The organism is Parabacteroides caecihominis, from assembly GCF_023656785.1.
In the GTDB taxonomy this organism is placed as follows: Bacteria; Bacteroidota; Bacteroidia; order Bacteroidales; family Tannerellaceae; genus Parabacteroides; species Parabacteroides segnis.
Map to the genome: position 1 here is coordinate 346029 of NZ_JAMOKS010000001.1, position 52397 is coordinate 398425.

Sequence of the window (52397 nt, forward strand, 5' to 3'; positions counted from 1 at the left end):
GAGAAGCTATTTTATAAAAAAAGAAAATGAGTATTCCCGTTTGGCTGAACGGATTATATTGGCATTGGCTGAATTGAAAGTGCCTTCGAATATTTCTTATTCAACCAGTAGTGTATCTGTTTATGTTGATTCGGCAGTATCTGATTCTGAAATACGGATATCGGATCATCCTTCTCATCATGGAAGTTATAAGTATAACTTCATTAAATCAATAGAATGTGTATCAACATTTTCGAAGGGTTGTTATTTTTATCAGTTGTCCGATGAGGGGATAGAGGCTTTTTTGGAAGATTATAAGTTGAATGAGCAACTGCCTGATGAGCAGTTGATATCAATTAGTAAACAATACGAGATGCGATCTTATGTTATCCATAAACAAACGGGGTTGTTTTTAATTAAAAAGAAACCTAAGCTATTCAAACCTGATGCCAATATACAGAAGCGCCTTTTGACATTTGAAAATTATCAGCTTTTGTCTTCGAGGATAATCAAACGATTGTCCGGTTGTTTATCGACTAAAAAAACGTTTTTCGGTATTGATTTGACAAAGGATATGATTATGAATCGTATCCGAATACTTGGTGATAACAGCGATAATTATGATATAATTTTTGAACAGGTAGAAATTGAAGATGATTAAATCTTGTGATTCTTAACTGTGTTAAGTGTCATCATGAAGTCAATAACTTTTTCTGATGAAAATGGAGGATAGACCGCTACGTAAGTTATGAACGGGAGCCAGACGGTATAAAGCAAATATATTTACTATCTTTGCAAGTCAATGAGCAAAAATATGGAAGACGATTTTGATATAAGGGATACCCGTATGCCGGAAAGTGAACGAGAGTATGAGAATGCGCTCCGACCGCTTTCTTTTCATGATTTCAGCGGACAGGCCAAGGTGGTCGAGAACCTGAAAATATTCGTGATGGCTGCCCGTATGCGTAAAGAAGCATTGGATCATGTGTTGCTGCATGGCCCTCCCGGATTAGGTAAAACAACGTTGTCGAATATTATAGCCAATGAGCTGGGAGTTGGTTTCAAAGTGACTTCCGGGCCGGTTCTGGATAAACCCGGTGATCTGGCGGGGGTACTTACTTCGCTGGAAAAGAATGATGTGCTTTTTATTGATGAAATCCATCGGTTGAGTCCGATCGTGGAAGAATATCTTTACTCGGCTATGGAAGATTACCGGATCGATATTATGATCGATAAAGGACCGAGCGCACGTTCCATTCAAATAGACCTGGCTCCTTTTACACTGGTTGGAGCGACAACTCGTAGCGGTTTGCTGACCAGTCCGTTGCGTGCCCGTTTCGGTATCAATATGCATCTGGAATATTACGAGATGGAGACATTGACGAAGATCGTGTTGCGTAGTGCCGATATTCTGAATGTAAAATGCGAACTGACAGCTGCCCGTGAGATCGCTTCCCGGAGTCGCGGTACGCCTCGTATTGCCAATGCGTTGTTGAGGCGTGTACGTGATTTTGCACAGGTAAAAGGTTCCGGTGAAATAGACAAGGCAATTTCCTGCTATGCGCTGGAGGCACTGAATATTGACCGGTATGGCCTGGATCAGGTTGATAATAAGTTGCTGACTACAATTATAGACAAATTCGGCGGTGGTCCGGTCGGACTGACTACGATTGCTACGGCTTTGGGAGAAGACCCCGGAACGCTGGAAGAAGTGTATGAACCTTTCCTTATCAAAGAAGGATTTATCAAACGCACACCGCGGGGACGTGAGGTAACGGATCTGGCTTATACCCATCTGGGACGTAAAAGGGGCGAAGAACAAGGGTTTTTATTTGACTGAAAATAGTTATGGCTGGAGGAATGAAGCGGCTCGCAGGAGAGACTGCGATTTATGGTGTTAGTAGTATCGTAGGGAAGTTCCTGAACTGGATGCTGGTGCCGATGTATACGCGTGTGCTGGCGACGGAAAGCGATTATGGAATCGTAACCAATTTGTATGCCTGGACGGCATTGCTGATGGTTATTCTGACTTATGGGATGGAAACGGGATTTTTCCGTTTTATGAATAAGAAAGAAATTGCGCTTCCGATGCGGGTTTATGCTACTACATTATTTAGCATTGCTCTTACTTCTGTTCTATTTGTAGTATTGATATTCAGTGCTCTGACTCCAATCAGTGATTCTTTAGGGTATGGTTCGAATCCTGAGTTTGTCGGGATGATGTCGGGAATTGTGGCAGTCGATGCCTTTTGTTGTATACCGTTTGCATTTCTCCGGTATCAGGGGAAAGCAGTTCGTTTTGCTTCTATTAAGCTGTTTAATATTTTTCTGAATATTGTTTTAGTTCTTTTCTTCCTGCTAGCTTGTCCATGGCTCTATGATCATACCCCTGTATTGGTCGATTGGTTTTATATCCCTGATTATCAGGTTGGATATATTTTTGTTGCGAATGTAATAACATCTCTTGTCACATTTGTGTTATTGTTTCCCGATATGATTCCGGGTTTACGGGAAAAAGCCAGTTTTGTTTTACTTAAACAGATGCTTGCTTATTCTTTTCCGATCTTGATTTTGGGGATTGCAGGTATTTTTAATCAGACAGCCGATAAAATATTATTTCCTTTCCTATTCGAAGATAAGGAAATGGCTAATACCCAATTGGGGATATATGGCGCTTGTTTTAAAATAGCAGTTGTGCTGGTAATGTTTACACAGGCATTTCGCTACGCTTACGAGCCATTTATTTTTGCAAAGAATAAGGATGATGACAGTAAAAAGTCATATTCGGAGGCGATGAAGTATTTCATTATATTCGCTTTGCTTATTTTTCTGGCAGTGATGTTTTATATCGATATATTTAAACATATTGTTCCGGCTTCCTATTATCCGGGTTTACGCGTTGTTCCTATTGTTATGTTAGGAGAATTGTTCTTCGGAATATATTTTAATCTCTCGTTCTGGTACAAACTGATTGATCAGACAAAGTGGGGCGCTTATTTCTCGACGATAGGATGTGTTGCGACGATCCTGATCATTGTTTTGTTTGCTCCGACATACGGATATATGGCTTGTGCCTGGGCTTCTTTTGTCAGCAACCTGGTTATGATGTTGTTATCCTATTTTATCGGACAAAAGAAATTCCCGATCCAATATGATCTTAAATCGGTGATCACTTATTCCGTATTGGCAACCGTATTTTATCTGGCCGGCATGTTGCCGACGATAGAGTCGGAAATCCTGCGTCTGGGTTACCGCACATTGCTGCTTTGCCTCTTTGTCGGTATCGTTGTAAAACGCGATCTGCCATTGGGAGAGTTGCCTTATGTAGGGCGTTATTTTGCTAAAAAGAAATAATTTTATTCCGGTTTGATCGGGATGATCAGCGTAATACGTAGTCCGGTTGTATAATCCGGGTCTACGTAGATGTGGCCTTTCATACGTTCTGCGATCTGGCGGCAAAGGTATAATCCTAATCCTGAACCGGGAACGAAATCATCCGCTTTGGTGAACCGTTCGAATATCCATTCACGTTTATCGGGTGAAATACCGCAACCGGTATCTGTGATACTGACAATCATCCGGTTTTGTTCTTCTTCCGCTTTATAGGCAAGGACAATGCTTCCCCGTTCGGTGAATTTGTTCGCATTGTTCAGCAGATGGGCCAGGATCAGGCTGAAATGGCTTGAATTGGTAAAAGCAATATCCTTATTCCGGTCGCCTTCTATTTGGTAATCGATGTCCGGTTTGCTGTTGAGCCTTTTGAGTTGTTCCATTTCACAGGAACAAAGCAGATGGATATTGACCGGTGATAGGGGTAAATCCTCCTTGTTGCTGTCCAGCTGGGCAATTTCGAGTACGCTGTTCATCATAGAAGTGATATGGTTGCAGTTCTCGAAAATGATCTTGCTGAATTCCTGCTTTTCTTCGGGGGTAATATCTTCCGTTGTGATCAGGTCGGCAAACCCGTTGATCGCGTTCAGAGGCGTGCGAACTTCGTGACACATGTTCTTGATGAAGGCATTCTTCATCTTTTCACTTTCCTGCGCTTTCTCGCTGGCAAGGATGACCAGGCGGTTCGACTCCTGTAGTTTCTTGTACAATGCATTGATTTTCCATAAACGGAACGCAACAAAGACTGCGAAACTGATAGCCAGGATAAACAAGGCCAGGAACATATATAGTTGGCTCCGGCTTTTTTGTAAATCCACTTCCAGTGCTTTCTTTTCAATAACCAGTTCGTCAACCCGTTTCTTGATTTCCAGGTCTTCCAGCTTGTCATTTATGCTTTTCAACCGTGCGGAATCTAATAGGGCGGCGTATTCTTTGTGGGCATAAAAGGCATCTTTATACAGGTGAAGGCTGTCCAGCATATCTATTTTATCTTTGAGCGTCGATACAACATGTTCTGATAGGTCGACTTTCAAACCAGAGTTACGGAAATAATGGATAACAGAGTCGCAATACCGGATGGATTTGGGATATTCGTTTATCAACCGGTAAAAATTCAGTGAAGTATAATAACGTTCATATTCGGGGGAAAAAGCTGCATCTTCAGGATATTTGCTGTTCAACTCCATAAAATGCCGGTAATAGGAAGTCGCAATATCTTTTCCCAGCGTTTGGGCAGAAAGGGCCAGAGAAGAATAAGCATTCAACAAATGCCGTTTTGTTACATAAGGACGTTTTTTCATCTCTTTTGTTTCTGCATATTCTTTTTGCATATCCAGGTAACGGATCGCGTTTTTTATCTGATCCGATGTATCGACTGAATAAAGAGTCAGGATGTAGAATGAGTTCAGACGGAACAAATATGAATATTGTAACGGTATAGTTTCCGAGAGAGCGATCACTTCCTTAAATCGTTCACTCACCATTTTTTGCAACTTTTCTTCATTACCCGGTTCAACACGGTTACTATAGGCCATTCCAAGAACATAGTTTATCGACATTTTCTCAAGAGGCGACAGTTTTTTGTCTGTTTCCAGTTTAAGCCGGTATTGCTCGATCAGTTTCTTCCTGTCTTCTCCTTCGGTATAGAAAACCACGCGTACGTCGATGATCGTCTGCATATAAGTTACCAGAAAATCGCGTGCTTTGCCTTTCAGTTCGCGTTTTGCTTCTTCCATGTAAACGTTTGTGCTGTCCTTGATGTCGTTGTTGACATAAAAGCGGAGAATTTCGGTCAGGGCAGCTTCTTTATAATAATCGTTATCGTTGGCCAGTGCTTCCTTATACAGTTGTTTGGCATAGTCAACCTGTTTTTCCTGCCGGGAGATATCCATCAGGTTTGTCAATGTCTCCAGCTTTTCTTCCGGGGAGGATACCGATTTTAAAGCAACGCTTAAAGCCTCTTTGGTAGCCGTGTTGTCGGCAGCAGCAAAGAGTATATTGCCAAGCATGTATATCAGAATTAAGCAGCGTTTCATTATTTATATAAACATTTAGATGGACTCCTTTTCAAAATAACATTCTTCTTTGTGCAAAGTTAATTGAAAATCAATAAGACTTCGAATTTTATGCCGGTTATTCTTGTTCACACTTCTTATTTTTTATTTAGGGATACTATTTCTATCTTTGCACGATTAAGGTGTGGCTATTAGTCGGAGTATTTATCAATACAAGAGAGTGGGATGGAAAAAGGAGTGTTACACAAGCAAATACGGGACTTCTTTGTTCGTAATTTTGACGTTCGCCAGGAGAAGGAAGATGAACTCGAAACGGTTGAGTCTATAAGAAAAGGTATTGAGTTTAAAGGTACTAATCTTTGGGTTTTGATCTTTGCAACATTTGTCGCTTCATTGGGTTTGAATACAAACTCTACGGCGGTGATTATCGGTGCGATGTTAATCTCTCCGCTGATGGGGCCTATTATGGGGTTCGGTCTCGGGTTGGGCATCTATGATTATGACTTGATCAAGCGGTCTTTCCGTAATTTTGCGACGGCAACGGTGTTCAGTGTCATCACTTCAACCCTGTTCTTTTTGATCTCTCCGATCAGTGAGGCGCAAAGTGAATTGTTGGCGCGTACGCAACCGACCGTCTATGATGTCCTGATCGCTTTCTTTGGCGGATTGGCCGGTATTGTTGCCAGTTCGACCAAAAGTAAAGGAAATGTGATCCCGGGTGTGGCTATCGCAACGGCGTTGATGCCGCCGCTCTGTACGGCCGGTTTCGGATTGGCAAGCGGGAATCTTTATTATTTCTTCGGTGCTTTTTATCTCTATTTTATCAATACGGTGTTTATCAGTCTGGCGACTTTTCTGGTTGTCCGTGTACTGAAATATCCGAAGAAGATATTCCTGGATAAACAGCGGGAAAAAGTAGTGACACGTTATGTCGGGGTGATTGTTTTTTTCACGATCGTACCGAGTCTTTTCCTGAGTTATAACCTGATCCGTTCCAGTTACTTCAATGACCGGGTTACTAATTTTGTGACGGAAGAATTGGCTTTTCCTAATACGCAGATATTGAGTAAAACAGTGACGGATACGAGCGAGAAGAAAGAAGTAAAAGTCGTAATGATCGGTGAAAATGTGCCGGAACCCATGATCGAAATAGCCCGGACCCGGCTTCGCAAATATGGTTTGAAAGATGTCTCTCTGGTTGTCCAGCAAGGTTTCGGACAGGAAGCTACTGATATAAACGAGTTGAAAAGCATGCTGATGCAGGATTTGTATAAAAACAGTGAAGAAGTTCTTCGGGTACAATCCATACAGATCGATTCCTTGAAAAAGACGGTAGACCGGTATAAGAGTGCTTCGCGTATGACTTCGGAGTTGATCCCGGAGATGAAAGTTTTATTCCCGTCTGTTCTTGAAGCCTCTTGTTCAAATACCTATATTGTAAGTACTGACAGCATGAAACAGGACACAGTCATGTTGGTTTACCTAAAAAGCAAAGAGCGTATCAATGAAAAAGAACAGTTAAAGATCCGTGAGTGGCTTGGTGCACGCGTAAATGCGAAAAATATTAAATTACTAATAGAATAAAAAAGAATGAATTTTATGAAGAAGGTGTGGGCAGTTTTACTGCTTCTTGTTGCTGCAGGCCAGATATATGCCGATGAGGGCATGTGGGTTCTGAAGGAACTTAACAAACAAAATCTGGCTCGAATCAAGGAATTGGGATTTGTCCCGTCCTATCAGCAACTTTACAGTGAAACCGACCCGTGTGTGGCCAATGCTGTTGTTATTTTCGGTGGCGGATGTACCGGTATTACCGTATCGGAAGAAGGATTGATCTTTACTAATCACCATTGTGGTTTCGGTTCTATCCAGCAGTTGAGTAGCGTTGAACATGATTATCTGAAAGACGGCTTCGTTTCTCAGAGTAAGGAAGAAGAGTTGCCCGTTCCGGGACTGAGCGTGCGCTACCTGCGTGAAACGGTTGACGTAAGCGACCGTATCAACGGTGAAATCGCCGGTATTGAAGAAGAATATCTGCGTTTGGCTGCTGCCGATTCTATCGGACAGGTCATCTGCGACTCGATCGGCAATACGGAATTTCAGGCTGCGGATGTAGTGCCTTTCTATAATAATAACAAGTATTTTCTGGTTGTTTACGATGTGTTCAACGATGTTCGTATGGTATTTGCTCCGCCCAGTTCAGTCGGAAAGTTCGGTGGTGACACGGATAACTGGATGTGGCCGCGTCATACAGGCGATTTCTCTGTATTCCGCGTATATGCCGATGCTGGCAATAAACCGGCTGAATACAGCAAAGACAACAAGCCTTACAGTCCTAAATATGTAGCTGAAGTTTCCCTTCAGGGATATCAGGATAAAGACTATGCGATGACAATCGGTTTCCCGGGTAGTACAGACCGTTATTTATCTTCCTGGGGCGTGAAACAGCGTATCGAAGACAGCAACAAGCCCCGTATCGAGGTGCGCGGCATCAAACAGGCTATCTGGAAAGATGCTATGTCGGCAAGCGATGAAGTCCGTATCAAATATGCCTCTAAATATGCCGGTAGCTCTAACTACTGGAAGAATTCCATCGGTATGAACCGCGGTCTGGCTAATCTGAACGTGATAGAACGTAAGAAGGAAGAGGAAGCTGCTTTTGCCGCTTGGGCCGGTCAGACACCTGAACGTAAAGCTAAATACGGCGAAGTGCTGAACCTGTTGGAAAAAGGATATACTTCGACGGATGAATACCGGAAAGTTTCCACTTATCTGTCAGAAGCATTCGTCAGCGGAACTGAAATTGTACGCCTGGCGCGTATGGTGCAGGGAGTAGACATTAAGGGTTCTACTCCGGAAGAAATAGACATGGTCCTGAAAGATAAGATCCAGCCGTTCTTTAAAGATTACGATGCCTCCCTTGACCAGAAGGTATTGGCTGCCATGATGAAAGTGGTGAAAGAGCGTGTTCCGGCTCAATATCTTCCGGATATCTATCAGAAAGTGGATAAGAAGTATAAAGGTGACTATGCAAAATATGCAGCAGACGTCTTTAAGAAGACTTCGCTTCTGTCATACGACAGGATCGAGAAGATGTTGAAAGATCCGAAACTGTATGCGAAACTGAAAAAAGACCCGGCTGCCGAACTGAGTTTGTCCACGCTGATCTCTTTGTTCGAGTTGCAGCAGTTTATGGGCGATGCTCATTACGATATTGCCAAAGGCGAACGTCTGTATTTTGCCGGACTGAAGGAAATGTATCCGGAAAAGCCCCTTTCTTCCGATGCGAACTTTACGATGCGTTTAAGTTATGGTTCTATCGGAGGGTATCACCCGTATGATGCAGCCTGGTATGACTATTACTCAACGGAGAAAGGTATCCTGGAAAAAGAAAATCCGGAAGATGACGAGTTCTGGGTTCAACCGGAAATCCTGGACCTGATCCGCAGCAAGGATTTTGGCCAGTATGCTAACGAAAACGGACAGTTGCAGCTTTGCTTCCTGACAAACAACGATATTACCGGTGGTAACTCAGGTAGCCCGGTGTTTGATAAGAATGCCCGTCTGATCGGTCTTGCTTTCGACGGAAACTGGGAAGCCATGAGCGGTGACATCGCTTTCGAACCGGACTTGCAGCGTTGCATTGCAGTGGATATCCGTTATGTACTTTATATGATCGACAAGTGGGGTAAATGCCCGCGACTGATCAAGGAATTACAGTTGGTACGGTAATATTGAATGATCAGCATATACGGAAAAGCCTGGCGGAATTAACTTCGTCAGGCTTTTTTGTGAAACAATTATTCTTCCCTATAATTTGGCTGGAATGGATTCTCTTATGTCAAAATGACAGAAGATAACGAAGACTTAAAACCTCGAATGCCAGAGGATATAAAACATATAGCCTCCTGATATCAAGCAACTTGCAGTTTCCTAAATTTTTTTAATAAGGAAACGCTGGTTTCCTTAGGAGGAAACTACAATTTCCTCGGCAGGAAACGCTGGTTTCCTCCTGAAGAAACTACAGTTTCCTGCATAGGAAACTGAGAGAAGACAGAATGTCATAGAACTTCAGTTAGGCACCCTCTTGCTGAAGCTTCATTAAAAACAAAACATAAACAGCTGAAAAATATCAAACAATAAACAATAGATGTGGCTTGATGAAGGTAAAATCGGAACCGGATTCGTGCTTCTATCCTACAGTTTATTAGGGAGATATTGAATTTAAATGAATGATGCCTCCGTCTCTGATAAAAAACTTTTTCTTTTTACTTGTTTTATCCGGTGCTTCTCCATACTTTTGCCTTTGTACTCCGGTATAGCGTTATCGGCCAGTACATTTTATTGATTACAAGAGCGTTTAAAGATATTATCCTAGTTGGAAAATTCGACACTTTCACAAGCACCGGATAATAGACAGTAAAACGCTCACGTACCTTTTTTTGTTATATCTGTTCATTACATTGCTATACGCATATGTTTTATGGATGTACAAATAAAAGGGCGTGAGGGTGTCTGTTGTATATTGGTGCTTAGGGCGTCGAATCCCTCCAATTAGATATATCAACAGTCCTCACGCCTCTTTTATTTTATAACCGTCCACCCGGGGATTGATGGATAAAATTGTATTTTTAGTTATGAGCAGTCCCCTTCTTTTACAGCAATTAAAGGACGGAAATGAGAAGACCTTTAAGCAAATCATGAAATCGTACTTGCCTCGTTTGTATTCATTTGTCAATATTTATATTGTAGACAAGGAAGTAACCGAAGAGATTATGCAAGATACGTTCATGGCTCTTTGGAATCAACGAAGAGACCTGGATGATGAAACCTGCCTGATTACTTATCTGATGGTTGTCAGCCGTAACAAATGCCTGAACTATTTGAAAAAGCTGCAACTGGAAACTATCCCTATCGACAGCCTGAGTGAATCCTCGCTTTATCAAAGAAGTAATATATATGTTCTGGAGGATGATTCTCTGGAAAAACTTGCCATGAAGGAACTTACCCATGCTATAAATGTTTCTTTGACCAAACTACCTCCCCGAACCAGAGAAATTTTTATACTTAGTCGTTTCAGTGGTCTTAAGAACAAAGAAATAGCCGATCAATTAGGCCTTACTACAAAAGGTATAGAATACCATATAGGGAATGCTTTGAAGCAATTGAGAAACGATTTGTCAAAAGATTATTTCGCCATCTTTTATTGTTTACTGCTTTCCCTTCTAATCAAGAAGTAAAAAAACAATTTTTTCTACTAGGGTGAAATCCGTGAATGTTGTTCCTCTTTTTATACACACTATGTAAAATAAGTATGGATGACGAAATGTTGATACGATTTATAAAAAGACAGTGCTCTTCTTCAGAGGCCAGGAAAATTCTTTTATGGATTGAAATGAATGAGGAAAACAAAGCGCATTTTACTCAATTACAATCCTTATGGGCTTCCGCCGATATATGCTTTGCCGTACAAAATGACAAAGTAGGTTCGGAAGGAACAATAAAGAGACTGGCTTCGATTGTGAAGAAATTCAAGCTGAAGATCAATAATCCTATAGAATGAGAATCAAATAATTTTTTAAGAATAGTGTTTTTAAATCTTTTATTGTTTAATAATTTAAATCTAGTATTATGGGAAAAAGTAGCCTTAAAGAAAGCTCCCCTTGTAAAAAAGAACGATGGAGGATAGTATTGGCTCTAGGTGCCTGCTGCCTGGTTTCATTATCCGTATCTGCCAATGTTTCAACGTTTCAATCAGTCCCTGAAAATGAATTTCCCCATGAGGAGGAAGTTAGCCAGGAAGGCTTTAAAGTAAAGGGCCAGGTGCTCGATAACCTGGGAGAACCGTTACCGGGTGTTAATGTCATGGTGAAAGGTACTATGACGGGGATTATCACCGATGTGGATGGTAATTATGAGATTGTAGCACCCTATTCAAAGGCAAGCCTTGTCTTTTCGTATGTAGGTTATCAACCCCAGGAAATAAGTTTGAGCGGTAAACATACACTGAATGTAACTTTAGTTGAGGATACGAAGGCATTGGAAGAAGTTGTGGTAGTCGGCTATGTCACTCAGAAAAAAGCGACTATCACAGGTTCTGTGGCAACTATTACGACTAAAGATCTTAAACAGAGTCCAACTGCCAATCTGAACAATGCATTGGCCGGACGTATGCCAGGGCTGATGGTGAACCAGTTCAATGGAGGTGAGCCGGGTGTTGATAAAGCGGATATCCGTATCCGTGGTATGGCGACCTATGGAGATCAGTCACCCATTGTAATTGTGGATGGGGTGGAACGGGATATGAGTTATCTGGCACCGGAAGAAATCGAAACGTTTACCATCCTGAAGGATGCTTCGGCTACAGCACCTTATGGTGTGCGTGGTGCGAACGGTGTGATCATTATCACGACTAAACGAGGTAAAGCATCTGAAAAACCGAATGTAAACTTTAAAGCATCTGTCGGAACAAACAGTCCTGTAAAATTTCCAACCTATCTGGGTTCGGCCGATTATGCGACTTTGTATAATGAAGCGATGATCAATACAAATCCGGGAACAGACCCCTCTAAATTAGGCTTGTTCAGTCAGCAGGCTATCGACAATTATCGGATTGCAAAAGGAGACAACTCGGATGGCCTTGGATTTAACTGGGATTATTTCGATTATGCATTCAAACCGGGTGTGCAGCAGGATTATAGTTTGTCTGTGCGGGGTGGTTCGGAACGTGCCCGTTATTATGTAATGGCAAATTACTATACTCAAAGCGGTAATTATAAGCATACCGATATGACGGATACGGACACGCAGGCTAACTTTACACGGTATAATTTCCGGGCCAATGTGGATGTCGATATCACAAAAGATTTTTATATCAAGCTGGATCTGGGAGCTCAGATTACGGATCGTAAGGCGCCGGGAACAACCGCTGACAGGATTGTCGCCTTATGTAATACGCAGCCCTCCTATCTGCCTATTACTGTACCGGATAACGGAAACCCTGAAAACGAAACGTTTGTCTTGGAGAATCCCTACGGACTTTTATATGGAGATTATAAGCATCGTCGTAATATCTTAGGAGAATTATCCAGGACGGGTAGCCTGACAGAAAAGAAGACCTATCTGAACGGTTCTTTCTCTATTGGTCATAAGTTGGATTTTATCACGAAAGGTTTACGTGTGGAAGGAGTATTTTCTTATGATGCCAAAGAAGGTAACTGGATTAACCGTGTGCTGGGCGACCGTGCCGATGGGTATGCGAGTTATGCAAGATATGCAACCTTCCAGCCGGGTGAGGGTAGTTACGGTTCCTATTATATGAATAACGGTGCTCCTTATGACGGCACTTATATCAAAGGTAATCCGTGGTATGCACAGGATGAAACGATCATCAACAGTTTCTCTCATAATGAAGCGGAAGCAAAAACCTATTATCAGCTGAAGTTAGATTATATGCGTACATTCGGTAAACATGACGTAACAGGAATGGTTTTGTTCAACCGTTCACATCGTACTATCGACAACCGTGTTGCTTATCGTTATCAGGGATTGACTGCCCGGGCTACTTACGCTTATGCAAATAAATATTTGGCAGAATTTAATGTCGGTTATAACGGATCAGAGAACTTTGCACCCGGCAAACGATACGGAATATTTCCCGCAGGTTCTGTCGGATGGGTGATTTCCCGTGAAAATTTTATGAAGAGGACGGAGAAATGGTTGGATATGCTGAAGATTAGAGCTTCTTACGGATTAGTCGGTAGCGATAAGATCTCCGATTATGACGGTGACCGTTTTGCTTATTTGCAATTCTATGGCGAAGGTAGTGGGTATGATTTTGGCGAAAATGAATTCAACCAGTGGACGAGCGGTGTTGGCGAAGGTAATTTTGCTAATCCGAACCTGACCTGGGAAAAAGCCAGAAAGCTGAATGTCGGTATTGATGCTTCATTCTTTGGAGAACGCCTGACAATTAGTGCCGACTATTTCCATGAACATCGCTATGACATTATTACTCATTTGAGTGGTAGCGATAAATTAGGTTTTCCGCAGATTGTGGGGAAAGATGCACCGTTTCTGAATTCAGGAGTAGTAGACAATAGAGGTATTGATTTTGAGATCGGATGGAACGGACGTATCGGAAAAGACTTTCGTTATTACATCAAGCCGAACTTTACTTTTGCGCGCAATAAGATCCGGTTCATGAATGAAGTGGTTTATGAGAACGAATGGCGCAGAAATACCGGTAAACGTATTGAAGAACACTTTGTGTATGAAGTAGATCATTTTGTTTACGACCAGGCGGAAGCCGACAGGCTGAACGCAATGAACGGTAATAACGGTTTCCAGCAGTGGGGCAAGCTATATCCGGGTGATGTGGTCTATAAAGACCTGAATGAAGATGGCGTTATTAATGATGATGACAGGCGGGCAATGGGTAATCCCCGTACTCCGGAGATACAGTTTGGTATTCCATTGGGAATCCAGTATAAAGGTATTGATGTTAGTTTCTTATTCCAGGGTGCTGCCAACACGAGTCTGTTGCTGAACGGTCCTGCCACCTGGGACTTCCCGGCCTATGAGCAAGACCAGATAGGTAAAGTAAAGCCTATGCACCTGAATCGCTGGACAGAAGAAACAAAGGATGTGGCGACCTATCCGCGACTGACAATCGGCGCTTACGAAAACAATAAGAATGAGAGCAGTAGCCTCTATCTGTATAATGCCTCTTATCTGCGTTTGAAGAATGTGGAAGTTGGCTATTCATTACCGAAAAACTGGATCCGTTTTGCCGGATTCCAAAATGTGCGTTTCTATGCACAAGGTATGAACCTACTTACATTTGACGGATTGAATGATGTGGATGTAGACCCTGAAACCAAGAAGGGGAACGGTGCCTGGTATCCTATCCAGCGTATCTTTAATTTTGGAGTTGATATCACTTACTAATTAATAAAACTAAGAAAAGATGAAGCATAAAATATTTTTGTTAGCAGGACTGGCTACTTGTTTTTCAGTCTTTACTTCCTGTGAGGATTATCTGGACAGGGCTCCGGATGATAAGACGACAGAACAACAAGTTTTCACACGTTATGAGAAAGTGGATGGTTTGGTTTCGGATTTATATGCCAACTGTAAATCTGCCAATAAGCCGTTGATTTATTTCAATCACTTCAGTTTATCCAGTATTTCGGATGAATGTTCGGCCAGTAGCCATGAAGGGGCTATTCCCCATCAGTTCAATGTCGGTAACTATGGGGCTTTGCAGAAAATGCCTAACGGGAGCGATGCCGGCCAGTATTGGAATGGTTTGTATTCTAAAATCCGTAAGGCAAATATAATCCTGGAAGGAGTCGCTAAATATAATACACCGGATAATCCCCAGAGCGGACGGGATGGAGATTTGAACAGGCGTATCGGTGAGGTTTATTTCTTACGCGGCTATTTGCATTATCTGGTGCTTCGGGCTTATGGTGAAGCGGTATATATAGACCATGTGATTAATCCGGACGATGATATGACTTTTACAAAGGAGTCTTTTCACACGATTGCAGATAAGATCTGTGCGGATGCCGATGAGGCACTGGCCCGCGTGGATGCCTCGAATGGTGGAAATTACTTTGGTCGTGTTGATAAAGGCGCTTGCCTGGGATTGAAAGCGATTGTGCGTTGGATGCAGGCTACTCCACTGTGGAACGGAGGCTCTTTACCGAACGATACCCGTGTCTTTAAAAGTGAATATGGCTATGACCTAAAACGTTGGGAAGCTGCAAGGGATGCAGCCAAAGCTGTTCTTGAAGCTAAAAAAGAGGATGGTTCGAACCGGTATCAGTTGTATACTAAATATGATGCGAGCGATTTTAAAGATATCGATGGTAAATCCAATACGAATAACGAAAAAGTTCAGCAACGTTTATGGCGTATGAATTTTGAAATGGATGCGATTATGAGTGAATGGGTATGGTTTGTAACTAAGGATAAAGATACCGGTTGGTCCGGTGATATCCTGCCTCCGAGTCAAGGTGGGCATGCCCGCCAGCGGCCATTGCAGGAACAGGTAGATGAATATGAATATATAGGACCGGACGGATATGGTTATCCTATTTATGCCGATCGGGCAAAAGCTGACGGTTATGATGATGAAAATCCATATGAAGGTATCCGTCGCGATCCGCGTTTGTATCGTGATATCCGTTATCATGGTTCTTGGTATGCCGGCCAGCAACTGAATACGGCATCCGGAGATGATGCCGTGAGTGGCAGTTACCTGGATCAGGCTTCCCATACGGGATATTATCTGCGTAAGTTTTATAAAGATGGTTGGACAAGAGGACACGGCGGACATACTATCAACGGTCCGGCAATCTGGAGGCTTCCGGCATTTATTTATATCTATTGTGAAGCTGTGAATGAGCTAAGTGGTCCGAATGAGGAGATTTATAAAATGATAAATGAGGTACGTGCCCGTTCATTTATGGCTCCGATGCCTCCGGCTACAAAGACGGATAAGAAGTTGATGAATAGTTATATCCAGCGCGAACGCCGTGTAGAATTCTTTTATGAAAATGATCGTTATTGGACAGCCCGTTTGTATATGGAACCGGATGATACGGAACAACTGGCTCAGGAAAATAGCTATAGGGATGCCGATAGCTGGCCTTATGCTAAAACCCAGCGTTTTTCTCATGGAATGAAACCTGTAGAAGATCCGGATGGAAAGATTATGATTGGTGATAAAAAATATAAGATGAAACGTATCGTTGTGAATGACGGACGTGTATTCAGTTCTCCGCGTTCTTACCTTTGGCCGATCTATCAGGAAGAGCTGAAACGTTGCCCGTCATTGGTTCAGAATCCGGGATGGGAATAATGTAAAAGGGATGTGTTTTTAATTCTTAGCTGATTATTATCAGTAACGGAGATACTGCCGGAGGGCTGGTATCTCCGTCTTTTTGTTTGCCCGGCATGTGTGGTCGGAATATAAAATGTCCTTTTTCATCGGTACCATTACCCCTCTTCTGACCATTCATACCAAATAAGTTTCATTTACCCCTTTTGCCGGTTTTAAGATATCCGGGCATGCATTTTCCCATATATTTGCCTCAAATCTTAAACAATAAATTATGAAGAGGCATTCTTGGAATCATGTTTGTATGATATTTTTATTGCTGTTGTTTTCTTTGCATGCAAAGGCGCAGCATCTCACTGTTTCGGGCCAGGTTGTCGATGAACAACAGGTCCCTGTTATCGGAGCCAGCGTTAGTATTAAAAATAGTTCGACCGGGACTATTACGGATATAGATGGCGGTTTTACCCTTCAGGCACCGGTAAATGCAGTTATCCAGTTCTCTTTTATCGGATATGAAACTGTCGAGGTTAAAGCAACTGCCGAGCCAATGCGTATTGTGTTAAAAGAAAACACGCAGATGGTTGAAGAAGTGGTAGTAACCGCTTTGGGTATCAAGCGGGAGAAGAAAGCACTGGCCTATTCGGTCACGGAATTAAAGGAAGATGCTTTCCGGGTGAAAGACTCGAACCTGGCTGCCGGACTAGCCGGAAAAGTAGCCGGCGTGAATGTGGTAAAACCAGCAACAGGAGCCATGGGATCGAGCAGGATCACCATACGCGGTAACGGCTCTTTCGGCTCGAACCAACCGCTTTATGTGGTCGACGGCATACCGTTGGACAATAGTGATTACGGCCAGCCCGGTCTGTGGGGCGGCACGGATAACGGAGATGGCATCTCTTCCATCAGCAGTGACGATATCGAGAGCATGACCGTGCTGAAAGGAGGAACGGCGGCCGCTTTGTATGGTTCAAGGGCCGCAAACGGAGCTATCGTCATTACGACCAAGAAAGGCCAGAAAGGTAAAATAAAAGTAGAACTGAACAGTTCGTTTACATTGGACAGGCCAGTCGTAAAGACAGATGATTTTCAGTATGAATATGGGCAAGGTATTTCGGGAGTAGCCCCGACCAGCCAGGAAATGGCTTTGCTGAGTGGTCCGGCAAGCTGGGGAGCCAGACTTGACGGTTCCGATGTTATCCAGTTCGATGGTGTGGCACGTCTTTATGTTGCCGCCGGTAAAAAGAATTTCTCTAACTTTTATGATAATGCCTGGTCATTGAATAATAATTTATCCCTGTCAGGAGGTACGGAAACGACACAATACCGTCTCTCTGTGGGGGACCAGCGTTATGATGATCTTTTCCCGAATTCCAAACTGAGCCGTAATAATATTTCTTTGAACCTGACAACAGAGCTAAGCAAACGTATTACACTGCAAGCGAGTGTGATGTACATGCGTGAACGGGTAAAAAACAGACAGAATGTAAATGATTATTCAGGTAACGGGAATGTGTTGCTTTGGACATTGCCTCCCAATATAGATATACGCAGTCTGTCGCCGGCAGTAAAAGAAAACGGGGATGAATTGTTGTTGTCTGAAATGTATGTATATTTTGCGAACCCTTATTTTATTGCCAACAAAAGAAAGCAGCAGGATGCCAAGGACAGGATGCTCGGTTCTTTGCAGCTTCAGTATAATATTACGGATAACTGGTATATACGGGGAAAAGCCGGAGGCGATATGATTTACCGGCGTGCGGAAGGTACTACTCCGATGGGTACCGGATATCTGAAAGAAGGCGATATCAGTGTCAGTTCCACCTATAACGGTGAATTTAATGCGGAAGCTATAGTGGGATATACGAATCGTTTTTCCGATGCATGGTCGGTCAGCGCCTTTGCCGGATGGAACAGCATGATTGCCTGGAACGAGACAGTCAGTGCCTATGGCTCGCGCTTTATCCAGCCTGACTTCAGCGTAATAGGGAATACCGAAACCACAAGCGGAGGCAAAAGCCGGTGGGAGAACTACATTAACTCAATTATGGGGCAGGCGGAAGTCTCTTATAAGAACCTGCTGTTCCTTACTTTGTCGGGAAGAAACGACTGGTTCTCCGCTTTGTCGTTGCGGGGGAAATCAACTCCTAACAATATCTTCTATCCTTCGGTAGGAGCAGGACTTATCGTGAGCGAAATGACAACCCTTCCGTCCTGGATTCCCTTCCTGAAAGTGAGAGGATCGTGGGCTCAGTCGGGTGGGGCGGTTTCACCTTACAATCTGGCTTTAACGTATGGTTACGGCGAAGCGATCAACGGGTATCCTACAGGCTCCGTCAATACATCGACAATACCTAACCTGGATCTGAAACCGCTGACGTCTACGGCTTACGAAGTGGGAGCCGATGTCCGCTTCCTCGACAATCGTCTGGGACTCGATTTTACTTATTACATCCGTAATACCAGCGACGATATTGTTACGGCGCAGATCTCTTCCGGCTCCGGCTATAATAATGTATTGATTAATGCCGGAAAGATCAGTAACCAGGGGATAGAATTTCTGCTTACGGGAACACCGGTCAGAACCAAAGATTTCGAATGGAACAGTTCCTTCAATTTCTCATACAACAAAAGTGAAATAAAGAAGATAACGGATCATGTAAACAGCTTTATCATGGCTACCGCCCGGGCCGGTGCTGCCGGAGACCAGGGAAGTCCGGCCTTCATCTACCAGGAAGTTGGCGAACCTTACGGTATTATAAAGGGATACTCGTATCGGCGGGATGAAAACAACAACATCATTTATGATGCGAACGGCCTTCCGATGAGAGGAGATATTAAGAAGCTGGGCGAAAGTATCCATCCGTATACCCTGGGATTCAGCAACCGTTTCAGCTATCGTGATTTCAACCTCAGCGTGTTGATCGACGGTAAATTCGGCGGAAGTGTCTTTTCCGGAACAAACAATATGACCTGTTATCTGGGAACCAGTAAAATGACCCTGGAAGGACGTGAAGGCGGAGTTGTCGGTCAAGGTGTGAAGAGGGATGGCTCGGTCAATGATAAAGCGGTACCGGCTATGGAATACTATATGCACCTGGCAAACAACATAACGGAAGAGTTTGTGTACGATGCCTCATTTGTGAAACTACGTGAGATATCCCTGGGATATTCGTTGCCTAAAAGACTTATTATGAAGGCCGGTTTCACCAATGTGATGGTCTCGCTGGTGGGAAGAAACTTGTGGACACTATACAGCAAAGTCCCTTTGGTTGATCCGGAGTCGAGTTATACGAGCGGAAACGGGCAGGGATTGGAGCAGTTCGGACTTCCTGCAACCCGTAGTTGGGGAGTTAATTTGAATATTCAGTTTTAAAAACAAGCAATCAAAGTTATGATACGATATATATTAAAAATAACAACGCTGTTGTTTACCCTGGCATTTATTACTTCATGTGATTTTGAAGACAAGAATATTAGTCCCAACAGCAGTGGTACGATCAAGCCGGGTCCTTTACTTACCTATACGCAATTGAATACAAGTAATGAAGGATTGGCCAAAAGGACACAGGTGGGTTATTGCATGATGATGGTGCAGCAAACGGCTTCGCTGGATCTGAATGAGATGGCCGGGGATAAATACCTGGAGACGGAAACGTTGGGTATCTTTTTCACCACTATGTATTCAACGGTAATCAAGAATCTGCAAGAACTGATCAACCTGGTTGAAGACGACGGAACGATGGTTAATACGTATGCGGTTGCGCTGATATGGAAATCCTATCTGTTTCACCGGATTACCGACCTGTATGGCGATGTGCCCTATTCGGAAGCCGGAAATGGATACCGGACACAGAATTTCTATCCGAAATATGACAGGCAGAGCGATATCTACGCAGGTCTGGTCAGCGATATCGAAAAAGGCCTTTCCCTGCTGGACGAGACAAAAGAACCTGTCGAAGGGGATGTTTTATATGGGGGCGATATAACCCGGTGGAAACGTTTCGGCAACTCGTTATTGCTCCGTTTCGGTATGCGTATGGAAAAAGCGGATCCGGCCCAGTCCAGATCGCTGGTTACAAAAGCCGTTCAGGGAGGAGTCATGCAGTCGGCCGGCGATATCTGTATGGTTCAGCATGTGGAAGGTAAGGCATCGACTGAAAACCCGTTGGGATATGTATTCAAAAGTCATGGATTGCTGGTGAGCGGAGCCATAAAAATAAGCAAAACATTTATGGACCGTCTGAAAAGTACAAACGATCCGCGTATGCAGGTCTATTGTGCATTGCCGGACGGTGACACGGCCCGGGATAAGCAGAAAGGCTTGCCGAACGGATATGATCTCCTGACCATCAGTTCGGGCGATCCGACATATACCTCTTTGCCGGACTATTCAACATTTAATCCGGCTACCCTTCTCTTGCTGAATGCGCCAACTATTTACATGGTACATGCCGAAGTCGAATTGTTACAGGCAGAAGCTATCCTGAAAGGCTATATTTCAGGCGATGCAAAAGCACATTACGAAAATGCTGTCCGTTCCTCCATGCAACAACAGGCCATTTATGGGGATGCCGGAGTGATTCCGGAACAACAGATCGAGGAGTATCTTTCACAAGGATTATTTGAAAAAGCAACCACAACCGAAGAAAAACTGAATCTGATCGGAACTGAATTCTGGGTGGCAACCTTCCTGAACGGTTACGAAAGTTATGCCAACTGGCGGCGTACCGGTTATCCCAGGCTGACCCCTGCCAGTTACCAGAGCAGTCCGAATAAGGGGACGATACCGCTCCGGTTCAGATATCCGACGGAAGAATACAGTATTAATGAGGATAATGTAGCAGAAGCTGTCAATAATCAGGGTGAAGATAAGATGTCGACGGCTGTCTGGTGGGATAAATAATTAAACAACGTATTTTTAATCACTTAATAAACAAATGATGCACATAAACTGTAAATTAAAGCGACTCTTTTTATTTGCTGTTCTTGCAATAACAGCGAGTTGTCAGATAAACAAACCGGAGAAAATCGGCTTTTTGTCAACCGATGGTACGAGTTTTATCGACAATCAGGGGAGGACAGTGATTTTAAACGGATTGAATCATGTTACGAAAGTACCTGAAAACAGTTTTCTGTATGATGGCGATAAGGAATTATTCCGTCAGTTTAAAGAATGGGGATTTAACTGTATACGGTACGGACTTTACTGGGATGTTCTGGAACCGGAGCCCGGTAAAATTAACGAGGGATACCTGAAAGAAGTGGATAAACGGGTGAAGTGGGCGGAAGAAAATAATCTGTGGCTCATACTCGATATGCACCAGGATCTCTATGGCAGGAAATTTGGAAACGGCGCACCGCTTTGGGCAACACTTGACGAAGGACTTCCGCATGTAAAGGGAGATGTCTGGAGCGATGCGTATATTATGAGCCCGGCCGTGCAGAAGTCGTTTGATAACTTCTGGAGCAACAAGCCGGCTGAGGATGGCGTAGGATTACAGGACCATTATATCAATGCCTGGAAAACAGTGGCTGCACGATATGCCAATGCACCTTCGGTTGTAGGGTTCGATATCATGAATGAACCGTTTATGGGTACTTCCGGATTGCCGGCCTTTCAGAAATTATTGGAAGGATTTGCAGAAGTCCATGCTTCGTTGACCGGTGAGATATTGACCGAAGAGGCCATTATCTCCATGTGGAATACCGAAGATTCGCGTCTGGAAGCCTATGCGCTGCTGAACGACGGCAAAGTCTTTTCGCATGTAGTCAGCAAGATTTCACCCCTTGTCGACGAATTTGAGCAAGGCGCATTGAGCGATTTCTATCAGAGGGTGCGCGATGCAATCAGGGAAGTAAATACCAAACATATTCTTTTTCTTGAACATAATTTCTTTTGTAACCTGGGAGTGCCCAGCCGTTTCTGCATTCCGAAAGATAAAGAAGGACGTAACGACCCGCTTTGTGCTTACGCTCCCCACGGCTATGACTTGGTGACCGACTCCAAGGCTTCGATGTCGCAAGGGTACGGACGTCTGGATTTTCTTTTCCGGAGCATGTTCAAAAGAGGTGACGAATTGCAAATTCCTACACTCGTCGGCGAATGGGGAGCTTTCTATATGGGAGGAGATTATAAGGAACCGGCCATCCATATTATCAACCAGATCGAAAAAAGTAAAGCCGGCCAGACCTACTGGGCATTCTGGGAGGGAATTGATACACAGGATTATTTTAAATATGCCTTAGGCCGTTATTATCCGATGGCTATCAATGGGAAACTACTGGATTATTATAATGATTATCAGAGTAACAAATTCAGTTTCCGGTGGAATGAAGGTGATAAAAATGCGCTTACACGCATTTATGTTCCTAATATTTCCATGCTGAAAGATACGGAAAGGATAAGTTTGAATCCTTCATCTTCTTTTTCAATCATTCCGATCGGTAAAACTAATGCAGGATATCTGGAAATTCAGCCGGCAGGGGGAGAAAGACTTTTGACTCTTCCGGTTATCGAGTAATTTAATAAAAGGAATACACAGAGGACTTTTTTTTGATTATCAATCCTCTGTGTATTTGTTTAACATTATTGGAGTTCTAAATTTAGTATATTTGCCAAACATTTGATCAGGATTTTCTTTATGAAGCAAGTATACAAGCAAATAAAACATTCTCTATCCGCGCCTTTTACCTACTTAAGTACATGTAAGGACAGGACTTTCTTTGCCATTGGGATGTTTGTTTTTCTCAATCTCTTTCTATATCTCTTCAACCCGTTTAATATCTATAACTGGTTAGGATATTTAATCAACTTATCGCCGCTAAAGAAACTGTCGCTCTTAGGGTTTGTGTTAGTCTGCGCCCTCGTGATAGGGGCATCCCAGTATATTCAATACCGGTACTTTAAAAACCGGCAAATGAAAGTCTATCATGTCCTGGTCGGTTTTGGTTTTGATGTTTTGCTGGGAACGTTGATCCTGAGTTCTTTATATGCGACTCCGTCCGATTTCTTCCTGTTGGAGTTTCTAGAGTCATTGAGGATCATATTCCTGTCTTTATCCTTGTGGTATTTTTTCGGTCTGACAATACTGACATTGTATAATGTGTCGAAAGAAAAAAACGTTATCCCTGTCGTGCAGGAGAATATTCCCGTTATTCAATATGAGTGCATCAATGTATGCGATGAAAACGACCAGCTCCGTCTTTCCATTAAACCTAAGAACCTGCTCTATTTCGAGTCGTGCGACAATTATATCGTTGTTTATTATTATAAGGACAATATTATAAAGAAAGAGCTGGTCAGAAATTCATTGAAGAATATTGAGCAAGAGATGCAAAAATACAATTGCATCCGATGTCATCGTTCCTATATAATAAACTTGCAGAATGTTTTTTCCATAAAAAAGAACGGTCGGTCGTACGAAATTAACATGGGAGGGAGTAATACGCCGATACCCATTTCGCGTGGATACATAGATACCGTCAAAGAGTTGCTCATCCAAAAATAAGCCTGTTACCCGTTTATACCAAAATAGGTGTATCTACCCCTGAAACGGCCTCCAATACTTTATTGTTCATATCTTCGACCCAGATTAAATGATCTGAGTATTTCACATTTTAAATTTAAGAAGCATATGAAAAAAGTATTATTTTTAGGCGTATTGTTAGCCTTGTTAACTGCATGTGGAAGTGATGATGATGATCCGGTTCCAGCATTAAGTGTATCGACCGGTGAAGTAACACTGGAAGCAGGTGACGTAGAAACGACCATCGACGTAAAAGCGAATTCAACGTGGAATGTATCTTCCGCTGCAACCGACTGGTGTACGGTAAGTCCCGCTTCGGGAACCAACGACGGTCAGTTTACAATTAAGGTTACGGCAAATCCGGACATGCAGGACAGATCTACCACTGTAACGGTTAAATCTCCTACATTGGAAAAAGTGATCACGGTTAAACAGGATCCGGCCTCTCTTGAATCACTGCTGGAAGGCAAATGGATACTGGATAAGCAGACCAGCCCCGAACCGGCTTTCGACGTGATGGTTGGCATTACACTTGAACTGAATTCAGATAAGAGTGCCGTTGCCGTTATAGACAGATATGTTACGCCGGAACTCCATATCGGGACACTGGAAGGAACATGGAGCATTTCCGGACAGACGCTGACTCTTTCATCCACTATAATGGATATACCGACAAATATTACATTTGAAATAGGCCAGGTGTCTGCTGATACATTCCAGTCTTCTATGAAGATAAGTATACCGGGACTGTTACCGGCCGACGGACTTCCTGTCATTATCAACAGAGAGAAATAAAGCGACCGCTCCCTTATATCAATGTCATAAAGTTAAGGATAGTGACGGATGAATGTCCCGAAGGGTTCAATTGTGAATAGCCCCCGGTGAAGCCGGGGGCTATTCACAATTGAACCCTTCGGGTCCTGCGTCGCTACTATTTTGTAGCCCGCTTTGTCCGGACTGTTACATTTCCTTTTAGACCGACGGCTTCGCCTGTCGTACCGTTCAGCAGAACGCGCAGGTCACATCTCTCTTTTACGGCAGGGAATTCAACGGTGAAGTCTTCTTCCTTATCTGTCGTTTTGGAGCCGATCAATTGGCCGTTCAGCCAGATTTCGGCTTTTCCTGTCAGTTGTTTGAACAGGATGCTTCCGCCTTCTTCCCGATGGGCCTGGTAAGGATTGAATGTCGCACGTAAAATAACGAAATTGGCATTCTCCAGTTTGATCAGATCGCCGCCTGAAATAGGTTGCCAGCTGTTCATATCGTTATCGGCTATCTGGCGGGTGGCGTCGGGTTTATCGGTGGAAAGGGGAGAGGCTACCCATCTGTTCAGCAACATCGGTGGAAATTCTGGTGCGACGGATGAGACAGGGGCTACCTGATCGGCATTGATCGTGATGGTTGCCGGCTTCAGTCCCGGAGTTGAGGCTGTCAGGGTGATTGGACCCGAACCTTCCTTGCTCTGGATGATAACTTGTGCGAGGCCGTAGAACAGGCTGCGTTTGTTGCCCTTTTCAGGCTCGTGGCAGTTAGGATTTCCATTGCCCAGACCAATGATTTCGGCAGGTCCTGTCAGGGTGAATTCCATCATATTGTTGGCTGTCGGTACGTGACGACCTTTGGAATCTACTACCTCTACAGTGATTGGCATAGCATCCCGGCCATCACCTGCCAGGCTGTTACGGTCGGGCGTCAGGCGAACCTGGACAGGTTCTTTGGTCGTTTCCACTTTCGTGCGTGAAACGATCTTTCCGTTTTTATAGCCGATCGCTTCCAGTTTGCCCGGTTTATAGGGGACAGACCAGGTATTCATTTCGTACGGGTCTACCGTCTGTTCGGAGATTTCTTTGCCGTTCAGCAATAGTTTTACCTTATCGGCATTGCTTAAAGCCATTACTTTGATAGGTTTTCCGATAGAATCGGCCGGCCAGTTCCAATGGGGAACCAGTTCCAGGACGGGTTTATCTTTTACCCATTGTGCCTGGTGCAGGTAATAAGCCATTTTGGGGAATCCGCATAAGTCCATGATACCGAAGAAAGAGCTGACGGAAGGCCATCTGAACGGAGTCGGTTCGCCATGATAATCGAACCCGGTCCAGTAGAAACAACCGGCCATCCAGGGACGCTCTGCCACAGCTTTCCAGGCTCTGCGGTGGGTTGCACCCCAGTCGGCGCATTGTGTATCGTATGAATCCATCAGGTTTTTCGATCTGTCCGTGACGTATTCACCCCGGATCATAAAGGCGGAGCCGTCTTCTGAGCTGGTCAGGGGCAGGTTCGGATTTTCTTCGTGGAAACGGTCGTAGCTTTCGATCTGATAATTGAACCCACCTACATCTACGGCTTGCGATACATTGTATTCGGAGAAGAATCCTCCGTTCATAGCGGCTGTTATGGGGCGTGTCGGGTCCATCTTCTTAACGACGTCGTACATGCGGCGAACCATTTCGTACCCGTTTTCAGTTCCCTGCATCGGCTCTTCATTGAATACCGACCAAAGGATTACGCTCGGGCAGTTACGGTCGCGACGGACCAGCCATTCCAGTTGGCGTACATATTCAGGTGAAGTATTGAACAGTCTGTTTTCATCCAGTACCATAATCCCCATACTGTCGCAGGCTGCCATAAACTCTTTGGCGGCCGGATTGTGGGCAACCCGATAGGCATTGACACCCATTTCTTTTAGTTTGCGGAGGCGGAACTCCCATAAAGCGTCGGGCACGGCTACGCCCACTCCGGCATGGTCCTGATGGTTACAGACGCCTTTTATCTTGATGTTCTCCCCATTCAGCCAGAAACCGGTATTGTTATCGAAACGGATGGTCCGGAAACCGCATCTGGTTTCAGCTTCGTCCGTTACAGCACCGTTCTGTTTGACCACTGTTTTGACTTTATAAAGGGCGGGACTGTCCGGTGACCAGAGTTGAGGGGCTGAAACTGTCATTGACAGGCTGGCGATTCCTTCTCCCAATGCTCCGACAGAGAGTTTTTGGGTTTGTGTCGTGATTGACTTGCCATCGGGAGCAAACAAGGAAACTTCTACTTCGCTATTGGCCGGGTGTTTGCCTGCGTTATATAAGGAAACTTCTACAGGTATTTCCCACTGGCTTTCGGTTTTTTTGACAGGATTAGCAAACACGCCGTCGGTGATGATATGCAGCGGCGAACGTTTTACCAACCAGGTATGGCGGTAAATACCGGCTCCTTCATACCACCAGCCTTCCTGGGCATCCGCATCTACACGTACGGCAATAGTATTTACATCGTCACCATAAGTGGCGTAGGGCGTGATGTCGATATACATGGACGTATAGCCGCACCAGTTGCGATGCAGTACGGTTCCGTTCACCCAAATCGTTGCATGCGTGGCGATACCGTCAAACTGTATTTCCAGATGTTTCCCTTTATCTTCGGGAGACAGTTTGAATTTACGGCGGTACCAGCCGAAACCACGGTTATAGTATCCTTGCGAGAGGTTGGCTTCCGGATCGACGTTCCCTTCAATTGCCCAATCGTGCGGAAGGTCTACGATGCGCCAGGAAGAATCGTCGTAGTTCGGCGAGGCAGCCCCGCTTACATATCCGGCTTTGGCGTTCCGGTAAGTGGCATTGTGCCCTTTGATAACGGGGTAGGGAATGTCTCCCTGATGGAAACTCCAGCCTTTATCCAGGGACAGGACTTCGCGCGGTGTTACTTTTTCCTGTGCGCTGATGTATTGGGACAGGAAAATACATAAAAGGATTAGGATTCTTTTAGATGTTGTCATGATATATTACTTGAATTTTAAGCTTAAAGAAGAATACAAATTTAGGTAAAAGTTCTTTTAAGATTAATAGCATGACAAAAATAGTGCATTTACTTTGAGTTTTGTTTGATATGAACGAAAAAAACTCCGCAAACGTTTGCGGAGTTCATATGTTTATTTTCCATCATTCCATTCTATTTTGAATACATATGATTTGGAAACAGGGCCACTTTCGAGATTTACATCTCCTACTGCATATAAATAAGTCGGTTTACCATCTATCTTTAATATGGCCGGTCTTTCCAATTTGCCGGAGGTACTTCTAACAAATAAACCGGGGGTCTTCATTAATTTCTCCTGATCGGATTCAGTTCCCCAATAATCAAAAAGTGTACCCATAGCTATTTTGGCATCTTTCAGTTTAAATTGCAAACCGTCCTTTGATTCCCAGAGGATTAAATTGCCGAACACTCCTGTATTTTTACCAAAATTATCCGTAGTCAGTAAATAATATTTTCCATCAGTAGCAAAGGCCTGGGCATCTTCTATATATGAGATATTGTCTGTAACAGGTGCATCGCATAATTGATAAGGTCCTTCCAGTTTATCTGCTACTGCATATCCATAGCTATGATTGGCTTTTGCATGAGGTTGGGTGATACAACTGAAGTAGATGTAATACTTATCCCTGATCTTCAGAAAGGCGGGATTGCAAACGCCGATTTTAGCATTGTGTGTCCAGTGAGATGGATCTGGTGAAGCATCCAGCATGATACCTTTATTGTTTCCTGCAAATAGCCATGGACCATCCAGCTCATCGGCTGTCATCATTCCGATTCTCATTTGTCCGGGTTTGGAAGGATTCTGACAAATATATAAAAGAACATATTTGTCATCGACATATTCCAGTCGAGGGTTGTGAGGGGCCACCATTGTTGAAGGATCAGCAAACATCTCTGATTTCAATATGGATTGTACATATCTGAATGGACCTTCAGGGCGGTCAGCGATAAAATGGGCGATTTCAGCATTTTTTTCGCTCCAACCTTCCATGCCTTCCGCTTTGGGCCATCTACTGCTGAATATGTGTACTTTCTTATCTTTTCCGATAATAGGGGAAACGCACCAGTTGAACCAACCTTTTTCTTCTACAGCAGGTCCGATAAACTTGGCTGTCAGTGCCATTTGTGAATAGGGTAAATTCAGTGTTTTTCCCTCTGCAGACTTCAATGTTCTTTCTTTTGTTTTTTTCTTACCGGAAAGAGGAGAAAGTAGTAAAAAACAGGATAGGAATATCCATATTATTTTAGTTAATGAACGATTCATTTTTTATTATTTGTTTATTGTAATTGAAAGAGATGTGTTAAAAGTCAGTATTGTGTCATTCCGAATTACTTTGTCACGACCAAATACATTTTTAACACATCCTTATTTTATCGGAATGTTTTTGTTAGTCTGTCCATCCCGGATTCTGTATTAATTTAGAATTTTTCGAAATCTCACTTTGAGGTATCGGCATAAAATACATTTTCTCAGAGAAAACAAGTGGGACTGCTTCTACTGGTTCGTATTTATAGCTAAATGTACCGTCTTTTTCTTTGGTTATCACTACTCCGGTGTAATTTCTGTTGTTCAGTTTTGTTTCTGCTAATTTCCACCTGCGTAAATCCCAATAACGGTGATGTTCAAAACATAGTTCTACATAGCGTTCGTTTCTAATCAATTCTCTCATCTGTTCTTTTGACAGTCCTTCCTGTAAATCTGTTGTAATACCTGCACGTTTTCTTATCTTGTTTAATGCAGCATAGATTTCCGGGGTAGGACCTGTCGCTTCATTCTGAGCTTCTGCGAAATCCAATAGAATTTCTGCATAGCGGAATATAATCCATGGTTGTACGCTTCCGTACCAATAACCATAAACCTCGTTATTCGGGTCAACGGCCTTTACTGTCATATATCCGGTATAGGTGGTGTAAATCTGATAAGCCGGAGTTCCTTGCGGGTTATCGTAGTCATTTCCACCTTGGTAAATATTCAGGACATAATTACGATTTAATTTTCCCCCTTGCATACCAGATACAACAGCTTGATTATATGCAATGTCTGCATAAAATCGGTCGTCTCTTCCTTCATACGGGTTAATAGGATCATATCCGGAACCTTCTTCGTTGATCAGTTTTCCATTTTTCATAGGGAAAGCATCGATCAATTCCTGTAGGGGTGAACAATGACCGGCGTCGCCGTTTGCTAAATCTAGTGTTTTTACGGCACAATCCCAGCCATGAGATACATCAGGCATTCCGTATTGTCTTTCAAGAATTATTTCACGATGAGTTTCGGACATGTCTAGCCATAACTGTTTCAAATCCGGATATAAGTCGTATTTACCTAAGTCTATTATGGCTTTTGCAGCATCGGCTGCTTGTTGCCATTTAGATGCATCGTTATTTTCATTGTATAATGGACTTGCCAGATATAGCAGAGTTCTTGCTTTGAGAGATAGCGCAGCTCCTTTTGTGATTTTGCCTCGTTCTGCATTCAAAGGGAGGTCATCTGCTATTCCATTCATTTCATCAATAATGAACTGAAAACAATCATTCAACGAATTGCGGGGAACTTCCAGATCGGAGTTGAGGTCCTGGGGCTCTGTCAACAAAGGAACTCCTCCATATCTTTTTATCAGGTCAAAATAGAGCATAGCCCTGATAAAACGTACTTCTGCTGATGTGGTTGCTTTTAACTCTTCTTCGACGGGAGCACTGGTAATGTTCATGAGAAAATCATTGGCAACACGGATGTATTGGTAAGAGAAACTCCAGTTATCCATCGGGTTACTTGCTTCATTCCATTCTCCCTTTAAAATCAGATCAGGAGAAGAACTGGGGAAATTATCACGGGCCTCATCTGATATATTATTATATATGTTATGATCCCAACCCGGTAACTTGATATATAAATGGTTTACATACATTTGTATCAATGCCGGATCGTTCCAGACATCTGTTGAACTTATATTGGACGGATTCTCTACGTCCAGATCAACACAAGAACTTAAAGAAAAAAGTGCGGTTGACGCTATAATAAAATATTTACGTAACATATATTCTTTCTGTTTTAAAAATTCACATTCAAACCAATACTGAACGATTTCTGTTGTGGATAATATGCTCCGGTTCCTGAACCAGCTTCCGGATCAAATCCTTCCAATGGACTCCACGTCAGAATATTCTGTCCTGATATATATACTCTCAAATGATTGATATCCCAGTTTCTGATAGAGAATTTAGGAAGTGTATAGCCTAATGTAATTGTTTTCAGACGTAGATAGGCCGCATTTCTTAACCAGAAGTCTGAGTTTCTATCATTAATAGCTCTGGTTCCGACCCACATTTGAGGATATTCTGCACTTGTATTATTAGGAGACCATGCGTCTTTCAAATATAAATAAGAGTTACCGCCACCAGAGAAGGTTACACGGGCTCTGCTTGATAGCATGATGTTTCTTGCAGCAGCACCTTGTAACAGGAAACCGAAATCAAAGTTGTTCCAAGTTGCATCTCCTGATAAACCGAACATTAACCGTGGCATATTACCATTGTCGGATAGTACGGTTTGGTCCCGACTGTCAATTATTCCGTTTTGGTCAATATCTTCATATTTAATATCACCGGCCATTGAATTTATACCGAATTGTTGTCCGCCCATCCAGCTTTCTGCTTCTTCTTTGCTTTGGAACAAGCCTAAAGATTTATAGCCATAAACGAATCCCAATGGTCGGTCTATTTGTTTTTCATAATCCATTGCATTGGCAGGGTCATCAATTTTAGTAACCCGGTCTTTAGCGTAACTGGCCGTAAAACGCAGATTGTAGTTTACTTTTTCTACTTTGTTGTTATGTGTTAATGAAATTTCAAAGCCTTTGTTAATCATTGAGGCGTAATTTTCGTTCGGCAAGCTTCTTCCGAATGTTCCCGGAACAGAGCGGACACGGCTCCATAAAATGTTTCGTGTATCTTTAATAAAATAATCCACTTCAACTCCCAGTTTTCCATTCCAGAAATCGGCATCAATACCTACATTATAATTATTTGCTGTCTCCCAGGTAATATTTGAGTTTGGAAAAACGCCATAATAAATTAGTGATTGTGCTGTGTTATTATAATATGGTCCACTGTTGGAAGTGAGAACATATGAATCCTGCCACTGGTAAGGATCGACTTTGTCGTTACCTACCTGGGCAAAAGAAGCACGGAGTTTTACATTAGAGATAAAGTCCAGCGAACTGTTTCCTCTGAAGAAATTTTCTTCGGAAATGCGCCAACCAGCAGATACAGCAGGGAAGAACCCCCAGCGTTTGTTTTTAGGGAAAATATAGGAAGCATCCGCACGAAAAGAAGCTTCAAACAGGTATTTTGTATCTAAAATATATCCTAATCGGCCGATGAAACCTTTACGTGCATCATTAATTTTACTATTACCTGTTAAACTTTGATTCAAAGAGCCGCTTACAAATAGTTCATCTTTGGAGTTTATAGGAAAATCTCTTTTCGTTCCGCTAAAAGAATCTCCGGATGATTGGTTCTGTTCGTATACTAATAAGCCTGAAAAATCATGTTTTCCTATTGTGCGTTGATAGTTTAATCCAAGATTCAGGAATGTAGAATAAGTCTGGTTGAAACTTTCTGTCAATGTGGTTTTTCCTCCTTCTCCACCGGAAGTTTTTGTTCCGATTACATTTCCGTTTTCATCTTCAGAATAGAGTGTATAAGGAGTAGAGAATGCCTTTCCGAAATCATAATATTTGCCGAAAGAAACATTCCCATTAGCAGACAGACCTTTCGTGATTGCATCCAGTTTGAGATTTACGGTTATTGTTCCTTGGAATGTATTATATTTTGTCTGATTGTATCCGGAATGATATATTTCTTCGACAACATGTTCTCCGGCTGTATTGACCGGTCTTCCACTCGGATAATATGGACTTAATGTTGGTGGCACTCCTACGTGTTGGAATAGGGCGGTAGAGCCTACAGCAGGGGTATCTTTTATTTCATAACGTCCATCCAAACTAACGCCGACACGTAATATTTTGGTAATGTCTGCATCGATATTCGAACGAAATTTATAAGCTTTGTAATTAATGTTATCATACATACCATCCTGATCCAGCATTCCCATGGAAAGAAAGTATTTGACAATATCGGTTCCACCATTTATGGTGATATTGTGATTATGCATTAATGACAGTTTTTTGAAGGAGGCGTCATACCAGTCACCGCCTGCTTGTCCAGTTTTGTATTTTTCGATAGCTTCATTTGTGTAATAACGACTGGCATGTGCAGGGTTATTACGATCGTATCCCATATTATCCAGAGCTATATTGGTATATGTAGCATATTCGTATGCATCCATTAATTCCGGATACATGGTCGGACTTTGGGAGGAGACTGTGCCATTGTAGGTAATACTGAATTTTTCTTTTTTGCCACGTTTTGTGGTAACCAGAAATACTCCGTTATTTGCACGTGCACCGTATACAGCAGCTGCTGCGCCATCTTTCAAGACAGTAATGCTCTCAATCTCATTCGGGTCAAATGCGTTGAAACTGTCACGGGGAATTCCGTCTACTACAATTAAAGGAGTGTTATTTTTCAATGTACTATTACCTCGAATACTCAGGGTTGATCCGGAAGCGGGTTCTCCGCTTGAGTTTAGGGCCATAACTCCCGGCATACGTCCGGCAACAGCATTGGAAAGGTTGGCAACCGGTGTTTGTACCAACGCTTTTCCGTCTATTGCAGCAACTGCGCCAGTCAGGTTTATCTTCTTCTTGGTCCCATATCCAACGACCACGACTTCTTCCAGATTCTGAGTATCTTCAACGAGCTGGATAGCTAATGATGTTTTATTTCCAACTGCTATATCCTGTGTTAAATAGCCGATATAGGAAATCTGGATCTGAGCATTCGCCGGTATTTCTAAGGTGAAATTTCCATCAATATCTGTAATGGTACCTCTGGAAGTGCCTTTCACGGTGATATTGGCTCCAATGATTGGTTCGCCGTTTTTATCGGTGACATTACCCTTGATTTGTTTATCTGGTGTCGATACCTCTTTCTTTTCAGCGAGAGGGAGGATCAGAATATGCCCTGCTTTAATTTTAAAAGTCAGGCCGCTTCCGGCTAATACTTCTTCTAATGTTTTTGACAAGGTTTTATTCTGTTCTTTGATTACAACCTGTTTGTTGATGTTTAATTTACTCTGGTTGTAGTCGACAGACAGGTCTGTTTGCTTCTCTATCTCCTGAAAAACTTTTTGTAAAGTAGTAGTTCCTTTGGGAAGACTGATTTTTTGATTTTGACCGAAAACGCTCCCTGATGCAAGCAAACTGAGAGCAAGTATAAATATTTTACTATTTTTTATAGGTACGACCAGTACCCTTTTATAATTAAAAGTCATACTTTTGTGTATTAGATTTTTACTGTGAATGTTGATAAATTCTTAGATGTTTTATTTCAAAACAGAGTGAAGTCTATTTCGGATGCCGGAAAGCTGCTGTGAGAGGTACTTTCCGGTGTCTTTTTATTTGCGTGCCACCTCCTTTCCGGCCTTAAACAGAAGGATTTCTTTTCCTTCTATTTTGTAGTTGATATTTCCTGCCAGTTGAGCGAATATATACATGGCGTCTTCTATTGTTTCATGTTGTTTAAATTTCATCGTAAATAAGTCGGACGTGCTTATTTCCGGACTCAGTTTGATCTGGACGTTATATTTACGTTCCATTGTAGTCAGTATCTCATGCAGCGGTTGATTGGTAAACTTTAGTTCTCCCTGTGTCCAGGCTGAACAATCGCTGGCTTCAACCCAATCGATACTGAATGTTTCGTCTTGGCTATTATAAATCACCTGTTCATCCGGTTTCATGATTATGGATTTTTCGGGAGCCTCGTTTTTATAGATTTTGACGGAACCATGTTCCAGTGTTGTGGTGATGCGATCATTATCCGGATAAGATTCTATGTTAAATTTAGTACCCAGGACTTCTACTTTCAAGGGACCTGTACTAACGATAAAAGGTTTGTCCGGATTTTTGGCAACTGTAAAATTGGCTTCTCCGCTTAGGTAAACGGAACGTTTCTTTTTTGAAAACTCGCGGGGATAAATGAGTAAACTCCCTGAGTTAACCTGGATAACCGATCCGTCTGGCAACTGGATGCTTTCCTGCTTGCCATTGGGAACGTAGCATTCTATCATTTCGGGTTCTGCATATTCATTCTTTGTTAACCACCAGGCAGCCGTACCGGTTATTATGGGTATGATAAGAATAGCAGCGTAACGTAGTAAGCGGGTCCGTAAAGATATTCTGACGGCAGGGTGATCCGTGTGATGGATTTTTTGCAAGGTCGCATGGAAAGACTGACGTGTATTCTCATCTGCTTCCGCCTTTGTTTCCAGCCATATTTGACGCATGGCCGTTTCTTTTTCCGGAATATCTTTGCTGCTGATAATCCAGTTTCTTATAATGGGACGATATTTTGACGGAACCGTGTGGTCTGCCAGACGCCGTAATATATTATAAACTTTGTTTTTTTCCATCTCACTATCTGTTTATAATAGTAAGACTACAAAAAAGAAAAACACACGTAGTCTGTTTTCTAAAAAAATAGCATTAAAACAGAAATAACTTTACGCAGGTCGGTGAGGGCGGCAGATATATGTGTTTCTACGGTCCGTTTACTGATGTTCAGCTGAAAAGCTATTTCATCATTACTAAGCCCCTGTTTACGGCTCATGCAGAAAATTGCCTTACGTTTGGGAGGCATTTTTTCAATGGTGACCTCTATCAGTTCTTCCAGTTCTTTGGCAAAAACGATCTCTTCCAGTTCCTCTACAGACGCAATATGGAATGACTCTTCCATGGGAATTGTATTCGGAGAATAAGAACGGTCGAGGTATGTATAGAGTGTATTTTTGGCTATCCGGTAGAGATAAGCATTTAGATTTTCAACTTCTGCAAGCGACAGTCGGTTTTGCCACAATTTAACAAAGACATCCTGTGCCAGGTCTTCTGCTTCTGCTTCAGAATCCAGAAAACCGGACAGGAATAGCTTCAGCTTAGGAAAATAAAGCATGAATAAACTTTCAAATGCTTTTGCATCTCCGTGGCTTAAATTTGTTAATAGTATGCGCTCCGTATCTGTATTTTGCATGAGGTGAAATCTATCTTCTTTTTTTAATTCTGTCAATAAGGATAGATTATTATTTGAATATGGATTTTATCACTTCTCCGGTCCATGATAAAGGCTGTTTTATCTTGAATAGATGCAGGATGACGGCTGCGGTGTTTACTGTGTTATTGGGTTCTGTGATTTTGAATTCTTTTTTGATACCCGGACCAGTGATTCCCCAGGGAACGATCATTTCATCGGTGCTTACCCCGCCGTGTCCGTAGTTTATGCCGCCGTGGTCTGTAAGGAACATGAAATGGGTATCTTTGTATAATCCTTCCTGTTTCATTTTTTCGATAAATCGTCCGATTTCTACGTCGGCTTCTTCAATGGAGCGAATATATTCGGGTGACATCCATTTGTATTTATGGCCGGCATGGTCGGTATGGACGGAATAGAGGAAAACCAGTGTTGGATCTGTCCGGTTGGCTTTCAGGAAAGAAAATGCTTTTTCGTAATTCGGAACATAGGCATCCTCTTCCAGATAACTTACTTCATCCAGATATTGTTTGTTATACGGATAAAAAAGGTTGATCCAGTTGTAATAAAAGGCTGTTTTCATTTGTGGGATGGCTTCTTTCAGTACCTTAAAGACAGAAGGGTAGTAACCTGCGCTGTCTTTTTCGATTGCAGGCAATGTGAATTTAGAGATTTCCCAGCTATTATCCACTACGCCGTGCTGTTCAGGGCCGCTTCCGGTCAGATGACTGGTCCAGTTTGGCAGCGTTACCGAAGGCATGACCACGCGTGTATCGAGAGAAAGGGAGCCTTCTGCCATTAATTTATCCAGGTTTGGAGTTTTTGCTTTCAGGTATCCTTCAACACAGATGCCGTCAAGCGAGATCAGGACGATACGTTTCGCAGCGCGTGCATTTGTTTCTGTAGGGATTGCTGCCACGGGGCGGGAGATAGAGGCGGTACCCAATGCAACTGCGCCAACTAATCCCTGTTTAAAGAAACTTCTTCTTGAGTTTTTCATGTTTTCTTATATTATTATTGTATAGCAAAAGTCTGTCATCGTATTTATTCCCAGATAGAAAGGAACAGCCTCCAAAAATAATGAAATATATTATTGGAGGCTGACTTTGTCTGAAAAAGCTACGCAAAGGTTTGCGTAGAAGTTATTTGAAGTTCATTTGTATCCATCCGGCCACATCGCCATCTTCAGCAATATAAGCATCCAGATATTTTGTTCTGTTCGCATCATAATTCAGATAAAATTCATTGCCGGAATCGGAATAATTGGCTATTAAGAAAGAGACATATTCAGGTAGTATCCATGCTCTTAAATGTTGCTTTCCATTTGATTCAATGTTTATAGTGTCACCTCTCTCATTTATGAAATTTCCGGTTATTATATGCTGTTTGGTTGATCTGAAATCATTGGAGCCATACTCATTACCGTCTTTACTGAAACTGTGTTTAGGAATGTCTCTTCGTTTCAGATATTTACTTGAAGTTTCCGGATAAAATGCTTTAGCAATGCCTTCTGTACGTCCGATATGGTCATCAGGGTAAGTACTCCAAAGAGATTTTCGTTTCCAGCCCAATGTGTTATATTCCTTAGGAAGATTGAACCCTATCCCGATCTGACGAATTCCATTGCCGATTTTGAAAATATTCAATACGTAGTCGATTCTGAGTCTTTTTCCATTATCAATGGAATAGACCAATTCTACCGGATTTACGCCATACTTACCGTGTATTGTAATTGAGATACCCTTCTCTGTGTGTGTCAAATATTCGGATTCAAGTGTCCAATTGGTTAGAGGACTGGAAGTAAAACCTATCTCTTTTTCCGAACGCTCCTGCGGTATGTAATCAATTACTTCATTCTCTTTTAAATGAGGAATGGCATACATGTTTACTGGTCCGGTTATAATTTTTTCTCCTTTTTTCTTTATAGAGACTAGTGTTCCGCTTGTCCGGGAAAAAGTGTACTGAATATCTTTTGAAGTAATCTGGTATGAAGAATCTGTGGAAATGACTTTTACATCTCCTTTCGCTAACTCAGGCATGGGATAATAAGGTGAATAGTTTCTTGGAACTTTCCAAATAGATAGATCAAAACCTCGTCGGTCTCTCATAGTGATTGTGAGAGTGTCCCCTTTTACACAATGAGGTATGCGGAGAGTACCCTGCATTCCGGGTGCCATATCGACTTCTACAGTTCCTTGCCGGTTCATATCTTTCCATAATATTTCTATTTGGTTGGCATTTTGTGTGTTGTATCGATTTTCCAAAGTGACCAGTGTTTCGTTATTGGAACTCTGGAAATGTTTGCTAGTCACAATAATAGGAGAGTAACTCATTTTCATATGCCAGAATTCCGGTTTTTCCCTTCTGAATCCATCGACTACTCCCCAAGGACCATATCCACAGGGCCTGTTTCCTTTGGGATAATACATTTCGTCGGTACATCCCCAGATACCTAATCCGGTAATGGAGGGGGATTCCTGAATAAAATCGACAAAATATTTAAGATAATCCCCCCACATATCCCTTAATCCCGGATCTGTTATGTTTTCGGAAGTGTTATAGCAATTCAAGTGGAGTGCCTCTCCGAATATGATCGGGCGGAAATAATTTTCAAATGCCATTAGCCCTTTCCAACCCGGATAATGTTTGGCTCCGATATCAGTAGCTTTTATGATTCCGTGAGTTTCCGAATGGGAAAATTTAACTGGAATATTAGGAGTTAACTCCTTTGCCAGAAGTAAACTATTGTAAAATTTAGGTTTCCATTCGCTTTCATTACCTAAAGACCAAAGTAAGATACAAGGATGCGACCGGTCTCTGATCACCATTGATTTGAAACTATAGAAAATTTGACTGATTCTTTCATATGAATCTTTTCCGGACTCCCAGCAAACAGGCGCTTCGTCTTCTACAAAGATACCATATCGGTCGCATAGATCTAACATGTAACTGTCCGGAGGATAATGTGATGTACGGATATAATTGCAATTGGCGTTCCGTAATTGTTCAATATCTCGGCGGAGGGAAGCCGTATCTTTTATGGCACGTCCATCGTAAGCAGAGATATCGTGGCGGGCAACACCTCTTAATTTAACAGGAAGATTGTTTACATACAAGATGTTTTCTTTGATTTCTATTTTTCTAAATCCGAAATTTCTTTTTATGACTTCTGTCTTTTTGTTGTTCTCAAAAAGAGATATTTCTATGGTATATAGGAAGGGAGTTTCTGCATGCCACAGTCTAGGTGCATTAATGATAATGGGACTCAACTGGTTCAATCTGTTTTCTTGCCGGTAAACCTCTTTTCCTGTTATTGGCAATCCTTCTATGCCTCTTTCCATTACGACAATTTCGATTTTGGGATTTTTCTGTTTACCGGATAATGAAATATGCGTATTTAATATACCTTGTCCTAAATCATCGGATAATTGCGCTTCACAATATAAGTCGTTAATATGAGTTTGAGGAACGGCGATTAATTCAACACCACGCAATATACCTCCGACTTGGTGTTTGGCGTAATGAGATATTTTTGATATTTCACTGGCCAGCGATTCACTACGTACGTAAATGAGTAGTTGATTTTTTGCAGGAAGAAGGAAATGTGTTAAGTCTTTTTCGAACTGTGTCATCGAACCTGTATGTTCTCCTACATATTTCCCATTGAGATATATTCGGCATTCGCTTTCAACGGCACCGAAACGGATCAGTGTTTTTTGATTTTCCCAGTCGATAGGAAGTTCGAACTCCTTGTAATATCCGGCCCACTTCCCGGATTCAACTTGAAATGATTCCATGTACCATTCCGAGGGAACGGAGATCGGTTCCCATTCGAAATCAGGTTTACTAATCCCGTTAGGTATGTCCTCCACATTTTTCGTGAATAACCAATCCCCGTTCAATGAGATTGTTGGTTGACTGGTTCCTTTTACGTATATGGGAGTTGGAGTATGTATGATCTTGCTTTCTTTGTTTAAAATAGGGTATAATGTCTCTACTGTTTTGAATGTGAATATAGAGTCATTTGGGTGGGCTTGTGTAAAAGAATATAATACACTTATGCCGATGATAAGTAATAATTTATTTTTCATTTGATTATAGTTATTGATATGTATTCAAAGAAACAATAATTATTTAAATAGCAACCATTTGGAGTATATTCAATGTTTCATCAAAATGGAACTTCTTTGAAATATTGTTGGAGATTTAGGAATAAAAGTAATTATAAATATATGTGATTTATTGATTATTTACTTCAAACCGATATTCCTGTTTTATCTGTATATCGGAAATTGTTGGAACGATGCAATCAGCCGGAACGACATTTTTCTCGAAATAAATCGGGACATCTGCCGATTTTAGTCCGTCGATACGTATCACCATAGGATTAGTATCGATTGATTCTTTCAGGCGGCTTAAGCTGAGAATCCATTCTGTTCCATCATAGAAAGAGTCACCTATCAGATTCCCGTTCAGGTAAGCATTGGCTACATCTCCTTTATAAGAAATATACAGACGTGTCTCCTCGTCGCTACAGGTTGCTGCCGGAGCTTTTACTTCATAAATACCTATGTGTTCTTCGGGAGCAAAGGTGGAAGGCTTATTATTTCCGGCAGTTGTTAGAACGGGTTTGTTATCTGCCGATAACCAGGTCGCATCAGTATTCCAAAGAATGCGTTTTCCATTCTTCAGAAGCACTTCTATTTCTGCAGTAATCTCTTTACCGTTGGAGGTCGTAAGTTCGATCGTATTGTTTCCGTTCTGAATGAAGTCCGTTACATTAGCATAGGAATAACCACCCATAGATGTCGCTTTTGTTTCTTTCCCATTGATCGTACAATTGGTTGAACCGGATGATACATAACGTAAATAGGCACGTTCCACTTTTGAAAATGTATTTAATGAGAACAGACGTTTTGCCATGTTACCTTCTGCCGGACGGATCCATTGACTTTTTTCCATAGGGGCAACGGGGCGGAATGTCGCTTGCAGATTATGTGTATCAGTTCTGACTGTTTGTTGTTTGAATGTTCCGTCTTTATACATCCAGATATCTGTCGATGGCTGGTCATTGATCAAAGTGATCTTATCGTTATCATAAATCAATGATGAATTGGTAATGCCGACAAATTCTTTTCCTTTTACAGTTCCTTTCCAGATATGATCCGATTCTTCCTCCGTCAGCGTAACAAAGCGTACTTTGGAACCATTCTCTTTCGTAATTTCAATGGCACATTCTTTACCCGGAGTTAACTGGTCGATGAAATACCCGTTTTTTTCTTCCCGGGATGTACCGTTCTTTACTTCAACGCTCCGGATTCCTTTGTTTTCAATTAAATATTCTCCAGGTATAAAATCATCCTCAAAGAAGAAGTAGGTATCAGTGCTTCCTTCTCTCAGGAAACAGACAGGTTGCGTCGTTGAATATTTCAACAGCACATTACTTAGCTCCTGATTAAATGGCCAAAGAAAGTAAGTTCCGTTTTTCACCGTTACTTTCTGACGTGGTATACGGATTGTCTCATCTTTCAACTTTATGGAGAACTGAACATTTTTATAGTCTTTCCGGCTATGTTTGTATAAATAATTGGAACAGAACAGATAACCGGTATTCCCGTTTAACCGGACGGCCCATTGCAAGTTGTCTCTATCCTGGTTAGTGGTAGGCAGATAAGCGACAGCCGGAGCCAGCGCTGTTCCGAAATCATTCATGAAATAGTTATATTTCTTCGTTTCCTGCATGACTGTTCCCAAAGTTCCGAATTCACGGATGGGGGCCTGGTAGTCGTAACTGATGCGAGGACCGGATGATTGGTATGTACTTATTTTCCCGACAGGATTAGTACCGCCGGTATACATATAATACCCCATCATATTGGCTCCGCACCCCAGGCGTAAATTGATATTTTCTCCCGCCATTTCTTCCGGCACGACGGCGCGGCGTTGGTAGAAGGCTGTGGTTCCCACGCCTATTTCACAAGTGAAGAAAGGGGAGTCATTATTTTCTCCGCTCAAAGATTCTACGTCTCCTTCAAGTTTGATAATATCGGTACCAATATTGTCAGAAAGACGGTTGTAAGTGAAAAACTCAAAATTGGATGTCGGTATTTCATCCTTTCCGGATGCAGTCCATGGAGCTTCGATATAGAACCCTGCGTAAGGAACGATTTCTCCTTTCGGATACTCGCTGTCCATCCAGTGGGTCATCGAATAAAGAGGAACATCGAATCCTATTTCTACTGCCATCTTTTTCAGGTTGAGAAGATGCGAGACGATCATTCCGGGACGTACGTATTCGTTTTCCAGTTGAAGAGCCATGATAGGACCTCCGTCTTTCCATAATAATCCTTTTACCTGATCGTATACAGCCTGATACCAACGTCGTGTATATTCGAGATATAAAAGGTCATTTGAACGAGTTATCAGATTTTTATTATTGACGATCCAGTCAGGTAATCCTCCGTTTTTGATTTCCGCATTGCAGTAAGGACCGAAACGCAAGTGCACTTTCATGTCCAGTTCTTTGCATAATTCGATAAAACGGCGGAGGTTGAGATGCCCTTCCCAGGATAGTTCACCTTCAAATTCTTCGTGCAGCGACCAGATACAGTAAGTCGCTACAATGTCAATGCCGGATGCCTTCATTTTTAATAAGGCATCGCGCCAGTATCTCGGATCCATCCGGTTGTAATGAATTTCTCCCATTACAGGGAGTTGAGGAATACCGCCTTCTTCCAGATATAGGTTATTAATGCGGATTTCTTTTCCAGCTGGGCCGGAATGGCCCAGTTGGAGGTATTTTACTGTGGGAGGAGTTACTTTACCCAAATCTATTTTGTACTGGGCAAAGATACTTCCCATGGCAAAGAGTAGCGCAGATAATAGAATTTCTTTTCTCATTTATAAGTCGTATTTTTATGTGCGTACTACTTATTTAAGTCAGTGATCCTGATCGTCCAGTTAGCATCGTCCCCGTTTCCTGCCGTTACTTTATATACAAATTCCTTGGCGGAAAAGTCTGACGGGAAAATCCCCATTGCGGGAGCATTACCTACCGGGCTAATGCGGGCGGAGGTCGATGCGTCAACGTTGATCGCTAATGTACTTAATGAAACCTGATTTCTGATTTCAGTTGTAAATGTCTGTGTGGCTTCAGGTACTTTGATCGTACAAACGATTTCTTTTGCTTTATTATCAATCGTTTTCTCCGTAGTCATTTCCATTACACGCAGTCTTTTACCACTTTCATCCCACCATCTGTATTCGAAACGGACATTTGTGATGTCATTCTGGTTGTACGTTTCCAGATCATCCAAACCTGCTTTCAGACAAGATGTGTTCAGCGCAATCAATAAAAGTAGAACTAAATAATTATACAGTGCTTTCATTTTCTTGTTATTTTTATAAGACATTTATAATCGGTTACCAACCTTCGTTTTGATCGAGAGACGGGTTGTTTACTCTTTCGCCTTCCGGAACAGGGAACAAATATCTTTTCTTTGTAAAGACACGTTCGTTGAAAGAAGTTTGGTAAGGCAAAGGTATGATTTCAAAACTTTTTCCGTCTTCGGAAATACTGATAGAATGATGTACCTTTGTCAACTCTTCCACTTTGTCTTTTCCATCGGCTTTTCCCCATCGTAATAAACTCCAGTACCTGTCGCCTTCATGCACAAGGTCAATGCGGCGTTCGCGTTTATAGGCTTTCCAGGCCGCATCAGAAGAAAGATTCAATGGCAACTCAGGCATTCCGCCGTGCACGGTACGGGTTTTATTGATATATTCGATTGCCGTGCTGATATTGCCTTGACGCAACATTATTTCCGCATAGTTCAGATAAGAACGTCCCAGACGCAGAACTACATAATGATAGTAGGTCGGATCTGAATTCAATAGCGGTTTTGCCGTATATACACCTTTGCGGTAAAGATAACCGCTCAGGGCCATTCCCCAATCACCACCTGCTTTACTGTCCCAATGCATATTCCCTTTGGTACGCATAGTTACGAGGCTGTTGAAATATCGGCTTGAATCCTGCACGACAGTTGCATAGAAGCGATTGTCCCGGTTTTGATAAATGGCAGTTGAGACATAGCCGCCGTTCTGTTGATAAGCCTTGTAGAAACTGCTTTGATCCCAGTCTTTGGCCGTTCCGTCTACATCTTTGATTTCGTAGTCGTTGACCAGATCGACAGAAGGGAACATTCCGATCCAACCTTCAAAGCTATCATTCAGTTTAGGGTTAGCGATGTCTTTCAGTTTGTCGTTGTTAACGTTTGGAACAAGATACTGCATCCATGTATCGCCGAATTTTGTGTTGTTCTCATGTCTGAATTGTGCCAGGATAATTTCTTTGGAACTTAACGCATAATCGAATTCGTTGAACATCTTTTCGTAATCGGTATCCAGACTATATTGCCCGAGAGCGAAAAGGTCTTCGCTGGCTTTCTTTGCAATGTTATAGTATTCATCCTGTCCTGATTCGATATAGGCAGCACCGTGAAGTGCCACTTCTGCCATCAGTGCATAGGCTGCCCCTTGAGTTAGTATACCAGTTTCAGAGCTTTTTATGGAAACAGGCAGGTTGACGGCTGCATCCTGCAAATCTTTTAGAATAAAATCGTAGGTATCCTTGATCGTCTCCGTTCTAGGTAATTCCATCTTTTCTTCCGGATCGAGTACACGGTCTACAATCATCAGTTTTCCAAATAAACGGGCACGGCTGAAATAAATCATGGCACGCTGCATTTTGGCCTGTGCGATCAGATAACTTTTTTCCTGTTCCAGAAAGGAAGTGTTTTCTTCCATTTTCTGAAGCAGAAGATTGCATTTACGGATGTTTGCATAAACTTCCCCAGCTTTTTTACTATCTCCACCTGGATAAGGATTCCATCCTGCATCGTAATAGCGGTCGATCTGTTCTTTATTCACATTGGAAGCGCCTCCATCATCCTGGATAACATCATTGTCTGTCCATTTATCATTCCAGACTAATTGTCCGGTGGCATAACTTAGCGAAGGATACAAGAAGGCCTGTGCCAGTTCTGCACTTTCCCATACATCATTTTCCGAAAATTTGTCTAACGGGCCTTTATCCAGAACGTCGCTGCAAGCTGTACATCCCATTACCAATGCCAATGATATTGTTTTGATAGTTATATTTTTCATATTATTAAAATTCAATTGTTACACCATTATTAAAATCCGACTGTTACGCCAACTGAATAAACACGTTGTACTGGGTATCCTCCGTTTGTAGAAGTTGTTTCCGGATCGAAATAGTCTGAAACCCCTGAAATTGTAAACAGGTTGGCCCCGGTTACGTTTACTTTACACGTGCTGAGCCAGTTGGCTTTTTTCAACAACTTATATTTGAAGTCGTAAGCAAGTGATAAGTTCTTTAAACGCAAGAAAGATGCGTTCTTCACCCAGAAGCTGGATTTTTCTTGATTATTCCCTCCATTTACATTTGCAGATAACGATTTTCTTGGGAAGGTTGCGTCTCTGTTATCTTCTTTCCAATAATCTAACTGATATTCGTTTTTCACATGGACGGATTGATCGTTTTTGGTATTAACTCCAAACTCCATATTGCGTTTGCCTGTCCCGTAAAACAGACCGGAAAGAGAAAATCCTTTATAAGAGAATGCAAAATCCACACCGTAAGTAAAATGAGGAGCCGTAGGCATTCCGTAACGGACTTGATCTTCGGCATCGATTTTACCGTCGCCATTAAGATCCTGATAAACAATGTCACCTAACTTTGTTTCAGAAGAAGACAACCTGCGGGGAACGCCCAAGACTTGTTCTGGGGATTGATACAAACCGTTGTCGATAAGTATGACATCGTAATAGTCTGTTTGGTGTGTGCTACGTTTATACGGATTCATTAGGGTAGACAGAGCTTCTTCCTGCTTTACTACATACAGATTATTATAATAGGTCATGTTTGTACCTACCTCATACTGGAAATCCGAACCGATATTGTCACCCCATCTCATAGACAACTCAAAACCTTCACGGCGATGTTCATTCTTCGATTTGATCTGTGGTAATTTTGTTCCCAGCGGAGTTGTATAGCGATCTTCCGGACTTACCAAACCACCTTTAGTCACATAAAAGAAATAGTCGGCAGAACCTTTTAAACGATAATTGAAGAATGCAACATCAATACCGTAGTTTAAAGAATTACGTGTATACCAGCTTAACAGCTCGGGGGATGTTAGTGCTCCTTCGTTGAATCCTGAAGCCAGCTCTCCTCCGATACAGATTGAGTTTTCAACCATGTTATAAGTTGATAAATAACCAAACTTGTTCACACCCGATTCCGTCCCCATCTGTCCGTAAGAACCGCGCAATTTCAGAAGATCAATGTTTCCCCGGTTCCAGCTTTTGAAGAAAGGTTCTTCTGTAATATCCCATCCCAGTGCAACAGACGGGAAGAACCCCCAGCGATGTCCCGGAGCAAAGTTATCTGAACCGTCGTAACGGAAACTTCCTTCGATATAATAGCGGTTTGCAAAGTCATATTTCAGACGTCCGACCAATCCCAATCGTCCGCCTTCTTCCGAATTTCCGGAGTTTTGCATGGTGGTACTGGAGCCGGCAAACAGTTGATCAACGGTGGTTGATAGATAATCCCTGCGGGAAGCCCAGAAATCATGGCCGGTGTTTTCAGCAGCAGTGAATACGAATTTGGCATCAATGGAATGCACATCGGCAAAAGTACGCAGGAAGGCTGCACTTAATTCGAACTGATAAGATTCACCGAAATAAGCTTCTTCCCGTAATGAGGGTTTTGTTACTTCTAACAGTGTTCCGTCCTTGCCGTATTGGGGTGCACGGGCCGAAAGTTTTTTTACATGACTTGAATTCAATCGGTAGTAAAACATGGAACCGAGTGATAATCCTTTTACCCAAGGAACTGCCCAGTCTGCGACAAACTGTGTGTTTAAGTACATTCCGTCGTTTTTATCATATCCGGAACGCTCGTCCATTTCCATCAACGGATTATCTGATACCGTACTTAAAGTTCCGTCTTCATTATAGGCTAGATCCAGCGGTGATTTTGCATTCAGGTGATCCCAGATAGAATTAGCGGCAAATGAAGGATATTTTTTCTTCTCCATAGCTGCATTAATGTTGAGAGATACTTTCAGGCCGATCTCCTCAAAGGTTGTGTTCACATTACTGCGGAGATTGTATCTTGAATAATTCAGGGCATCAGAGGTATATAAGCTACCCTGGTCGAATAAGCCTAATGACAGGTAATAGTTTACATCTTTTTGATTGCCCGTCATAGATAAAGAATGCCTATATTCCGGAGCGAAATTTTTCAAACCTAAAGAGTACCAATCTGTATTTGGGTATAGGTACGGATCGGATTGGTTTCTGATAATGTCCATTTCATCTTTACTGAATTGATGATATTCGCCATATCCGTCCGCTATTCCTGCCTGGTTCTGAAGATCTGCATATGTGTAAGAATCCAGTTTTTTCGGTATGACCGTCGGTTGGCTGTACTGGGCATTGAAAGAGTAGACAATGGATCTTTTACCCTTACGACCTTCTTTTGTTTTAACCAGAACGATACCGTCGGCAGCACGTGAACCGTAAACGGCTAGTGAAGCTGCATCTTTTAAAATAGATATACTTTCGATATCTTCCGGATTTAATGATTTAAATTCCCAACTGTCTGTGGAAATAATACCATCGATAACATATACAGGATCGCCGCCACCACGGATGGATATTTTAGGTTCGCTACCCGGTTCCCCTCCCTGGTTCTGAACGATAACCCCTGAGGCCCGTCCTTGTAGGGTGGATGCAACGTTTGGGAATGGCAGGTCTTGCAGTTTTTCGCCTTTTACAGCTGTAACGGCAGAAACCATTTTCTTAGCCGAAGTGGTTCCGTAACCAATTACGACTACTTCATCCAATGTCTCGCTATCCTCTTTTAACTGGATAGAAAGATCAGACCTGTTTCCAACAGCGATTTCCTGTGTCAGATAACCTATATAAGAAATTGTCAGGGTTGCGTTTTCCGGAATCTCTAGGCTGAAACGACCGTCTATGTCTGTGACATTACCGATAGTGGTTCCTTTTACTACGACATTGGCTCCGATAACAGGGGTGCCGGTTGCATCTTTAACGATTCCTGATATTTTTCTCTTATCCTGATTGATTGAACCTTTTTCCGCTTTCCTCAGAGAAATATATCCTTCGTTAAAATTATATTTGATTTGGCTGTTGTCGAAAGCCTCTTCCAATACCTGTGAGACGGGCTTATTCTTTGCATTGACCTGAATCTGTTCCTGTAGGTCGATCTCTTTTTCGCTGTACATGAAAAGATAATCGGTCTGCCTTTCTATCTCATTGATAAATTCCTTGAGTGGCAGATTATTCCTGCTGATGCTCACTTTTGCATTTTGCGAATGCAAAGAGGTTGCACTAAGCTGGAAAATTGCAATTAACGTGAGAACTGTTGTTATTTTCATAATACGAATTGTATGCTTTAATTCAATATAATTGACACAATTGAACAATAGCAATAAGTTTTTTTTCATAACTTTGCTCATAGCTTTAAAAGTTAATACTGTTTTTGAATGTTTGTGGAATACATGAAAGAAGGAAGGTATTGACTTGGGGTGAGTGCTGGTAACACTTGCCCCTTTTTTATACCCATTCCTGTGTAATGATCTGGCTTTACTTCATAGGCATTCTATTTTTAGGTGAATATGTTGTATTTAATATATTTCGATCTCTTCGTTATTGATTATCTTATACTGGAAATGATGCACCCCTTGTAACGCTTTCAGGATTCTTTCAATTTCATCACTCTGGCGGAACTTACCAGATACATACTGGTCAATCCGGGCAGATGATTTCACATCGAATTTTACATTATACCATAACGTGAGGTAGTCCAGTATTTCCGAGAACTTCTTGTTGCTGAAATAGAATATTCCGCTTTTCAGATATTCTTCGTTGTTGAATGAAGCGGCTGTTTTTATCAGATTCCCGTTCAATAAGGATACCATTTCGTTTGGTTTCAGTATGAAGTTTTCCTCCGGCTTGCTGTTGTTTGTGACTTGTACACTTCCCTTTACCAGGTTTGTTTCAAATCGTTCGCTTTCCGAATAGGCAAAGACATTGAAGCGGGTCCCGAGTACCTTTATATCGTAATGTTGTGTTTTCACGATAAAAGGTCGTTTGCTATCTTTTGTTACCGAGAAAAATCCTTCACCATCCAGTTCTACTGAACGTTCATCCTTGCTGAATTCATTCGGTATTTTGATAACGGAGCGAGGGCTTAACCAGGCCTCCGTACCGTCTTGCAGGGTCATAAAGATGCGTTGACCTTTAGGGACCTCTATCTTTGTATAGAGCGGTGCTTTTTCTTCCGGGATGAATTTGTCGGTAAGCAGCCAGATATTAACCAGTAAGATGGCTACGACAGCGGCATATTTTGCCAGATTGAGATAAAGACGACGAATCTGTTTCCGATTGATACGACTTCCCAGTTCTTCCATTTTGAGTGAAGCCCATTTATCGTCTCCATTCTGTTCTCCCAGCTTTGAAATAGTCACCGTATTTTGCATACGGATAAATTCAGCTTTCTTTTCCGGACTGGATTCTATCTGGTCGAAGAGTCCTTTCTTTTCTGTGTCTGAAAGTTCCCCAAGGAAATATTTATCTAGTTGTTCGTTCATGATACTTAATTACTCTTTCTACTAGTATGACGAAATACTTCCGACCATCTACTAGTCGGAAACAGAAAAAAAATAAATTTTTTTGAGAAAAGATTTCAGATGATGAAAATAAAGAGGGGCAGATAATCTTTCAACTCAACTTTTAATTTACGTATGGCGGTTGCAATATGATTTTGTACGGTATGGACAGAAATATTCAGTTGCGTGGCTATTTCCTCATGCTTTAATCCGTTCATTCTGCTCAGAATGAACACCTGCCGGCATTTCTCCGGCAGGTGTTCAATTGCATGGGCTAATAAATCTTCTATTTCTTTTTCGGTAAAAATGTTTTCATCGAATTGCATCAAGGCTTCCATCTTCAGTTTCAGTTCTCTGTCCTGTAAACTGTCCAGTGATTCTTTTTTACTGTCTATTAATGTTTTATGGCGATAAAAGTCGATGCATCTGTTTTTAGCCAGCGTGAACAGGAAAGCGTTGAGGTTGGTCAGGGAGTCCAACATATCCCGGTGTTCCCACAAATACATGAAAATATCCTGTACGATGTTTTCGGCATCTTCGATGGATACGACATATTCGCGTGCGAACCGTACCAATTTAGGAAAATATACCAGATATATTTTCGAAAAGGCATGTTTCTCTGTCCCTGAAAAGTTATTCATATTTTTTCCTGTTTATTAATGGGCACATATAATACAGCTTTCCCATATCCCAGCTTTTTTATTCTGCCGTCTTCGATCAGTTCTTTCAGGTCGCGCACGGCAGTGGACCGGTTGCACCCGTTTAACCGCATGTATTGTGCTGCTGTGAAAAACTCTTTCTCTTCCGATGCGATCAGCATACGGCCTTTCCGTTGTTCGGGAGAATAGCTTGTTGCACAGGCATCGGAGTCCCTTTCCAGGTCTATAGACTTCAAACGATTTTTTAATTTTTTACTTCCTTTGAAATGCACATTCCCAAAATTTACGGACCAGGAACGTATTTCTTTTTTATCCATCACCGGGCGACTTTTCAGGGAGATGGAAAATGATCCCAGGTCATCTAACTCGACAGTATATCCGTACCGCAGATTTTTCGAAATAACTTTAGCCAGTGCATCCAGCATTCCTTTGGTAGTGGCCGTGGAATAGCCGCAACTATCAGCTATCTCTTCTGCGATCTCCTGTGTATGGATCGTTCCTCTGGGTACAATCCGGGCATGTAAAGGTTGTTTCTTTCCGTCGCCTTTGGGGTTCGGATTCTCATATAAGGCATATTTTGCTCCCATAATAGTCGTTGTAAAAAGGTTCAATTCTGTTTAGTATTGCATATCACAGCTGTCTTCCTTTCATATCACAGTTGGATTCTGTTTGTTTCACAGATGGATTTCTTTTGTTTCACAACTGTGATATGAAAAGAGGATTTGTACAAATGTATAATATATCTCGGGAAAATCACTCTGTCCGGCAGGTAATTTTTTATTCCCGGCGGGTAATTGGGATTATCTTCGGATACTTTCGACGAAATGAATTAATAAGATATGCTGCCGGATTATAGAATTAATTCCTATATTTGATGAGATTCAAAACATGACTGTAAATCCGGTGTTATTATGGGAAATTTGATAATAAGTATTTTGGTTTGCTTATCCTTTATAGGATGTTCTGATAAGGATGGTTTGTTAAGTCCGACAGAGATGAAAGAGGATATCCGGTTCTATTTTCATATGATCAGGGATATTCATCCGGATCCCTATCAACGTTATGATTCGCTGACTTTTGTCAGGTTGGAGGCTGAGATGATAGAATCTTGTTCTGAGCCTATGGCGAGAGAGGATTTTGGATTCAGGTTGATGAAGACCCGTAAATTTCTGGATGGGCATGTCGGGGTTTTCGATTTCTTTTCTCTTCCGGGACGCTATCATTTTCCGTCTGTTGAATTTCAGGGAGATCTGATGTTGTTAGGGAATGATACTTTATTGGCTGTGAGAGATTCTTTCGCTTCTTATACAGCCCTGGATGTAGATTCTATGATTCCGTGGGACCAGCCTTCGAAAATCCGAAATGAGAATATGAATTTGTTGTTGAATTTGTTATTGTCTCCAGCAAATAAGAGTACAATGACCTATACCGGTGTATTAAAGACTGCGAATGGAACTCGCGATACGCTTATTTATGTGGACACCCGTAGGGTAAAGAAGAATCCTATTTATACCCAGCCTTACTCTTCAAAATTTTATCCGGAAGATTCAATAGCTGTTCTTTATTATAATAGCTGTATGATTTATGGCGAAGAAGATGTGAAGCATTACGAAGGATATGTCAATGCCTTTTTTGACGAACTGAAAAGTAAGAAGATAAAAACGTTGTTTATTGATGTAACACATAATGGAGGAGGGTCGGATGGTAATAACTCTGTCATAATAAATCATTTAAAAGCAGATGCATTTACTTCTAAAGTAAGGATGACGGGTAAGAGAGCAGGGATAGAGGAATACCTTAAATCGGATCTGGTCAAGAAGTTCTTCAATGAAAATGAAACAACCAAAAATTATTGGTTGGAGACTTTTGGAAATCCTATTATGGAAAAGGGGGTAGCTGTTTTAGAAGAGTCTGCACCGGCCAGGGAATCCGGTTACGAAGGAAACGTGTTTGTGATTATGGGAAATAGAACATATTCTGCCGGAGCTGATTTTTGTTTATCAATAAAAGCGTTTAAGGCAGCTACATTAGTTGGGGAAAAGGCTGGTCAATATTATCCTATTTGTGGAAATGCTATCAGGGGGACTTTACCTAATTCGAAGGTAATGTATCAGATTCCTTCGACGGAAGCTTTTTATGAACCGGAAACTTTATTTGAGAATGGGTATATCTGTCCGGATATTTCATATCCGCTGAAGGAAGAGATGGGGGTGGAGGATTATAAGGAAATACTTAGTTTTTCTTCAATTCCTTGATTTATTCTATATCTAAAATATTGACACAGTCCTAGCAGAACT

At 42.1% G+C, this 52397-nt stretch carries 31 protein-coding genes (1 of these 31 only partly in view); 15 read left to right on the forward strand and 16 right to left on the reverse strand.

The genetic code is table 11. The annotated features are described in order from the left end of the window. From NBH14_RS01050 to NBH14_RS01060, 3 genes are all read left to right on the forward strand, one after another. Positions 1-640, forward strand: partial view of a hypothetical protein gene (locus NBH14_RS01050; protein ID WP_250817049.1) — the 3' portion only. The gene continues 5 nt to the left of window position 1, outside the view; 640 of the gene's 645 nt are visible here — the last part of the coding sequence; its start codon lies off the left edge, out of view; its stop codon occupies positions 638-640. 153 nt (positions 641-793) lie between these two features. Then, positions 794-1819 (forward strand): Holliday junction branch migration DNA helicase RuvB, encoded by a 1026-nt coding sequence (ruvB, locus tag NBH14_RS01055; protein ID WP_044215110.1) that lies wholly within the window; start codon positions 794-796, stop codon positions 1817-1819. A gap of 8 nt (positions 1820-1827) precedes the next feature. Next, positions 1828-3333 (forward strand): lipopolysaccharide biosynthesis protein, encoded by a 1506-nt coding sequence (locus tag NBH14_RS01060; protein WP_186957984.1) that lies wholly within the window; start codon positions 1828-1830, stop codon positions 3331-3333. 2 nt (positions 3334-3335) lie between these two features. On the opposite strand, the gene NBH14_RS01065 is transcribed toward NBH14_RS01060, so the two are convergent. After that, positions 3336-5405, reverse strand: coding sequence for a sensor histidine kinase (locus NBH14_RS01065; RefSeq protein ID WP_186957985.1), 2070 nt, complete (start codon positions 5403-5405; stop codon positions 3336-3338). A gap of 204 nt (positions 5406-5609) precedes the next feature. Between NBH14_RS01065 and NBH14_RS01070 the strand changes: the two genes are divergently transcribed. The 11 genes from NBH14_RS01070 to NBH14_RS01120 all read left to right on the forward strand — a co-directional run bounded on the left by NBH14_RS01070 (position 5610) and on the right by NBH14_RS01120 (position 24554). After that, positions 5610-6968: a TIGR00341 family protein gene (locus NBH14_RS01070; RefSeq protein ID WP_128133414.1), complete on the forward strand. Its 1359-nt coding sequence runs from the start codon at positions 5610-5612 to the stop codon at positions 6966-6968. Positions 6969-6983: 15 nt separating this feature from the next. Further along, the gene (gene dpp7, locus NBH14_RS01075) at positions 6984-9116 is read left to right on the forward strand and encodes a dipeptidyl-peptidase Dpp7 (protein ID WP_350464035.1); all 2133 of its coding nucleotides are present in this window, start codon (positions 6984-6986) and stop codon (positions 9114-9116) included. A gap of 905 nt (positions 9117-10021) precedes the next feature. Further along, complete coding sequence (locus NBH14_RS01080; protein ID WP_186957986.1) at positions 10022-10624, forward strand: RNA polymerase sigma-70 factor; 603 nt, start codon at positions 10022-10024, stop codon at positions 10622-10624. A gap of 74 nt (positions 10625-10698) precedes the next feature. Further along, positions 10699-10947, forward strand: a complete 249-nt coding sequence (locus tag NBH14_RS01085) for a hypothetical protein (protein ID WP_186957987.1) — start codon at positions 10699-10701, stop codon at positions 10945-10947. A gap of 68 nt (positions 10948-11015) precedes the next feature. Next, entirely contained in the window at positions 11016-14333 is a 3318-nt protein-coding gene (locus NBH14_RS01090) for a SusC/RagA family TonB-linked outer membrane protein (protein WP_250817051.1), read from the forward strand. Positions 14334-14352: 19 nt separating this feature from the next. Then, positions 14353-16254, forward strand: coding sequence for a RagB/SusD family nutrient uptake outer membrane protein (locus tag NBH14_RS01095; protein ID WP_186957988.1), 1902 nt, complete (start codon positions 14353-14355; stop codon positions 16252-16254). 253 nt (positions 16255-16507) lie between these two features. Next, positions 16508-19606, forward strand: coding sequence for a SusC/RagA family TonB-linked outer membrane protein (locus tag NBH14_RS01100; protein WP_250817053.1), 3099 nt, complete (start codon positions 16508-16510; stop codon positions 19604-19606). A gap of 18 nt (positions 19607-19624) precedes the next feature. After that, positions 19625-21136, forward strand: a complete 1512-nt coding sequence (locus NBH14_RS01105; RefSeq protein WP_186957989.1) for a SusD/RagB family nutrient-binding outer membrane lipoprotein — start codon at positions 19625-19627, stop codon at positions 21134-21136. 133 nt (positions 21137-21269) lie between these two features. Further along, positions 21270-22754, forward strand: coding sequence for a cellulase family glycosylhydrolase (locus tag NBH14_RS01110; protein WP_250817055.1), 1485 nt, complete (start codon positions 21270-21272; stop codon positions 22752-22754). 396 nt (positions 22755-23150) lie between these two features. Beyond that, positions 23151-23741 (forward strand): LytTR family DNA-binding domain-containing protein, encoded by a 591-nt coding sequence (locus NBH14_RS01115; protein ID WP_186957991.1) that lies wholly within the window; start codon positions 23151-23153, stop codon positions 23739-23741. Between the two features lie 126 nt (positions 23742-23867). Then, positions 23868-24554 (forward strand): BACON domain-containing protein, encoded by a 687-nt coding sequence (locus tag NBH14_RS01120; protein WP_186957992.1) that lies wholly within the window; start codon positions 23868-23870, stop codon positions 24552-24554. A 136-nt stretch (positions 24555-24690) separates the two neighbouring features. On the opposite strand, the gene galA is transcribed toward NBH14_RS01120, so the two are convergent. The 15 genes from galA to NBH14_RS01195 all read right to left on the reverse strand — a co-directional run bounded on the left by galA (position 24691) and on the right by NBH14_RS01195 (position 50687). After that, on the reverse strand, positions 24691-27525 hold the full coding sequence (gene galA / locus NBH14_RS01125) for a beta-galactosidase GalA (RefSeq protein WP_186957993.1): 2835 nt from the start codon (positions 27523-27525) through the stop codon (positions 24691-24693). Positions 27526-27678: 153 nt separating this feature from the next. After that, positions 27679-28734, reverse strand: coding sequence for a glycoside hydrolase family protein (locus NBH14_RS01130; RefSeq protein ID WP_250817057.1), 1056 nt, complete (start codon positions 28732-28734; stop codon positions 27679-27681). 220 nt (positions 28735-28954) lie between these two features. Further along, entirely contained in the window at positions 28955-30604 is a 1650-nt protein-coding gene (locus NBH14_RS01135; RefSeq protein ID WP_186957995.1) for a RagB/SusD family nutrient uptake outer membrane protein, read from the reverse strand. Positions 30605-30618: 14 nt separating this feature from the next. Then, the gene (locus tag NBH14_RS01140) at positions 30619-33963 is read right to left on the reverse strand and encodes a TonB-dependent receptor (RefSeq protein ID WP_186957996.1); all 3345 of its coding nucleotides are present in this window, start codon (positions 33961-33963) and stop codon (positions 30619-30621) included. Between the two features lie 123 nt (positions 33964-34086). Next, the gene (locus NBH14_RS01145; protein ID WP_186957997.1) at positions 34087-35100 is read right to left on the reverse strand and encodes a FecR family protein; all 1014 of its coding nucleotides are present in this window, start codon (positions 35098-35100) and stop codon (positions 34087-34089) included. 59 nt (positions 35101-35159) lie between these two features. After that, complete coding sequence (locus NBH14_RS01150; protein WP_128133423.1) at positions 35160-35714, reverse strand: RNA polymerase sigma-70 factor; 555 nt, start codon at positions 35712-35714, stop codon at positions 35160-35162. 49 nt (positions 35715-35763) lie between these two features. Next, a complete protein-coding gene (locus tag NBH14_RS01155; protein ID WP_186957998.1) occupies positions 35764-36711 on the reverse strand; it encodes an alkaline phosphatase family protein in 948 nt (315 codons plus the stop codon). A gap of 142 nt (positions 36712-36853) precedes the next feature. After that, complete coding sequence (locus NBH14_RS01160) at positions 36854-39802, reverse strand: glycoside hydrolase family 2 protein (RefSeq protein WP_186957999.1); 2949 nt, start codon at positions 39800-39802, stop codon at positions 36854-36856. 148 nt (positions 39803-39950) lie between these two features. Continuing rightward, positions 39951-42611 (reverse strand): beta-galactosidase, encoded by a 2661-nt coding sequence (locus NBH14_RS01165; protein WP_186958000.1) that lies wholly within the window; start codon positions 42609-42611, stop codon positions 39951-39953. A 26-nt stretch (positions 42612-42637) separates the two neighbouring features. After that, positions 42638-43099 carry a DUF5018-related domain-containing protein gene (locus tag NBH14_RS01170; protein ID WP_186958001.1) on the reverse strand — a complete coding sequence of 154 codons (462 nt, stop codon included), beginning with the start codon at positions 43097-43099 and terminating at the stop codon, positions 42638-42640. A 34-nt stretch (positions 43100-43133) separates the two neighbouring features. Further along, positions 43134-44879 carry a RagB/SusD family nutrient uptake outer membrane protein gene (locus tag NBH14_RS01175; RefSeq protein ID WP_186958002.1) on the reverse strand — a complete coding sequence of 582 codons (1746 nt, stop codon included), beginning with the start codon at positions 44877-44879 and terminating at the stop codon, positions 43134-43136. A 29-nt stretch (positions 44880-44908) separates the two neighbouring features. Continuing rightward, entirely contained in the window at positions 44909-48289 is a 3381-nt protein-coding gene (locus NBH14_RS01180) for a SusC/RagA family TonB-linked outer membrane protein (protein WP_186958003.1), read from the reverse strand. A gap of 168 nt (positions 48290-48457) precedes the next feature. Next, a complete protein-coding gene (locus tag NBH14_RS01185) occupies positions 48458-49423 on the reverse strand; it encodes a FecR family protein (protein ID WP_186958004.1) in 966 nt (321 codons plus the stop codon). A 95-nt stretch (positions 49424-49518) separates the two neighbouring features. Continuing rightward, entirely contained in the window at positions 49519-50082 is a 564-nt protein-coding gene (locus NBH14_RS01190) for an RNA polymerase sigma-70 factor (RefSeq protein WP_186958005.1), read from the reverse strand. Further along, entirely contained in the window at positions 50079-50687 is a 609-nt protein-coding gene (locus NBH14_RS01195; RefSeq protein WP_009860572.1) for an HU family DNA-binding protein, read from the reverse strand. Before NBH14_RS01195 ends, NBH14_RS01190 begins: the two co-directional genes overlap by 4 nt. A 324-nt stretch (positions 50688-51011) precedes the next feature. Here NBH14_RS01195 and NBH14_RS01200 point away from each other — a divergent pair, with 324 nt between their 5' ends. Continuing rightward, positions 51012-52355: a S41 family peptidase gene (locus tag NBH14_RS01200; RefSeq protein ID WP_186958006.1), complete on the forward strand. Its 1344-nt coding sequence runs from the start codon at positions 51012-51014 to the stop codon at positions 52353-52355. Positions 52356-52397 lie beyond the last annotated feature (42 nt).

What these genes read in the sequence shown, in the direction of transcription:
- NBH14_RS01150 (WP_128133423.1), bottom strand. Translation starts at nt 35,714, where the DNA reads ATGCAAAATACAGATACGGAGCGCATACTATTAACAAATTTAAGCCAC.
- NBH14_RS01140 (WP_186957996.1), bottom strand. Translation starts at nt 33,963, where the DNA reads ATGACTTTTAATTATAAAAGGGTACTGGTCGTACCTATAAAAAATAGT.
- NBH14_RS01160 (WP_186957999.1), bottom strand. Translation starts at nt 39,802, where the DNA reads ATGAAAAATAAATTATTACTTATCATCGGCATAAGTGTATTATATTCT.
- galA (WP_186957993.1), bottom strand. Translation starts at nt 27,525, where the DNA reads ATGACAACATCTAAAAGAATCCTAATCCTTTTATGTATTTTCCTGTCC.
- NBH14_RS01175 (WP_186958002.1), bottom strand. Translation starts at nt 44,879, where the DNA reads ATGAAAAATATAACTATCAAAACAATATCATTGGCATTGGTAATGGGA.
- NBH14_RS01120 (WP_186957992.1), top strand. Translation starts at nt 23,868, where the DNA reads ATGAAAAAAGTATTATTTTTAGGCGTATTGTTAGCCTTGTTAACTGCA.
- NBH14_RS01105 (WP_186957989.1), top strand. Translation starts at nt 19,625, where the DNA reads ATGATACGATATATATTAAAAATAACAACGCTGTTGTTTACCCTGGCA.
- NBH14_RS01200 (WP_186958006.1), top strand. Translation starts at nt 51,012, where the DNA reads ATGGGAAATTTGATAATAAGTATTTTGGTTTGCTTATCCTTTATAGGA.
- dpp7 (WP_350464035.1), top strand. Translation starts at nt 6,984, where the DNA reads ATGAAGAAGGTGTGGGCAGTTTTACTGCTTCTTGTTGCTGCAGGCCAG.
- NBH14_RS01090 (WP_250817051.1), top strand. Translation starts at nt 11,016, where the DNA reads ATGGGAAAAAGTAGCCTTAAAGAAAGCTCCCCTTGTAAAAAAGAACGA.
- NBH14_RS01145 (WP_186957997.1), bottom strand. Translation starts at nt 35,100, where the DNA reads ATGGAAAAAAACAAAGTTTATAATATATTACGGCGTCTGGCAGACCAC.
- NBH14_RS01070 (WP_128133414.1), top strand. Translation starts at nt 5,610, where the DNA reads ATGGAAAAAGGAGTGTTACACAAGCAAATACGGGACTTCTTTGTTCGT.
- NBH14_RS01190 (WP_186958005.1), bottom strand. Translation starts at nt 50,082, where the DNA reads ATGAATAACTTTTCAGGGACAGAGAAACATGCCTTTTCGAAAATATAT.
- NBH14_RS01135 (WP_186957995.1), bottom strand. Translation starts at nt 30,604, where the DNA reads ATGTTACGTAAATATTTTATTATAGCGTCAACCGCACTTTTTTCTTTA.
- NBH14_RS01170 (WP_186958001.1), bottom strand. Translation starts at nt 43,099, where the DNA reads ATGAAAGCACTGTATAATTATTTAGTTCTACTTTTATTGATTGCGCTG.
- NBH14_RS01065 (WP_186957985.1), bottom strand. Translation starts at nt 5,405, where the DNA reads ATGAAACGCTGCTTAATTCTGATATACATGCTTGGCAATATACTCTTT.
- NBH14_RS01080 (WP_186957986.1), top strand. Translation starts at nt 10,022, where the DNA reads ATGAGCAGTCCCCTTCTTTTACAGCAATTAAAGGACGGAAATGAGAAG.
- NBH14_RS01195 (WP_009860572.1), bottom strand. Translation starts at nt 50,687, where the DNA reads ATGGGAGCAAAATATGCCTTATATGAGAATCCGAACCCCAAAGGCGAC.
- NBH14_RS01155 (WP_186957998.1), bottom strand. Translation starts at nt 36,711, where the DNA reads ATGAAAAACTCAAGAAGAAGTTTCTTTAAACAGGGATTAGTTGGCGCA.
- NBH14_RS01100 (WP_250817053.1), top strand. Translation starts at nt 16,508, where the DNA reads ATGAAGAGGCATTCTTGGAATCATGTTTGTATGATATTTTTATTGCTG.
- NBH14_RS01115 (WP_186957991.1), top strand. Translation starts at nt 23,151, where the DNA reads ATGAAAGTCTATCATGTCCTGGTCGGTTTTGGTTTTGATGTTTTGCTG.
- NBH14_RS01185 (WP_186958004.1), bottom strand. Translation starts at nt 49,423, where the DNA reads ATGAACGAACAACTAGATAAATATTTCCTTGGGGAACTTTCAGACACA.
- NBH14_RS01060 (WP_186957984.1), top strand. Translation starts at nt 1,828, where the DNA reads ATGGCTGGAGGAATGAAGCGGCTCGCAGGAGAGACTGCGATTTATGGT.
- NBH14_RS01165 (WP_186958000.1), bottom strand. Translation starts at nt 42,611, where the DNA reads ATGAGAAAAGAAATTCTATTATCTGCGCTACTCTTTGCCATGGGAAGT.
- NBH14_RS01095 (WP_186957988.1), top strand. Translation starts at nt 14,353, where the DNA reads ATGAAGCATAAAATATTTTTGTTAGCAGGACTGGCTACTTGTTTTTCA.
- ruvB (WP_044215110.1), top strand. Translation starts at nt 794, where the DNA reads ATGGAAGACGATTTTGATATAAGGGATACCCGTATGCCGGAAAGTGAA.
- NBH14_RS01085 (WP_186957987.1), top strand. Translation starts at nt 10,699, where the DNA reads ATGGATGACGAAATGTTGATACGATTTATAAAAAGACAGTGCTCTTCT.
- NBH14_RS01180 (WP_186958003.1), bottom strand. Translation starts at nt 48,289, where the DNA reads ATGAGCAAAGTTATGAAAAAAAACTTATTGCTATTGTTCAATTGTGTC.